We start from the raw sequence: 49,193 nt of genomic DNA, 5'->3' as shown, positions 1-49,193 counted from the left end.
GAAAGACAAGTTGAGTATTAAAAAGAGGCTATATAAAGCTGCGTTGGATACTCAATATCTCAGGAAACTATTGAAAATTTGATGCGGTTGCCCTGACAAAGTCTGTTAAGATAGAAAAATGTTGTATTATTTTTTTTCTGTTACTTAGAAACTTATGTATCTTTGCCGTGGATTTTTGCAGTAAAGAGATGAAAATTATCTGTGTAGGTCAGAATTACCAGTCACATAATAAAGAGATGAACAGGGCATTATCCAGTAGCGACGATGATCCTGTCCTTTTTATGAAGCCCGATACAGCTTTGCTCTCAGGAGATAAGAAGGATTTCTATATTCCCGATTTTTCATCTGACGTACATTACGAAGCCGAAGTTGTAGTGAAAATAAGTAAGATGGGGAAGAACATTGCTGAACGGTTCGCTTCCCGTTACTACGAAGAGCTAACCCTGGGTATAGACTTCACCGCGAGGGATATACAAGCCGGATTGAAACAGAAAGGGCTTCCGTGGGAGATAGCCAAGGCTTTTGACAATTCTGCGGCTGTCGGACAGTTTGTACCGAAAAGCAAATACGAGAAGCTTATTGATGATATTGATTTTCGGCTATTGATAGATGGTAAAGTGGTACAGGCCGCCAATACCTCGGAAATGATACATCCGGTAGATAAAATTATAGCGTATGCCAGCCGTTTCTTTACCCTGAAAACAGGCGATTTGATATTCACAGGCACTCCGGCAGGAGTGGGTAAAGTGCAGATCGGTAACCGTTTGATAGGCGAAGTGGAAGGAGAGAAATTGCTGGAAATAACAGTTTGTTGAATGCTGAAATGTTAAATTCCCGAAGGTAAACAATAATTTGTATCAAAAATTGTTATCTATATACATTAAGGATTAAGAGAATGCTAACAAACTATAATTAAACCTTAACAAATAAATTAATTACTTAAATAGTAGAATAAATGAAGAGTCTTTTAAAGAAAATCTTGTTTGTAAATATCTTTACATTGATTGCACTCGGTGCAAATGCACAAGATGACATGAATCCGATAACAACAGGTGTGCCGTCGCTAATTATAGCGCCCGACGCCCGTGGTGGTGGTATGGGAGATGCTGGTGTGGCTACAGCTCCCGATGTATATTCACAGCACTGGAATGCGGCTAAATATGCCTTCAATCCAAGTAAGGCAGGATTTGGATTATCATATACTCCATGGTTGAGAAAAATCATTAATGATGTAGCGCTTGTTTATGGTGTTGGTTACTATAAGCTTGGAAATGAAAACAATCAGGCTATAAGCGCGTCTATCCGCTACTTCTCTATTGGTGATGTAAATATTACTGACGGCTATGGAAACTTCCTGAACAGCGTTTCTCCTTACGAAATGGCTTTCGACGTAGCTTATTCCCGTAAGTTGAGCGAAACATTTTCGGGTGCGGTAACTGTTCGTTACATCCGTACAGACTATACGGGTGCCTCGGAAGGAACTTCGGCAGGTAATGCGTTTGCCGCAGATATTTCGGGTTATAACGAATCATATATCCGTACAGGTAGCTCTGAAAGTTTATTAAGCTTTGGTTTTAATATCTCTAATATAGGTACAAAAATATCTACCGATGGTGGCCCGCGTAACGACTTCTTACCTACAAACTTACGTTTAGGTGCGTCCATCATGTACCCTATGAATGACGTAAGTACATTGTCGTTCAGTGTAGACGTTAATAAATATCTGGTACCTACGCCCCCACTTCAAAAAGAAGATGAAACGAATGACGAATTCGAGAAGAGACTAAAAGACTACAGAGAGATAAATCCTATCTCCGGTATCTTTAAATCATTCGGTGATGCTCCCGGCGGATTCTCCGAAGAGTTGAAAGAAATCATGTGGTCGGTTGGTGCTGAATACGATTATAACGATAAATTCCGTGTACGCACAGGTTATTTCCACGAAAACAAGATGAAAGGTAACCGTCAGTATGTTACATTTGGCGCCGGATTCAAGATGAGCGCATTCCAGCTGGACGTAGCTTATCTGGTAGCTACAGCTCAACAGAATCCGTTAGACCAAACATTGCGTTTCTCCCTTGGATTCGATATTGACGCAATGAAAAACCTGTTTAAATAATATTTTAAGAAAAAGCTGTTTGATAGTATGAAGATACGGGTAGGTTTTGGCTATGATGTGCACCGCCTTGCCGACAACAGAGAGTTGTGGCTGGGAGGGGTCAAAATAGAACATAGTCAGGGACTATTGGGACATTCCGATGCCGATGTGCTTATACACGCGGTATGCGATGCTTTGCTCGGCGCGGCAAATTTACGGGATATAGGTTTTCACTTTCCGGATACGGCAGGCGAATATAAAGATATTGATAGCAAAATACTGCTGAAGAAGACGCTGGAAGTAATCACCGAGAAAGGGTATAAAATTGGTAATATAGATGCTACTATATGTGCCGAGCGTCCAAAGATTAACCCGCATATACCCGCGATGCAGAAAGTGATGGCAGAAATTTTACAGATTTCTGTTGACGATATATCAATTAAAGCGACAACCTCGGAAAAGATGGGTTTTGTTGGGCGTGAGGAAGGTTTTGCCTCTTATGCAGTCGCTTTAATTGAAAAGGAGTGATAATTAGACACAAAGAGAAATGAGTGTGAAACCCCTAATAGAGCTTACTGCCGATGGGTCTCACACTCTTTTCGTATCCGGAATGGACGAGCATTACCATTCGGTAAACGGTGCGATACAGGAGTCAACTCATGTTTTTATCAATGCAGGGATGCACTGCTGCAAGAAAGATAATATTGATATTCTGGAAATAGGCTTCGGCACCGGATTAAATGCCTTTTTGACCTTGCAGGAGATAAAGAGTACCCATAAATCAGTCCGCTACACAGGATTGGAACTTTATCCCTTGCCCATATCCATTATAGAGAAACTGAACTATGCGGACAGATATCCGGACGAGGATAAACAACTGTATAATAAACTGCATCAAGCCGAATGGGGCAAAGAAGTCCCGATATTACCGGATTTCACACTTACGAAGATAGAATGTAATCTTACCGGATTCGATTTAAGTTCTTTAGGCCATCCGGTAGACCTTATTTATTATGACGCGTTCGCGCCTGATAAACAGCCGGAAATGTGGTCGCAGAAGATTTTTGATTCCCTCTATAATATTACAAGCCAAGGTGGCATATTGGTAACTTATTGTGCAAAAGGCATTGTTCGCAGAATGATGCAACAATCAGGCTACAGGGTGGAGCGGCTGCCCGGCCCTCCCGGCAAAAGAGAAATGCTACGCGCTACAAAATAACTTCCTCTTTCTCATCTGATAAAAGATAACTATATTTGTGCCTGATTTTTAATTAAAATCTATAAGGTATAATGAAAATAGGCAATATAAATTTCTCCAAAAATCCGGTGTTTCTGGCACCAATGGAGGATGTTACAGATATGGGCTTCCGCCTGATGTGCAAACAGTTTGGCGCAGATATGGTATATACCGAATTTGTATCCAGCGATGCATTGATACGCCATGTGAACAAAACGCAGGCTAAACTGACAATCAGTGAAGAAGAGCGTCCTGTGGCCATCCAGATATACGGGCGCGAAGTAGAGGCGATGGTCGAAGCGGCTAAAATATGCGAAGAGGCCAATCCTGATATTCTTGATATTAATTTTGGATGCCCAGTAAAAAAGGTGGCGGGCAAAGGCGCCGGTTCGGGTATGATGCGGACGCCGGATCTGATGGTTGATATAACGGCGGCCGTTGTAAAGGCTGTGAATATTCCCGTGACGGTAAAGACCCGTCTGGGGTGGGACTGCGACTCTAAGATAATCGTTGAACTTGCAGAGCGGTTACAGGATGCTGGCATACAGGCATTGACGATTCACGGGCGCACACGTTCGCAAATGTATTCGGGCGAAGCCGACTGGACATTGATAGGGGAGGTTAAGAATAATCCACGCATGCATATTCCCATTATAGGTAATGGGGACCTTACTACACCTGAGGTATGTAAACAGCGATTTGAAGAAACAGGCGTAGACGCCGTAATGATAGGGCGGGGGAGTATCGGTAGCCCGTGGGTATTCGAAGAAGTAAAACACTTCCTGAATACCGGGGAGAAGTTGGCGAAAAAGGAGTTCAGATGGTATCTTGATGTACTGAAGGAGATGGTAAATAAGAATATCGCTCATTCGGGCGAACGGGGCGGTATCATCCATAGCCGCCGTCATCTGGCCGCAAGTTCTGTCTTTAAGGGACTGCCCGACTTTAAGAAAATAAGAGTAGCCATGTTGCGCACGGAATCCGTAGACGAGCTTTTCGGGATAATAGACAATATCCCCGATCAGTTTGGTATAAAGGATTGATAATATGAATAAAAGATTTGAATTTGACGCTGAAATAAAAAAGGTGCCTGATATAGATGGTGCATATCTGGAAATCCCTTTCGATGTAAAAATTGCATTTGGAAAAGGTAGAGTGCCTGTAAATGCAACTTTCGACGGAATACCTTATTCCGGTAGCATTGTAAAGATGGGAACTCCATGCCATATAATAGGAATACTGAAAAGCATTCGCAAGCAAATAGGGAAGCAGCCTGGAGATATTGTGCATGTAACTGTAGAAGAACGGTAAAACCAGGTTTCTGTTTATATTGACGCAAATTTGAAGGTATTGATTTTTCATGTGTTTGTCCCGTAACTCATTCCTTATTCCTCATCACGTATTACTTTTTTTAGTATTTTTGTATTTCTAAAAAATGACGTATTGTTATGGAACAAAAACTATCGATTTATAATACCCTGACACGGAAAAAAGAATTATTCGAACCGCTTCATGCGCCTCATGTGGGGATGTATGTTTGTGGTCCTACAGTATATGGAGACGGCCATTTGGGTCATGCCCGCCCCGCTATTACTTTCGACCTTTTGTTCAGGTATCTTACCCATATCGGCTACAAAGTACGCTATGTGCGCAATATTACGGATGTAGGGCATCTGGAAAATGATGCGGACGAGGGAGAAGATAAAATAGCGAAAAAAGCCCGCCTCGAACAACTTGAACCGATGGAGGTGGTGCAATATTATACAAACAGGTACCATAAGGCGATGGATGCGCTGAACGTATTGTCTCCGTCTATCGAGCCTCACGCATCGGGGCATATTATAGAACAAATAGAGGCGATTAAGGAAATTCTCAAAAGCGGATACGCTTATGAAAGTCAGGGTTCGGTATATTTCGATGTTGAAAAATATAATAAGGATTACGATTATGGTATCCTGTCGCATCGCAATATCGAAGAAATGCTGAATACTACACGCGATTTGGATGGTCAGGATGAAAAAAGAAATAAGGTGGACTTTGCCCTGTGGAAAAAAGCCGCTTCCGAACATATCATGCGTTGGCCTTCGCCGTGGAGTGACGGCTTTCCGGGCTGGCATATCGAATGTTCAACGATGAGTATCAGATATCTGGGTAAGGAATTTGATATACATGGTGGAGGCTTAGACCTGATGTTCCCGCATCACGAGTGTGAAATAGCGCAAAACACCGCTATGGAAAAACAGCGTGTGGTGCGTTACTGGATGCATAATAACATGATTACGGTAAACGGGCAGAAGATGGGTAAATCTCTCGGTAATTTCATTACCCTAGACGAGTTTTTTACAGGCTCGCACCCCATGCTGGTTCAGGCATATTCGCCTATGACGGTACGCTTTTTTATCCTGCAAGCTCACTATCGCAGTACGGTAGATTTTAGCAACGAAGCATTGCAGGCTGCCGAAAAAAGCCTTGAGCGTCTTTTCGATGCTTATGGGCGGATAGATAAGATACCGGCCTCAACGGTTTCGTCTGTAGATGTAAAGGGTATCCGTCAAAAATGTTATGACGCATTAAACGATGATTTGAATTCGGCTATAGTTATCGCCCATTTATGCGAAGCCGGTACAGCTATTAATTCGGCATGTGCAGGTAGCGTCACACTAGCACAGGAAGATATAGACGAACTGAAAGCTGTTTTCGATACATTCCTGTTCTCCATACTTGGTGTTCGCAACGATGCTACAAATGCAAATAATGGCAGTAACGAAGCCTTTGGTAAAGCGGTGGATTTATTGCTCGACATTCGCCAGAAGGCCAAAGAAAATAAAGATTGGGCTACATCCGACCAGATACGCAAAGAACTTTCTGATGCCGGATTTGAAATAAAGGACGGTAAAGATGGCGCAGAATGGAAACTCAAATAGATTGTGATTTATTCTTCTGTATAAAAAACCTGTAAATTTATCTATATATAAAGGGTTATTTTCAGGATAAGAAAAGTTACAATCAGGAATAACCTTAAAGTTGTCACTTTTGTCACTTTTTAGTTAAAATATTATGACTGCGAAAGAAATCGAAAAAGAACTGGAAACGTATTCTACACCTGAAAAGAAAGAGTTTCTCCCATATTTTTTCAAGACAGGTAAAGGAGAATACGGAGAGGGCGATAAATTTCTCGGGGTTGTTGTTCCCGATACCCGCAAAGTGGCAAAGGAGAATAAGGATATTTCTTTTGACGAGTTGGTAAAGCTTCTTGACAATAAATATCACGAGTGCCGCCTGTGCGCTTTATTGATATTGGTTGAAGCTTTCAAGAAAACAAGAAGTGAGGCCAAAAGAAAGAGTATAGTCGATTTTTACCTGTCGTATACGCACCGGATCAATAACTGGGACTTGGTAGACCTGAGCGCGAAAGATATAGTGGGCGAATATCTGGTGGATAAGGATAGAGGGATACTGTATGAACTTGCAGACAGCACTCTTTTATGGGATCAGCGCATTGCCGTTATTTCTACATTTGCATTCGTCAGGCGGAACGACCATAAAGATATTCTGGCATTATCGGAAAAACTATTACATCACAAACATGACCTGATACACAAGGCTATAGGCTGGATGCTCAGGGAAGTCGGTAAGCGGGACAAGAGTTTGCTCATTGATTTTCTCAACCGTCATCATAAAGAAATGCCTCGCACCATGCTGCGCTATTCTATCGAGAAATTAACACCTGAAGAGCAGGCATTTTACATGAAGAAAAAATGATAAACTATTATACGCATACACTGGCTAACGGGCTTCGTATTGTACATAAACCGATAGAAAGCAATGTCTCTTATTGTGGCTTTGTGGTCAATGCAGGTACGCGCGACGAGTTGCCGGGCGAATACGGAATGGCTCACTTTGTAGAGCACATGCTGTTTAAAGGTACCCGGAAGCGGCGTTCTTTTCATATCATAAACCGTATGGAGAATGTAGGCGGCGAACTTAACGCCTATACTAATAAAGAGGAGACAGTCGTATACTCTGTCTTTTTGGAACAACATTTCAGCCGTGCCATCGAACTGCTTGCCGATATTACCTTCCATTCTAATTTTCCACAGCAGGAGATTGACAAAGAAGTGGAGGTGATTATCGATGAAATACATTCTTATGAAGACAGTCCCTCTGAACTTATCTTTGACGAGTTTGAAAATTTAGTCTTCGATAAGTCCGGGATAGGGCATAATATATTAGGAGAGGAAGATTTCTTGGTAAAATTTAATACGCAGATGGCTCAATCGTTTGTGGATAAGTTTTACGTGCCGTCTAATGTTGTCTTTTTTTCGGTTGGTAATACTGCTTTCAAGAAGGTTGTGTATTACGCTGAAAAATACCTGTCGGGCCTTTCATCCTCAGTTTATCAGGCAGACAGGGTAAGCCCTGTGGATATACTACCCGTAAAAAAGACAAAAAATAGAGACACGTCACAGGCGCATGTTTTGTTGGGAGGCCGTTCATATTCTTTACACAACCGGGACAGAAGGGCACTGAACCTGCTGAACAATATACTAGGCGGACCGGGGATGAATAGCCGGCTAAATATCTCTCTGCGGGAAAAAAGGGGATACGTCTATAATGTGGATTCATCCGTAACGGCATATACCGATACGGGAGTGACCTCTGTTTACTTTGGGTGTGATAAGAAGAATGTGCAAAAGTGCATGGATTTGGTATATAAGGAGCTGGATAAAATAAAGAAGAATAAATTGACTGCCACGCAGTTGCATGCAGCTAAAAGGCAACTGATGGGACAAATTGGGGTTATGAGGGATAATCATGAGAATCTGGCTTTGTCTCTGGGAAAGAATTTTATGCATCATAACCATTTCAATACATTAGAAGAGACCTTTGAAAGAATAGATTCGATAACGGCAGAGCAGATATTGGCTGTAGCAAACGAAATTTTTGATGAAAAGAAGTTGTTTACTTTAATATATAATTAATTATTCTAACTTTGCAGTAACTATACTGACTTTATGAAAACATTTATAAAAATAATATTACTAATATCTTTGTTTGTTTATTGTGTCGGGATTAGCGCTCAATATAAGCCTAAGAAACGGTTTACCTCCGATATCTATGCCGGTGTCAATCTGGCGGAAATGGATATAGGCGGAAAAGGAAATAATACATACAAACAGGCTAAGGTGGGTCTTCATATTGGTTTTAATCTTAATTATAAGATTCTCTGGAATTTGCAAGTTCAAACTGGCTTTTTAGTTACCAAGAAAGGATTGAAAAGGCATGTTAATACCGTCACCAAAGACGAAAGCATTAATGAGAAAACTACCTATGACGAATGGAGTAATACAACGGGGAATTATATTCAAATACCTCTTAATCTGGGTTATGAGGTGTATTTTACCAAAACATTTGCTGTTAACATAAATGGAGGTTTTTATGCAGCCTATGGTTATAAGGGAAAAGGTACATTCAGCAGTATCTCTGTTAGAGAAGATGGATATGGAGCGCCTGTAGAAACTATTGTTCCCGAATATGAATATGATACCTATACACCTGATAGATGGAGGCGTTTCGATTATGGGCTGAATGGAAGTGTGGGACTGATATATGATATATATACCTTTAAGATAAATTACGAATACGGTCTGTATAATATCTCGCATAGTGATCCCGAGTTGAGAAACCGTAATTTCTCGGCATCGGTAGGTTTCAGGTTCTAATCTATTATTTCTCAAACTTTATACATTACATTGTTGTTTTATATGTGTCATTTTAAATAATTACAGCGATGGAAAACTTAATAAAAAAGCTTCAGGTTGAAGCCGGGCTCACCGAAGATCAGGCAATAAAAGCTGTCTCTATAGTCAAAGATTATATGGATAAAGAAGGGCTTGATATAGACTGGGATAAATTCTTTAAAGGCAAGTCGGAAGAGTTTCTCGATAAAGCGAAGGGTTTATTTGCCGATATCTCTAAAAACACACAAAGTTATACCGATAAGTTTGTAGATAAGGTAGATGAGCTTGCGGATAAAGCCCGTAAAAAAGCATCAGATTTTTTTAATGAAAAGTGATTTATAACTAGTTGAAAAAAATAATGAATATCTGTAGGTGTAAGGCGCTTGCAGATATTTTTATTGATACTCAAAGTAGGGGAAGCGTGGCAAAAAAGAATTTCTATGTAGTTTGGAATGGTGTTACACCGGGAGTTTATTCTTCGTGGGCAGAGTGTAAGGCGCAGGTAGAAGGATATGATGGTGCTATATATAAATCTTTTCCTACAAAGGAAACAGCTGAAAAGGCCTATAATGAAAGTCCCTGGTTGTATGTGGGAAAGAATGCCGAAAAGAAGAAGGCAATTTCGATAAATAGTATCCCCGAGATTATCAAAGACAGCCTTTCTGTAGATGCGGCATGTAGTGGCAATCCCGGATTGCTCGAATACAGAGGAGTATATGTGAAGAGCGGGGAAGAAGTATTCAAGCAAGGGCCATTTGAACGAGGAACTAATAACATAGGCGAGTTCCTTGCACTGGTACATGGCTTGGCGTTGCTGAAGCAAAAGGGATATTCCATACCCATTTACACCGATAGCGTTAATGCCATTAAGTGGGTTCGTGAAAAGAAATGTAAGACAAAGCTGGAGCGTGTTCCCGAAAATGAATCCCTCTTTTATATGATAGAGCGTGCCGAAAAATGGCTCAGGGAAAATACATATACTACCCAGATTATCAAATGGCAGACAGATAAATGGGGCGAGATTCCTGCTGATTTTGGCCGGAAATGAAGCGGGTTCTGTTTAGCTGATCCTATAGTTATAACTCTGTAAGGCGTCTATGGCTTTGTCAAAGTCCTCTATCTTTATCAGGATATAGTCGGTATTGAAGGTAGATATAGCAAATATGCTTATCTCATTATCCGCTAATATTTTAGATATCTTTGATAAGATCCCTACTAAGGAGAAATCGAGCAAACCTTCGAGCCGGAATGCTTTCCATCCCTTTTCGGATACGATACAATCTGCGGGTGTAGATGATTCTTCACATACAAGGGAAATTTCCTGATCAGTCTTGCTTACAAAGCAGAACTCATCGTCGAATTTTATATTATCAGCGCTACGAACCTTACAGACCGAAAATACTTTGTTTATAATTTTGAGTTCCATACCGATAGATTTAATGTTCCGATAGGCAATATACAAATATTCTCTTTAATATGAATACATGGATATATGATTTTTATATGTACCGAACATGTCTATGATTTTTTAAGTTAATATTTGTTTTTCTATAAGGAGTCTCTATAATTGTTAAATTGTAGCTTAGTATCTTTGTCGAATATTTTAAACAGACTCAAAATATGAATACAAAGAGGATTTACTCTGATTTTGCAGAACATCTTTTTATAATACTTGTTTAGAACAAAGGAATATCTTTTAATATAAATTAAAATAGTAAGAAATGGATTCACAGGAAATACAAGCTGAAGCTGGTACGATCACTAGAGCCATCGCTCTTTGGATGGAAGGTTTTCTCAAAGGGTTTGGGATTGCCGAACAATGGATAATATATACAAAACTAATTGTATTACTGGCTTTGGTCATAGTTATCGCATTTTGCATACAATTTCTATTAAAGAAGATTTTGTTATTTATTCTCCGTAGGGCTGCCAGTATTACCAAATTGTCATTTATTAATTATGCAATAGAGAACAAACTCCCTCATTATATCGCATTGATTGGCCCTTACTCTTTTGTACGAGGAACAATACCGGTTATATTCTACGATTTCCATTCGTTGATTTCTCCTATGCTTAAACTGACAGATATTTACGCAGTCTTTATGATTATCTGGCTTATCATGTCAGTCATCAGGTCGTTTGGTGGCGTTTTGCAAGAGAAACCGGCTTTTCATAACAAGCCAATGAAAAGCTATTTTCAGGTTATAAATATAATACTGTTCATCTTTGGCGCGGTAATTATATATTCCATCATTACAGGACAGTCGGCAACAGCTTTCTTTGCCGCTATGGGGGCTGCCTCAGCTATTCTTATGCTGTTATTTCAGGATTCGATCAAAGGCTTTGCAGGTAGTATTCAGGTAACAACCAATAATATGGTACAGATTGGAGATTGGATTACAATGAGCAAATATGGGGCAGATGGTAATGTAGAGGAAATTAACCTGACAACAGTAAAGATCCGTAATTTTGATAAGACGATAACGACTGTACCTACCTATGCTTTAATCTCTGATTCATTTCAGAACTGGCGTGGTATGCAAGACTCCGGTGGACGCCGATTTAAACGGGCTTTGAATATCAAGCATGATACGATACGTTTTCTGTCTGATGAAGAGTTGGAGAAGTATAAAGGCGTGGATGGGCTTAAAGAATATATACAGACCAAACAGAAAGAGTATGCCGAAATGGATCAGGGTTCAGATATTTCGATACCTCTGAATCAGCATCGTATAACGAACAGTGATTTATTTCTTCAGTATGGAGTTTATTATTTGAGAAACCATCCCCGGATAGATAAGGATAAGACATTATTGGTACGGCAGCTTGCACCTACAGCCCAAGGCTTGCCTATCGAACTATATACATTTACCAATACAACCGTATGGGCTGAGTATGAAGTTATCTTGTCCGAAATAGTGAATCACTTTATCGGTGTTGTCAAATATTTCGATCTGCAGATATACGAAGAATCTTCGGGAAGTGATATTTATGATGTGTATATAAAAGAAAATGTGAAATAAGAAACTGTTTAAATTTTAGAATGAGGGTGTGTCAAAAGCCTGTCATTCCGTGCCTGATACGAAATCCCCTAAAGATAGAGTTTTGATTATGAGTGGGATTGCGAGTCGGGACTGCAATGGCGATTACTCTTTTTTTGACTTTTCACACATTCTCATTTTCTATATATAGCAATTATTTTTTTATTGAACAAATGTTATAGCTTGCATAAAAAATGTTAAACAACATGTTTTTATCGAATACAATATGTACTTATTATAAGTGTACTTATTATATTTGCCAACAAATTTAAATAAAGATTGAATGGATGGAAATTGTAACAAATTTGAAAATCCCAATGATGATATAGGTTATCTTATTTGGAGGGTTTCTAAGTATTGGCAAAGAGGTAAACACAAATTACTTGGAGAGTTCGGGCTTACAGGTTCTCAACTCGAATTGCTGGGTGCTATATATCACATGTCGAAACAAAAGATGGAAGCAACACAGATAATATTATCACAAGAGACAGAAATAGACCCGATGACTACTTCTACTATATTAAGGAATCTTCAGAAGAAAGGGCTTATAAGCAGAAGGGAAAGTACAACGGACACCAGAGCGCGCATTGTAGAAGTGACAGATGCCGGCTCGGAGCTTTTCGAAAAAGCGATTATGAAAGTGAAAGAAGGACAAGATTTACTCTTTGAGAATGTAGACCGCAATGCACTGAAAATGCAGTTACAAATATTATTGCGGGAAATGGATAGATTAGGTAAAACAATAAATAATTAACATTAATTAGGTATGAATTTGAAACAGATTGTTTTTGGAGCAGTGGCTCTTATGGTTATAGCATCTTCTTGTGGAAAGAAGGGTGGGACTGACGCTCCGGTTGCACCGCAAGAATACCCTACTCAGGTATTGAGTGCACAAAATGTTCAGCTTGAAACAGTTTACCCTGTTACAGTAAAGGGACAAGATGATACGGAGATCAGGCCTCGTATCGATGGATTTATCGATGCCGTTTATGTAGACGAAGGTTCGGTAGTAAGAAAGGGGCAAACTTTATTTAAAGTGAACTCGCCTTCAGCAGAGCAGGCTTTGAGGACAGCAGAGGCGGCTGTAGAAAGTGCAAAAGCACAGGTGGCTACTGCAGAATTGAATGTGGCAAGATTCGAACCACTGGCAAGTCAGGGTATCGTTAGTGATGTTCAGTTGAAAACATATAAAAACGCGCAGTCTTCAGCCGAAGCATCTTTGGCACAGGCAAAGGCTCAATTGGCAAATGCGAGAGCTCAGATAGGATGGACTAATGTTTCGAGCCCGGTAGACGGAGTTGTGGGTTCTATCGCTTACCGTTTGGGTAGCTTGGTTAACAATGGAAATGTACTGACTACGGTATCCAGTTCTAAGAATGTATTCGCATATTTTTCTATTAACGAAAAAGAACTGATAAAATTGCTGGCTGATTTACCTGGGAAAAGTCAGGCCGAGAAAATCAATAACCTGCCCGAAGTAAGCCTGAGAATGGCTGATGGCAAAATATATGATGAAAAAGGAAAAATAAGGACCATTACCGGATTAGTGAATACTACCACCGGGACAGTAACTCTGAGAGCTGAATTCCCTAATGCTCACGGACTACTGAGAAGCGGTTTTAGCGGCAATATTATCATCCCTAATCATATTGATAATGCGATTGTCATACCTCAGAAAGCGACATTTACCCAACAGGATAAATATCTGATTTATAAGGTACAGGGCGATTCGGTAGTTTCTACACAGATTACTGTAGTTCCAACACCTGATGGGAAAAATTATGTTGTTACTGACGGATTATCTACTGGCGATCGTATAGTAAGCGATGGTATTGTGACATTATCGAACGGAAAGAAGATTGTTGCAAAATAAGAACAGGCAAAGAATTTGCTAACAAAGTTTGACATACATATAATATTGTATGCGGAATTCTTTTAGTCTCAGAATATATAACAAAAAGGATATAAAAATAAAAAATATAGATAACGATGTTAAAAACATTTATAGAAAGACCTGTATTATCAACCGTTATATCTATCATCATAGTGGTGTTGGGTATAATCGGGTTGTCAACATTACCGGTTGAACAATATCCCGATATTGCTCCTCCCACAGTACAGGTTCAGGCCACATATCCCGGTGCAAATGCGGATGTGGTAATGAACAGTGTTGTAATACCTATCGAAGAGCAGATAAACGGTGTTGAGGGGATGACATATATGACATCAGACGCCAGTAACGGACAGGCTACCACCAGGGTTTTCTTCAAACAGGGAGTCAATCCTGACATTGCAGCCGTAAACGTTCAGAATCTGGTTGCCCGTGCCAATCCGCTTCTCCCAAGTGAGGTTACCCAAACTGGTGTAATAGTACAAAAACAACAGAACAGTACCATATTAGGGTTTACCCTGACAACAGATAATCCCGATTATGATGGTATGTTTCTCCAGAACTATGCGAATATCAATATCCTGCCGCAGATAAAACGTGTATATGGTGTGGGTAGTGCAAACGTATATGGAGCGAAGGACTATTCGATGCGTATCTGGCTGAAACCGGATGTGATGGCTTCATATAAGATTTCTCCACAAGAAATTATGGGAGCATTGCAAGATCAGAATATTGAAGCTGCTCCCGGACAATTGGGAGAAAGCAGCGATCAGTCGTTCCAATATACGATGAAATTTACCGGAAAACTGAAATCTGCCGAAGAATTTGGAAATATAATTATCCGTTCTCAGAACGACCAGATCTTGAGAGTAAAAGATGTAGCAGATGTTGAATTAGGCGCTTTATACTATTCGGTAGTTTCACAGACCAATAAGAAAGATGCGGTATTCGTTGCCATCAGTCAGACTGCAGGATCGAATGCGCAGGAAGTTATTTCCAATGTAAAAGGCGTGCTTGACGAAGCTGAGAAAAATTTCCCTAGTGGTGTAGGTATCAACTATTTGATGGACTCCAGCGAATTCCTGGATGCATCTATCGAAAAGGTAATCCATACACTCATAGAAGCGTTTATACTGGTGTTTATCGTTGTGTTTGTATTCTTACAGGATATAAGGTCTACCATCATTCCGGCTATTGCAGTTCCGGTGGCAATTATAGGTACATTCTTCTTCTTGCAGGTATTTGGGTTCTCTATCAACTTATTAACGTTATTTGCCCTCGTACTGGCCATTGGTATTGTGGTCGACGATGCCATAGTCGTCGTCGAGGCCGTCCATGCGCAGCTCGATGCCGGAGAGAAGGATCCTAAGGCTGCGACAATGACGGCGATGAAAGAAATTGCTCCTGCTATCGTTTCCATTACGTTGGTAATGTCGGCGGTATTTATTCCGGTCAGCTTTATCGGAGGTACTTCGGGTATATTCTTTAAGCAGTTCGGTCTGACTCTGGCTATTTCGATCCTGATCTCTGCCGTCAATGCGTTGACGCTTAGTCCGGCTTTATGTGCCTTGTTCCTGAAAGCTCATGACGAAGAGCATAAGAAGAAAAACTTTATGCAACGTTTCTACTATTATTTCAATATGACTTTCAACAGCGCGACTCAGAAATATAAGAAGAGTTTGCAATTCCTCGGAAAGAGAGGACATCGCTGGATTACAGTTGCAATAATTTTGGTAGCTTCAGTTGTTTTGTTTGGACTGATGAAATTCCTTCCTACAGGATTTGTACCTCAGGAAGACTCGGGTGGTGTAATGGGATTTGTCACATTGCCTCCGGGATCGTCACTGGAAAGATCAGACTCGATAGTACAACAGGTAGTTGGTATGGCTCAGGAGATTGACGGTGTACAGGCTGTAACTAATATTACAGGGGTAAACTTTATGGCAGGTATGGGTAGTTCGTATGGTACCATGATTGTAAAGATGGAACCTTGGAACAAGCGTAAACTGTCTACCAATGAAGTTTCGGCAATCCTTAAGGAGAAAACATCTTCTATCAATAACGCTACATTCTTCTTTATGGCTACACCTACACTGCAAGGTTTCGGTTTGGGTGCCGGTGTTGAAATGCAGCTACAAGACAGGATGGGTGGCGATATTCATGAGTTCTATGATATTACTACAAATTTTGTAAACAAAATGCAGGAACGGGATGAGGTTATGATGGCTATGACCAACTTTAACCCGAACTTCCCTCAAAAACTGATCGAAGCCGATGTACCTAAGATTAAAGCGGCGGGGCTGACCCTTAGCCAGGTGATGACATCTTTGCAGGCGTATGTTGGTAGTTCGTATATCTCTACATTCAACCTTTATGGTAAGCAGTTCCGTGTGATGGTGCAGGCTGCTCCTGAATACAGGACTAAGCTTGAAGACCTGAGCGGGCTGTTCGTTCAGACAGGCTCAGGGGATATGTCGCCTATAACAGAGTTTATCCGTATATCGGATGTGACTGCTCCTCCTACATTGTCGCGTTTCAATATGTATTCGTCTATGGACGTTACCATAATCCCTAACATGCTGAAAGGGTACAGTACAGGGGATGTACTGAAAATAGTAGAAGAAATGTCTCAGGATAAGTCTATCTTCCCTGACAACTATACCTATGAATACTCAGGTATGACCCGTGAGGAAGCAGGTAGCGGAAGCCAGACAATCCTGATATTCGGTATATGTTTGATATTCGTTTACTTATTGCTTTGTGCCTTGTACGAAAGTTATATTATCCCGCTTGCAGTATTGTTCTCATTACCGGTGGGTCTTGCAGGGGTATTTATCTTCCTGATGATATTCGGGGTATCGCAAGGTATTGTAAACAATATCTATGTACAGATATCGATGATCATGTTGATCGGGTTGTTGGCTAAGAATGCCATTCTGATTGTGGAGTATGCATTGCAACGCCGTCAGCAGGGTATGAGTATCGTTGAGGCTGCTGTAAATGGTGCTGTTGCCCGTCTTCGTCCGATTCTGATGACATCGTTCGCTTTCATCGCCGGGCTGTTGCCACTGATGTTTGCCTCAGGAGCAGGTGCTATCGGTAACAGGTCAATCGGTATCAGTGCCGTAGGTGGTATGTTTATTGGTACTATGATTGGGGTTTTGGTTATTCCTTCACTCTATATCATATTCCAGTCCCTACAGGATAAGATTAGTAAATCGGGAATGATCAACTCAAATGATGAGTTTATTAATAAAAAATAATGACTATGATTAGAAAATATATGAAAGGTGTGGTTCTATTGGGGGTAATACTCTCAATGGGATTCACCTCCTGCGGGGTGACAAGCAACTACAAAGCTCCTGAAATAGACTCTCAAGATTTGTTTAGAGGAGAAATCCCGACAGATACAACCACAATAGCAAATATCCCGTGGAGGGAGTATTTTACAGATCCGGCTCTCCAGGCCCTGATTGATGAAGGTTTGGCCAACAACTTCGACATGAGGATTGCAATAACCCGTATTCAGCAGGCAGAAGCAGGATTAGTGATGGCTAAATCGGCATATTTCCCTACTATTGCTTTAGGTGGAATAGTAAATCACACACAAGTAAGCGAAAAAAATGGGAAAGAAAGGGTACTTGGATACAAAGGTTCAACGAACTACAGTCTGGGCATTGCCGTTACATGGGAAGCCGACCTGTGGGGAAAGTTGAGCAGCAAATCGAGGGCGCAATATGCAAACCTGATAAGTACACATGCATATCGCAACCTGATACAAACATCACTGGTATCGAATATAGCCACAACTTATTATTCTCTGCTGGCACTGGATGAGCAGCTAAAGATAACGCTGGAAACGATAGAATTGCTGAAAGAGAGTACAAATACAATGGATGCCATGATGACGGCCGGTTTGCTGAACCGTGCCGGGGTAAAACAGAGCGAAGCATTGCTGTACAGCACACAGGTAAGTGTTCCGGCTCTTGAAAGCCAGATCAGGCAACTGGAAAATTCACTTTCGGTACTTGTAGGGCGCAAACCGGGCTCGATATACAGAACAAACCTCATCGACCAGTCAGTTCCAAATCATCTGGAATTTGGGGTTCCGGCACAGATGCTGGCTAAACGCCCGGATGTGATACAAGCAGAAATGGGATTCAGGTATGCATTTGAAATGAGAAATGCAGCCCAAAGATCGTTGTATCCTTCTATAACGTTGAGCTCAGGACAAATTGGATATAGTTCCAACACGTTGTCACAATTCTTTCAACCGACAAATATACTAGCTAATCTGGTTGGCGGGCTTACCCAGCCCATCTTTGCCGGAAACCAGCTAAAAGGACAGTATAAGGTTGCCAAGGCTCAACAGGAAGAAGCGTTGCTTACTTTCGAACAGACTGTACTGAAAGCCAGTCAGGAGGTATCGGACATTATGTACACTTATGAGTCTTCACTTCGTAAGAACGAAAACCGGTCGAAGCAGGTGGATGCATTGAAAACGGCTGTGGACGATACGAAGAAATTATTGAGTGCCGGAGAGGCCAACTATACAGAAGTACTGAATTCGGAACAGAATCTGTTACAAGCACAACTTGGGCAGGTAAATGATAAGCTCGAACAGCTGCAGGCAACTGTAAATCTTTACAGAGCTCTTGGTGGCGGTATTGAGTAAAACAATCTGATTACATACTAGTGAATAGGGATAGTCCGCGATGGATTATCCCTGTTTTTTTATCATCCCCTGTATTCTGGGATATCAGACAATTGTATAAAATAAAGAGCCATCGGATTAATTTCCGATGGCTCTTTATATAGTCATATTATAAAGTGTGTATATCTTACTTCACTTCTTCGAAATCAACATCAGTTACATCATTGTCTCCGCCATTAGGCTGTCCTCCGGCGTTTCCTCCGGCTTGTTGGTTCGGATCAGACTGTTGCTGATTGTATATATTCTGGCTCAGGTCTTGCATAAGCTTTGTCAACTCTTCCATTGCAGCGTCTACAGCAGGAATATCCTGTGCTTTATGAGCATCTCTCAGCTTGCTCAAAACACCTTCGATAGATGCTTTTTGCTCAGCAGGAATCTTGTCGCCAAGGTCTTTCAACTGATTTTCTGTTTGGAAAATAACCGAGTCTGCCTGGTTCAATTTATCAATCTTTTCTTTTTCCTTTTTGTCAGCTTCAGCATTGGCGGCAGCTTCGTCTTTCATCCGTTGGATTTCTGCATCGCTTAGTCCCGAAGAAGCTTCTATGCGGATTGATTGTTCTTTTCCTGTTTTCTTATCTTTGGCAGCAACACTCAGGATACCATTGGCATCTATATCGAATGTAACTTCAATTTGAGGTTCGCCACGGCGTGCAGGTAATATACCATCCAGGTTGAATACGCCGATTTGCTTATTGTCTCTTGCCATTGGGCGTTCTCCCTGCAATACTACTATTTGCACAGATGGCTGGTTGTCTGCCGCTGTAGAGAATGTCTCACTCTTTTTGGTAGGGATAGTTGTGTTAGACTCTATCAGTTTAGTCATTACACCACCCATTGTTTCTATACCGAGTGAAAGCGGAGTTACGTCAAGCAACAATACATCTTTTACTTCTCCTGTAAGTACTGCACCTTGTATAGCGGCACCTACTGCAACTACTTCGTCAGGATTTACACCTTTCGATGGCGTTTTACCGAAGAATTTTTCAACTTCAGCCTGCACAGCAGGTATACGAGTCGATCCACCCACCAGGATAACCTCATCTATATCAGAAGCAGAGTAACCCGCATCGCTTAACGACTGACGACATGGCTCGATACATTTGCGAATCAAAGAATCTGCTAATTGCTCGAATTTAGCACGCGTCAATGTTTTAACCAAGTGTTTTGGAATACCGTTAACCGGCATAATATATGGCAGGTTGATTTCGGTAGAAGTTGTACTGGAAAGTTCAATTTTTGCCTTCTCTGCAGCTTCTTTCAAGCGTTGAAGAGCCATTGGGTCTTTGCGAAGGTCAAGACCTTCGTCTTTCATAAATTCTTCAGCCAGCCAGTCGATAATAACCTGGTCGAAATCGTCACCACCAAGGTGGGTATCTCCGTTTGTTGATTTTACTTCAAATACACCGTCTCCCAGTTCGAGGATAGAAATATCGAATGTACCACCACCAAGGTCGAATACAGCGATTTTCATATCTTTATGGGCCTTATCCAGACCATAAGCAAGGGCGGCGGCAGTAGGCTCGTTCACAATACGTTGAACCTTAAGACCTGCAATTTCTCCGGCTTCCTTTGTAGCCTGACGTTGAGAGTCGCTAAAGTAAGCAGGTACAGTGATAACGGCATCTGTCACTTCCTGTCCGAGGTAGTCTTCAGCGGTTTTCTTCATTTTTTGAAGCACCATAGCTGATATTTCCTGAGGTGTATACAGGCGTCCGTCAATGTCTACACGTGGCGTATTGTTATCTCCTTTCACTACTTTGTATGGGATACGGTTAACCTCGGTTTGTACCTGATCCCATGTTTCTCCCATAAATCTCTTGATAGAATATATTGTTTTCTCCGGATTTGTAATAGCCTGACGCTTTGCAGGGTCACCAACTTTACGCTCATTTCCTTCAATAAATGCTACAATAGATGGAGTTGTTCTTTTTCCTTCATTGTTAGCGATAACGATTGGCTCGTTACCTTCCAGCACGGCAACACAAGAGTTTGTGGTACCTAAGTCAATTCCTATAATTTTTCCCATTTTTAATTTATATTTATTTATTATTGTTTTTGATTTATAAATTTTCCCGTTTTTCAACGACAATATCTATTCATCAAAAGCTATGCCAAAATGAAAAATAAAATATAGAAATGACAGGTTCTGACGATTTGTCAGGATTTGAATATCTTTAAATTTGCTTGTATAAGAGCTTTTTTAATTTATAATTCTGGGATGGGTGAAATTCCAGAATAATGCGAATCAAGGGTTAAAAAGCACAGTAACTTATTGTCCCGAAGGGACTAAAGGTGGATAACCACGGGTAAAACCCGTGGCAGGAACTGACTGAAGAATATGTCTCCGTAGGAGGCAAATAGCAAAAACAAATGCTATTCGCCTCCTACGGAGACGGCCACTCCCTATCCGATTTTTCCACGGGTTTTACCCGTAGTTATCCATATTAGCCCACTTCGTGGACTTAGAAACCTGACTGCAAAACAGAAGATTGATTTATAATAGTATACTGCAACCCTAGGCAACCCTTGATTCGCATGAATTATAAATTAAAAATATCAGAGTGTATTTATTATTTCACGCTGTTCCTTAATAAACTGGATTCTTTGCATTTCACCACTCTCTGATATCAGATATGAAATCCTCTTCAGAGACAGTATTCTTTCCTTTATTTTCTGCAGTGTTTTTTTATCGAGGGCTACTGCATAATTAGGGGCGAATGCGCCAATCATACTGATGTGCATACGCTCTGTGTCCAGATAAGAGTAAGAGGTGTCTGAGTTTAGGTTCGCTATGTAAATCTGAATTTTGTTTCCATTTTCAAACTTACCTGATATTGCGATGGTTTCTATGAATGTTAATAAAGAAGATAAATCTTCTTTTAATTTTTGTATATTCTCTTTATCTATTAAATGTATTTTACTAAAATACTTGATCTCCTTTACTATATAATAAAAGATAGTACTATCCCATATATAACAGGTGTTTTTAATATCCATAGTCGCATTCACTATTTCTTTGCTTACTTTAGATAACTCATCCGGATACTCTAATTCGTCGAAAGTCATCATTGTGTTGGATCCCTGATTCAGGTAGAGCCATCTGAAAGAACTGTATTTGGCCAGCATATAATACATATTCGACGGGAACATCGGAAATATATTAGATGCAAATACCTGATCCGAATATGATTCTGCCGCAGCATATTTCAGCGTGTTCAGATATTCGTAGAACATGTAGTAATCTTTTTCCCTAAGGTTGTAATACCGTTGGGTTTTCAGTTCAAAAACGGAATTCTCGGCAAGGTTTGTCTCTATAAGGGTATCGATGGATATATTGTATTTCTTCACTAAAATAGCGGCCTCGTACATCGATAGAGGTACCTCTCCCCGTAGCCTGCGGTAAGTTGCCTCTTTGCCGATAAGTAAGGTATCCATAAGCACATGTGCCATACTGGTGCCTTTGGGTAATTTTATGCTAATAGCCTCTAGTAGAGCTTTGTTGATCGTATTGGCATCCATATATGCGAGGTGTTCTGATGAAAGATTTGGTTTCCTGTAACTAACAAAATTACTTTATTTATTTATTATAATGTCATTCTTTTTGAATTATTTTAGCTGTATGGATAACTTGCAATTGTATTGAACTTTTTGTAGATTTGAACCTATTTATAAGAGCCTGTTTAAATTTTATAGCAAATCTTTTTTATAACTATTTTTATATGGATTTTATCATTTTTACTAGTAAGTCTAGCGGGCTAAACCAAGAGTAAAAAGGGAATTGAAAATCGGCAGAGCCAAATAGACGCTAAAAAGAGCATAAAAAAGTTGCTAAGAATGAATTACAAGAGCCTATAATAAAAATTTTCGCTAAAATTTAAACAGGCTCTAACTACACATTTGATAAATGAAAAAGATTAATATTACCTTAATTTGTACTATCGTAGGAATAATGATTTCTACGACTATACTTGCACAAAAGACTTTGCGTTATTCATCCATAGTGCAAACAGAGACAGAAGATGGTCGTACTAAATATTTTGACGCGAATAACGAAAAGCCTCTCAATGGAGAGTATAAAGTAGAAGGTTCGGGGATTTACAGAGATGCCTATTATACAGCTAAATATAAAAAGGGATTTATAACCGGCTTACTTACAGACTATGACAAGCGGGGACGTAAACAAGCCGAACGGTCTTATGTAGACGGTTGCTTAACTCTAAGAAAAGAGTTTGACTATGACGGCAAAGTTAGCCGGATCATACATTTTAAAAATAATATGCCGGATGGTACCGACACCGAGTATTTTGCAGATGGTACCGTCTCGCGTGAAACCCATTATAAACAAGGGCGCCAGGACGGAACCGAAATAAAATATGATTTTACGACACGTAAATTGAGTTATAGTAAAAATTATGTAGATGGGTTGCTTGATGGTAACCAGATGGAATCCCGTTGGAGCGATAAGTACGAAAATTATATAATTGAGTCTGTTTACGATATGGGGAAAGTCGTTTCCCTGAAAGAAACGTATGATAACGGAACACTAAAGAAGATTCGGGAAATAAAGCCTGATGGCTCATATATCGAAAAATCCTATCTGAGGGACAGCAGTCCGGAATCTACTTTTTCTTATAATAGCGAAGGACAGTCGGAGGGCGTACAGACTTATTATTTTCCTGATGGTAAGGTTAAAATAGCCTCTCCATACCGTAACGGACAAAAAGATGGAACACGTAAAGAATTTTACGAAAATGGGCAGTTAAAAACCGAAGAAAGTTATTCTAACGGGGATAAACAAGGTGCATGGAACGAGTACTACCCGAATGGACAAAAGAAAACAGAATGGCTTTGCGACAGGAACAGGTATAATGGGCCATATAAGATATATTATGAAGATGGAAAAGTTCAGGAAGAGGGAGAAACAAAATATGAGCAATATGTATATCGTAAAATATATTATAAAAACGGGCAATTGAAATCCCATATAGTGCATGATTCAGCAAGAGGGCTGGTAGAAATCGAGAGTTATGACCAGGATGGGAAACAACTGTGACCGGGTGTTCTCTCTTTGAATAATATGGAAGAAATACTTTTTCTTTAAGCTGAGCATTATTATATACTTTAGGCTAATAATTTTATTATAAATATGAGTCAACCATTAGCAGAACGGTTGCGTCCGCGTAATCTCGATGAATATATAGGACAGAAGCATCTGGTAGGGGAGGGCGCTATCCTCCGGAAGATGATAGAGTCGGGCAGGGTGCCCTCTTTCTTGTTGTGGGGGCCTCCCGGAGTAGGGAAAACTACGTTAGCCCAAATTATCGCCAATACACTGGATACACCGTTCTATACTCTGAGTGCGATAAACTCAGGGGTGAAGGATGTACGTGAGGTTATCGACCAGGCTAAGAAGACCCAGTTCTTCAATACCAAAAGCCCGATCCTGTTTATAGACGAAATTCATCGTTTTTCCAAATCGCAACAGGACTCGTTACTGGGAGCGGTCGAAACCGGTGTGATTACATTAATCGGGGCTACTACCGAAAATCCATCGTTTGAGGTTATACGCCCGTTGTTGTCACGATGTCAGGTATATGTATTACAATCCCTCAGTAAGAGTGATTTGGAGGAATTGGCGAACAGGGCTATTACGCAGGATGTCATCCTCAAAGAAATGGACATTGAACTCAAAGAAACGGGCGCGTTGATGCGTTTCTCAGGAGGGGATGCCCGTAAGCTGCTGAATATACTCGATTTAGTTATCTCTTCCGAAACCGGAGGAAAGATTATAATAACCGATAAACTTGTAACAGAACGCTTGCAGGAAAATCCGGCGGCTTATGATAAAGGAGGCGAAATGCATTATGACATTATTTCAGCCTTTATCAAATCTATCCGTGGGAGTGATCCCGATGCCGCCATCTACTGGCTGGCACGTATGGTTGCGGGAGGGGAAGACCCTAAATTTATAGCCCGCCGATTGGTCATTTTAGCAGCAGAGGATATCGGTCTGGCAAACCCTAACGCGTTATTGCTGGCTAACGCCTGCTTTGATACCTTGCAGAAGATCGGTTGGCCCGAGGGGCGTATTGTCCTTGCGGAGGCGACAATATATCTGGCTACTTCGCCAAAGAGTAATTCCGCATATATGTCAATTGATGAGGCTATTGCACTGGTCAACGATACCGGGAATTTACCTGTGCCCCTGCATTTGCGTAATGCTCCAACCAAACTGATGAAAGAGCTGGACTATGGCAAGGATTATAAATATGCCCATAGTTTCGAAAATAATTTTGTACAGCAGGATTATGTTCCGAAAGAAATAAAAGGAAGGCAGTTTTGGAAGCCGCAACAAAATGCGTCGGAAAATAAAATAGTGGAATGGATGAAGAAGTTGTGGAAAGACAGGTATTGACAGTTAACAGTTAACAGTCAACAGTTAAGCAATTAACAGTTAACAGTAAGTAGTCGACAGTCAACAATATATACAAATCCATTTCCAATTTATAATTTATATATGAAAGAGAATCCCCGCAAGCTGTTGAGCCAGAGGCATCCCGTACTCTATTTTGTCGCTGTATGGGCAAGGCGGATGGGTAGGTATTATAACTGGTATTTTGACGGCAGGAAGTATAGCCGGTCGAAGGATAATAATTTGTTGCCATACCGGATAAAAAAACACCAGTCGGTATTGCTGAAAAAGCTTGGGGAGAGCGATATGCAGTTGCAGGTAAATAAGGTAACCAACCTTCGTCTTGCGATCCGGAATATTAATAATGTAATAATCAGGCCGGGCGAAACATTCTCCTTTTGCAAACTGGTAGGGCTTCCCACTAAACGGAAAGGGTACCTTGAGGGCATGGAGCTATCTTTCGGAAAAGCAAAACCCGGTATTGGTGGGGGATTGTGCCAGATTTCGAACCTTATACACTGGTTGGTAATGCATAGCCCGCTAACCGTTACCGAACGTTATCACCATTCATTTGACCCGTTTCCGGACGATGGGAGAGTGCTGCCTTTTGGTAGCGGGGCAACGGTATTTTATAATTACAGGGATTATCAGTTTACAAATAATACACCATACACTTTCCAGATAAACCTGTGGTTGACAGACAAATGTCTGGAAGGCGAGTTGCGCATCAGCGAAGAACTGGATTTCGCCTATCACGTTTTTGAGAAAGAGCATCAGTTTCTGAAAATCAGAGACAAATTCTACCGGAAAAATGAAATATGGCGCAATAAGATTCTTAAATTTGAGGGAGGTAAGGTAATTGACACGGAATTAATAACCAAAAATTTTGCCCGGGTTACCTATACGCCGGAGAGCTATGTTGTAGTAGAAGAAAATATTTGAACAATGAATATGCCTAAAATATTATTATCTTTCATTCTGTATTTTGCCTGTATATCAGCTTTTTCGCAGGTGTACCACACTCAGCCAAAATCGGATGAAATATATACAATACAGGTAAACCGTAATAATGATTGGAACCGGAATGCAGTAATCAGCCTGAATAGCAGCGATTATATACATATCGGTTTCGACCGTATTTCGGAAGAGAATTCTTTTAACCGGCTGCGTTACCGTATAATTCATTGCGATGCTTTTTGGAAGCGGAGTACAGGGATATCCGAAATTGATTACCTGAATGGATTCAATGATAATCCGCTCAATGATTACAACCCTTCGTTGAATACGACAGTGGAGTATGTACATTATTCATTGGATATACCGAATAATGATGTAAGCCTGAAGTTGTCAGGGAATTATGTTGTCGAAGTATATGAGGATAGTTTTCCTGATGATGTGTTACTGACGGCTTGTTTCTCAGTTGTTGACACACAGGTCAGTATAGCCCCTGCTGTTACTTCAAACACCGACATCGATACGAACCGTGCGCATCAGCAACTTTCATTTTCTATATTACACCAGAATCTGACCATCCGCGACCCGTTTACCGAATTGAAAGTATTTGCATGGCAAAATAACCGTCTGGATTCGGAACGGCGGCAATTAAAGCCTACCTATGTAAACAATGGGAAACTGATCTATGAGCATAACCGTAGCTTGATATTTGAAGCAGGGAATGAGTATCGCCGTTTCGAAACGATCAGTTACCGGTATAACGGTTTAAATGTAGAACATATAGAATACAACCGCCCTACCTATACAATGTATATAGTGCCGGATAACATAAGGGCGGAAAGAACTTATAGCTACGATCAGGATCAGAACGGACGCTTCTATATAAGGAGTAACGATACGAATGACAGTGAGATAGAGTCGGACTACTTTAATACTGTATTTTCCATACCGGTGGAAAGACAGTTACGGGAAGATATTTTTATCAACGGGGATTTTACCTATAATAATTTTACCGATAAATACAGGATGATATATGATGAAGAGAACGGACAGTATTATTTGTCATTGCTGTTGAAGCAAGGCTTATATAACTATCAGTATCTTACCAAATCGGGTAGTAATTATTCTACGGCAAGGATAGAAGGGAACTATTTTGAGGCGGAAAACGAATATCAGATATTTGTGTATTATCGTCCTACCGGGCAACGGTACGATGGGCTGATAGGGGTGCAGAATATACACTCGCGTAGCAAGTAATGGGATAAGAGTTCTCTGCGTAAGTACTTAAATTGTTTGAACTATCCTTATACCGTTTATGATAACTGCTTCCCAAAACAATTTGAGACTTCAAGGCTATCTTTGTTTTGAGAAATTGTCTGAAATGTATGGTGCATTGCCCGTGGACACAACGATATATGAAAAAAGAATTATAAGTAGAAACAACATGAATAAAAAAGAAGTAATTTTCGTACTCTTAAATGAGTTTGCCGACTGGGAAGGAGCTTATATCTCCACCTGCTTGAATATCGGAGTAAAGCCCGGAGGCCCAATCAAATACACAGTGAAAACCATGTCTGTAACAAAAGACCCTATCCTGTCGATAGGTGGCTTCAAAGTTTTACCCGATTACGACTTGAACGATATGCCAACAGACTATGCCGGACTGGTATTGATTGGCGGTATGCATTGGTTTTCCTCTGAAGCAGCGCAAATTGTTCCGCTTGTAGAGAAAGCTGTTGAAGAGAACAAGTTAGTTGCCGGAATATGCAATGCTTCGGTATTTCTCGGAGCATGTGGTATTCTCAATAACGTGAAGCATACAAGCAACGGACTGGACTATCTGAAACAGTATGCCGGAGAAAAATACACGGGCGATGCCAACTATATCAACGAACAAGCTGTCAGAGACGGGAACATTGTTACTGCCCCCGGAACGGCGCCATTGGAGTTTTGCCGTGAAATATTGTATGTATTAGATGCAGATGCACCTGAAATTATAGAAGAGAGCTATCAGTTCTATAAAAATGGTTTTTTACCGAAATAACATGTATGTATAAAGAATATCCACCCGACCTACGCTTACAGCATTTGATAGAAACCTATTGGGTTGCCGATGGAATGATTGAGAATGCAGTTACACAGCGGATTCTGCCGGATGGTTGTGTGGATATTATCTTTGATTTCGGAAGTCACTCTGTACAAACCGGATTGCCCAAACTTGTTGGAACAATGACCTCTTTATTGGAAATCTCCTATCAGCCGGGGCGGGTGCAAATGATGGGAATCCGCTTTGCTCCGGCAGGAATCACCGCATTCACCCGTATGCCCGTCTCCATGATTACCAACCAAAACATAGAACTTCCGCTCAGCGAAACGCTGTTTGATAACAGTTTCTATGAGCGATTGCCCGACATGGAGTGTATGCAAGAACGTATCAGGTATATCAACACCTACTTCCTAGCACGTATGCACAAGTTATACCTGCCCGACAGGCAAATCAGGCATGCTGTTTCTCTTATTCAAAGCAATAACGGGCATTTATCTGTCAGCAAAATAGCTGGTGAGGTCTGCTTGTCGGAACGGCAATTCGAGCGTAAATTCAAAACAACCATCGGCATATCTCCCAAAGCATTCAGTAATATCATGCGCTTCCGGTCTGTCCGCAGGTATATGGCAAGCCATTCGGACGAAAGCATGTACGAAATAGCCATTGCTTGCGGATATCACGATCATTCACACATGAATAAGGAGTTTCAGCGACTGGGAAGTTTCTCTCCGTCGGAACATACAGTGTAGAATGTCGGTTTTTTACACGAAACACATCAAACAGAATTGTATTTTTGTACTTAAAAAGATGAAAGCAATGGAATATCAAACTCTATCTCCCAATATTGGTGTAAAAAGCGTTGATGAAACAGTACAGTTCTATACCCAGACATTAGGCTTCAAGCTGATTATGAGTGTCCCCGCTCCAACCGGAGGCTTGCAATGGGCAATGGTTGCGAATGGCGGAGCAACATTTATGTTTCAGGAAATGGGTAACCTATCCGAAGAATATCCGCAATTAGCCGGTCGTCCGAAATTGGGCGCTATGACCTTTTATGTGAAGATGAAAGATATGCAAACGCTATACGAGAAACTTCAGGGAACGGAGCATATCGCCAAAGAAATGCATAAAACATTCTATGGAGCCGACGAATTTGCCATCTTCGATAACAACGGACATATCCTGACAATAACAGAAGATGCGGTAGAGCCTACCGCAATTAAGAACTATGATAACTACTTCCTGCCAGCTAACAATTATCAGGAAAGCGTACACTTTTATTCTGAAGTATTGGGATTGGAAAAGAAATTCGAGTTTGCCGAACAGGGCATGATAGCCTTCAAGGTCGGCAATGAAGAGCCGGCAATCATCCTGAAAGATAAAACCAAGATGCCGGACACGATACCTGCCATTTGGATAGAGGTTGAAGACACCAAAGCGGTTTACGAAAAGATGAAAGCCAAAGGTATTGTCTTTTTATCCGAACCGTTTAAGATACGGACAGGTTGGGCGGTAGAATTAAACGACCCTTCGGGTAACAGATTAGGATTTACAGACTATAAAAGAGATTGATAAATAACTAACAAGAGTACAATATGAAATTCAGTAACGTAAGACTATTAGTAAAAGACTATCGGAAATGTTTCGATTTTTACACTGAGCAGCTTGGTTTGGAGGCAGCGTGGGATGTTGAAGACTGTTATGCCAGTTTCAAAGTAGCCGACGGAATAGAAGGGCTTGCCATATTCACGTCCGACCTGATGGCTCCCGCTGTTGGTAATGCTGACAAAACGCAACCCACAGGTTATCGCGAAAAGTCGATGATATCCTTTGAGGTAGACAATGTAGACGAAAGCTATCAAGCGTTTTTAGCAAAAGGGATTAAATTCATTAATGAACCAATGGATATGCCCGGCTGGGGAATGCGTGTTGTGCACCTATACGACCCGGAAGAGAACCTGATAGAATTGTTTACTCCATTAAAACAACCGGAACAATGAAAAATCTTACAGAAACAATTGAACAAATGATTCGCAAACAGAACGTTAGCTTTATAAGTTCTATTGATGAGAATGGTTATCCAAACACAAAGGCGATGCTGGCACCTGTTAAGCAGGAAGGTATCCAGACATTCTATTGGCACACCAATAGTCTGTCGGTAAGAATCAAGCAATACCGAAACAATCCGAAAGCCTGTATTTACTTTTACGACAAAGACTCTTTCGAGGGTGTGATGCTGAAAGGAACAATGGAGGTTGTTGATGATTTGGATGAGAAAAAGAATATCTGGAAAGACGATTTTTCTATCTATTACAAAGGCGGAGTGGATGGCGGAGATTTTATACTATTAAGATTTACTGCCGAATCTGGCCGCTATTACAGCAACTTCAATTCAGTAAGTTTTGTGGTAGGTAAAGAAGATGGTACGAATGACCCAATCTGTCAAAGTTGTGGTATGAACATGAGGACAGCAGAAGAGTTCGGCACGAATGTCGATGGGACTTCCAATCAGGAGTATTGCCACTATTGTTACCAGAACGGCGCATTTACCCGCAACGTAACAATGGAGGAGATGCTGGAAACCAATCTGCAATACCTCGATCACTGGAACAAAGAAACAGGAAACAACTTTACTCCGGATGAGGCACGTCCTATTCTCCGGGAATTTCTGTCAACGCTTAAACGTTGGAAGAAGGATTAAAAATGAAAGTTTCAAAACCCATACTGTTTATCCTGTCGGGATTGCCTGCTTCGGGAAAATCAAGTCTGGCAAAACTTATCGCCAAGGAGTACAATGCTGCCTATCTGAGAATCGACACCATAGAACAAGCATTGCGAGACTTATGCAACTACAATGTACAAAGCGAAGGATACCGTTTGGCTTACCGCATAGCAAGCAACAATCTGGAGTTGGGGCATAATGTGGTTGCCGACTCATGCAATCCGATAGATATTACGCGCAGAGAATGGGAAGAAGTAGCAACACAAAGCAATAGCCGATACATTAATATCGAAGTAATCTGTTCGGATAAGGAAGAACATAAAAGACGAGTTGAAAATCGGCGCACCGAGGTGGAAGGCTTAAAACTCCCTACATGGAATGAAATACTGAATAGGGAGTATCATGCATGGGAAACAGGTCGAATTATGATTGATACGGCAGGTAAATCGACAGAAGAAAGCTTCTATGAATTGAAAGAAGAAGTTGGGGGTGTCCGATAAACTGTGTCAGCGATTTTTAGAAGCGTGACGACCTGAAGTGAGATTTTAGCCTGACGTAGGCAAAGCCTATACCGAGCGAAGGAGGATACTATTTATACATGTAATATATTTTTTGTCATGTACTACGCTCCTTTAGTTCTTTGATATACTAATTTTCCGAAAGGATAAGAACGGGTGCAAAAATAAAACCCTGCAAATAAGATATTCACAGGGTTTCGTTTATAGAATCCGTACTTATTTTAAATAGAAAGAACTTTAAGTGTTTCTACCAAATCCGGTTGGATTGGTTTGTTCTTTTTGATTGCTTTTGAGAACGGTACATAAACAATTATATCATTCTGAATACCAATCATAACATTACGCTGTCCATCCAGTAAAGCATCAATAGCCGCGGCGCCCATCCGGCTGGCAAGAATACGGTCGTTGGCTGTAGGAGATCCTCCACGTTGCACATGTCCCAGTATGGTTACACGTACATCGTACTGAGGGTATTCTGTCTTTACACGTTCGGCCATAGCCATGGCTCCACCTGTAATATCCCCTTCGGTAACAAGCACAAGGCTACTGTTCTTACTCTTGCGGAACCCGTTTGATATAAGGTCAGCCAACTGGTCTTGTTGTATCGACATTTCGGGAATAATGGCAGCCTCCGCTCCCGAAGCAATTGCTCCGTTCAGGGCAAGAATTCCGCATTCACGACCCATAACTTCGATGAAGAACAGGCGTTCGTGCGAACTGGCGGTGTCGCGTATCTTATCCACGGCTTGCATGATAGTGTTCAGCGCGGTATCGTAACCAATAGTTAAGTCTGTCCCTTGCAGGTCGTTATCTATTGTGCCGGGAAGTCCGACAATGGGAAGATTAAATTCCTGAGCAAATATACGCGCTCCTGTAAGCGAACCGTCTCCACCAATAACTACCAATGCGTCAATACCTTCTCTTTGAAGGGCTTCGTAAGCTATCTGGCGGCCTTCCGGTGTCTGGAACTCTTTACAACGGGCTGTCTTTAATATTGTACCGCCTTGTTGTATAATATTACTCACACTATTGGTCTTAAAGGGCTCGATTTCGTCAAATATCAACCCTCTGTAACCACGCATGATACCTTTGACTTCCAATCCATTATAGATAGCAGCACGGGTTACCGCACGAATAGCGGCATTCATTCCGGGAGCATCACCTCCTGAAGTCAGGATACCAATACACTTAATTTTAGCCATAATGTTACTTATATTTATTCTTAGAGTCTGTTTAAATTTTATAGCAAATCTTTTTTATAGCAATTTTTAGATGGATTTTATCATTTTTGCCAGCAGAACCAACGGTCAGCGGAGCTAATTAGCGGGCTAAACCAAGAGTGAAAAGGGTAAAATACGGTAAAAAGAGCATAAAAAAATTGCTAAGAACTATTGACCAGAACCTGTAATAAAAATTTTCGCTAAAATTTAAAACAGGCTCTTATATTTCCTTATTTCGAAATCAAGTGCAAAAGTAAGAATAAATTCAGTGATTTAGTTAAATTAGCAGGTCAATTTGGTTAAATTAACACCGATCTTATTTCTTCTATCTTGGCCTCCACCTCTTCCATCTGCCATTTTGGTGTAGATGTGGCTCCGCAAATGCCAATTGACGCTGACTGGCTTACAACGTTGGGGTCAATGTCCGACGGTGTTGTGATAAAGTAGGAATTAGGATTGTATTTTTTGCATTCGGCAAACAGCACTTTCCCATTCGAACTTTTTTCGCCAGCTACAAAGAATATGATGTCGTTTTTGAGGGCAAATTCCTTGATGTTCGGTATACGGTTCGATACCTGACGGCAGATTGTATCGAAATACTCAAATTTGGCCTCCCCGGTCATGCGGCTTTGTATGATGTCTATTATCTCCTGAAAGCCATCAAGAGGTTTTGTTGTCTGCGAAAACAGGCAGATATTCTTAGAGAAATCAAGTTTTTCCAAGTCCTCTTTCTTTTCTATTACGATGGCGCTGGAGTCTGTCTGTCCAAGCAAACCGTTTACCTCAGCGTGTCCATTCTTGCCATAGATGACGATTTGGGTATTGTTACCCTTCTCATTGTCATACTTGTCGTGAATCTTCTTTTGAAGGCGTAGTACAACAGGGCATGACGCGTCTATGATTTCGATATTGTTCTCTTTCGCTATCTGGTAAGTTGATGGTGGTTCGCCATGAGCTCTTAGCAAGACTCTGGCATTTTTTAGCTCGCCGAATTCTTCGTGATTGATTGTTTTCAATCCGAGTTTCTCTAATCTCTCTACTTCAAGGTTGTTGTGTACGATATCCCCCAGGCAGTATAATACTCCTCCCTTCGATAGTTCTTCTTCTGCTTTCTTTATGGCGTTGACCACACCAAAGCAAAAACCTGACTTAGCATCTATTTCAATATTACTCATTTAATTTGTAGTTATTTGTTTGAACTTCTGTAGCAACCATTGCATCTGTTCGTCAATGGTCATATATGAATTATCCAGAAGAATAGCATCATCCGCTTTTACCAAAGGGCTTTCTGCACGCGTCTGATCTAAATGATCTCTGGTTTTTAAATTTTCAAGTACTTCTTCAAATGTCGTTTTCGTATCGCCTTTCGAACGCAGTTCGTCAAAACGCCTCCGGGCTCTGATTTCCGGTTCTGCCGTTACAAAGACCTTCATTTCGGCATTCGGGAAAACGACAGTTCCTATATCCCTGCCATCCATTACGATGCCTTTAGCATCTCCCATCTTCTGCTGAAGCGCGACCATCGCATGACGGACGAAAGGTATAGCGCTTACGATGCTTACTTTTGACGAAACTTCCATACTCCGTATTTTAGACTCTACGTTTTGTCCGTTCAGGTATGTTTCAGGCGTTCCCGTATCTTTATTCAACTGAAATTCTACCTTGATGTTATCTATTTCGTTATGCAATTTATTGTCATCCAGCTTTTCTCCGTCAAACAGCCGGTTTTCGATGCAATATAATGTTACTGCCCTGTACATGGCGCCACTATCTATATAGATATACCCGATTTCTTTTGCCAGGCTTTTGGCCATAGTACTCTTCCCGTTGGAAGAAAAACCATCAATAGCGATAACGATTTTTTTCATACTTATTCCTATTAAAACATTCAATCAATGTAAATGTTTATGTATTGGTTTATAAATTTCATTAATAAAGATGGGGCAAAGGTAATTCTTATTTTTTATTCCATATATCTTCCCTGGTATCTATAACGAATAAGTTGTTAACAAAAAGCTCTTGTATTATAAAAATAATGTGTATTTTTGCTACCTGAAACATTTTTATTGGTAAATGATAAATCGCGTTCTTATTCGTATCAGGGTTGTACAGATATTGTTTTCCTGTAGTCATAACGAATCTACAGATTTAAGGAAAGCAGAAAATGAATTGATGCTTAGTTTGCAGAAATCATACGATTTGTATTTCTATTTATTATCGTTGATGGTAGAGTTGACAAATACTTATGCCCAAAAAGTAGATGTTCGGAAGTCTAAGTTATTACCTACTAAAGAAGATATAAGTCCGAATACTAAGTTGTTGGATAATAAGTTTATCATTCAGCTAAAGCAGAATTCCGAATTTGTAAAATATTTGCAAGACAGGCCTTTTTCTTGGTCAGAGCATGAAGCGTTTATACGCAGCCTATTGGACAATATACTGAATTCGGATGTGTATAAAGAGTATATCGAAAACCAGTCTCAGCAATATGACGATGACCGCGAATTCTGGCGTAAAGTTTTCAAACAAATCATTTGCACCGACGAAGATCTGTATTCTATCCTCGAAGATGAATGCCTTTACTGGAACGACGATATAGAAATAATCGAATCCTTCGTTCTGAAGACGATTAAACGTTTCGATGAAAGCAAGGGCGATAGACAGGAGTTGTTACCTATGTTTAAGGATGAAACCGATAAGGAATTTGCCGTAAAATTACTGAGGGAATCCTTATTGAACAGTAAAGAATATAAGGAACTGATAGATAAATACACAAAAAACTGGGAGTCGGAGCGTATAGCCCTTATGGATATGGTTATCATGCAGATCGCTATAGCCGAAATAATGGAATTTCCATCAATCCCTATTAACGTTACGCTGAATGAGTATATCGATATAGCCAAATCCTACAGTACGGCAAAGAGCGCGTCATTTATAAATGGCATACTTGATGCTATAGTAAAGGAGTTGAAGGAAGAAAAGAAGATAATTAAGAAATAATAATATTTATCGTATTTTCTCATAAAGCCATTTCAAAATATTCACTTATATTTGCAGAATATAGGATGCGTCCCGGCAACTTCAAGCAAGCTTGACAGCGCTTGGAGTTCACTATATTTGTAAAACATTTTCCGAAAGGAGTTAAATCAGAATAATATAAATCAAATATTAAGGAACAATTATGACATTATTAAATGTATTATTACAGGCTGCTGACGGCGGAGCTGCTCCCGCAGGAGGTCTGTTAGGTGGAAGTACCGGTATGATTGTTATGATGGTATTGCTTTTTGCCATTATGTACTTTTTTATGATCAGGCCTCAACAAAAGAAACAAAAAGCTTTGCAGGAAGCCCGTAATGCTATCAAGGTAGGCGACAAAGTAGTTACAGCCGGCGGTATCCACGGTAAAGTTAAAGAGGTAGGCGAAACATACTTCGTTGTAGAAATAGCAAATGAAGTGAGAATTAAAATTGAAAAATCCTCTGTATTTGTTTCTGCCGAAGATACTCAAAAACAATAAAGATTGACTATTACGGAACATTTTAATCGCGTATAGCTTATGAGCGATACTGACGATAATGAAATACTAGCACAAAAGGTCAGGACTTTTTTCAAAACAATTCCGTGGAAAAAGATTCTGACCTTTATGTTTTTTGTGTTGTTATCTTGTATATTCTGGATGATGCAGGTGTATCGGCAGAAATATGAGGGTACGCTCGCTATACCCGTAAAGTATGTGAATGTACCCGATAGCATCGTCTTCGAAAATGAGCTGCCCGATGTAGTATATGCCCGTATTAAGGATGACGGGGCAACATTGTTCCGGTATTACCTTACTAAACGCAACGACTCGCTGGCAGTCGATGTCAGGGATATAATAAAGACATCGCAGGAAAAAATAATCCAGGGGCGCAACTTTGAACAACTCATCAGGTCTAAACTATTTGTTACCTCCGAGTTGATTAGCTATTCACCGACACGTATGTCATACACGTATGCATTGCTCCGCAGTAAGAAGTTATCCGTAATATACAATGGCAAGGTAAACCTGGAGGCCGGATATATGCTTGACGGAGATTTGACAACCGTACCGGATTCGGTTATGGTGTACGGCAGCCGTGCCGCTTTAGGTACCCTATTCTATGCATATACGGTTCCCGATACATTGGAACATGTAAAGTCCAAGAAGAGTATCAAGGTAAAGATGAACCCTATTCCGGGTGTAAAATACGTACCGGATGAGGTAGAACTGAATGTGCCGGTAGATGAATTTACATTGAAAAAGGTTGAGGTGCCTATCGAATGTATAAACCTGCCTAACAATCTGGATATAAAATTCTTCCCCTCATCGGTTACCATTCCTTTCTACGTAGGCTTAAAGCGGTTTGATAATATAACCAGCGATAATTTCAGGATTACGGTCGATTATAATGATATAAAGGATTTAAATGACTTGAACGACATGTCTATCCCTGTGCGTATAACGGAAAGCCCTGACTATATCCGTACACAGATACCTGTTCCTGCCGAGGTGGAATTTGTATTGGAACAACGATAAGTTTACTTTATACAGAAAATGATAAAACTAGGCATAACAGGTGGTATAGGTAGCGGTAAATCAACCGTTTCGGAGATATTCTCCCTTTGTGGCGTACCTGTATATATCGCCGATATAGAGAGTAAGAGGCTGGTTGCTACATCTCCCATAATCAGGGAGAAGCTGATCCAGCTCTTTGGCGATGAGTTGTATGATGGTAATGTATTAAACAAAGCATTGCTTGCATCCCATATATTTAATGATAAGGAAAAGCTGGAGACCGTAAACGCGATCATCCATCCCGAAGTAGGAAAGGATTTTAACCGTTGGCTTCAGAGACATTCGCTGTGCAAGATTGTTGCACATGAGGCTGCCATCCTTTTCGAATCGGGTTTTGATAAAATGATGGATAAAGTAGTAATGGTATATACTCCTCTGGAAGTCAGGATTCAGCGAACGATGTTGCGCGACAACCTTCCCCGTGAAAAGGTAGTGGAGCGTATCCAAAATCAGATGCCGGATGAAGAAAAGCTAAAACTTTCGGACTTTGTAATTGTTAATGATAATACAAAATCATTAATAGAACAGGTAACGACCGTTTTGGAACAACTCGATAATTAGCAATAAAGGATGCAAATAGAAGAATCATATCAGAAAATATTCGCGGAGAACAGGAAATGGGTAGAAAACAAGAATAAGGAAAATCCGGATTTCTTTGCTCATCTTGCCAAAGAGCAGAATCCTGATTATTTATATATAGGCTGCTCAGACAGCCGTGTGCATGCCAATGAAATAATGGGGCTACAACCCGGAGAGGTATTCGTCCACCGGAATATAGCCAATATGGTGGTAAATAATGACCTGAATGTATTGTCTGTTATTAACTATGCCGTCGAACACCTCAATGTAAAATATATCATAATCTGCGGACATTATAATTGTGGAGGGATAAAGGCCGCTATGCAACCCAAGGATTTAGGAATACTGAACCCCTGGCTGCGGAATATCCGCGATGTATATCGCCTGCATGAGAAAGAACTGGATGCTATTCCCGATGTAGTGGACCGTTACAACCGCTTGGTAGAGATAAATGTGTATGAACAATGCCTGAATGTCATAAAAACGGCGGAAGTTCAAAAGTCATATCTGGAATCGGGCTATCCGCGTGTGGCCGGCTGGGTATATGATTTGAATGACGGAACTTTAATCGACTTAAAGATTGACTTCAGGAAAGAACTGAACCGTATCCGTAAGATATATGACCTTACAAAAGGAGAATAATAAATTCAAATTCCATAATAAATAAAGCAAATAGATGAAATATATATTAACGGTATTGTGTCTTACCTTATCCGGCTTTATATTTTTACAGGGATGTAAGCCGTCCAAGGCCAATGATACAAGGACGCTTGCAGTTACGATAGAGCCTCAGAAATATTTTTTGGAAACGATCACAGGCAACCATTTTGATGTGACGTGTATCGTTTCATCGGGGATGAATCCCGAAAGCGCTGATTTTAGCCCTTCTCAATTGATGAACCTGGATAAGAGCGTTGCTTATTTCAAGATCGGATATTTAGGAATAGAAAATTCCCTGGTTAACAAAGTAGCCAAAACAAATCCCGAACTGAAAATTATAGAGTGTTCCGAAGGCATAGAACTTATTGGCGGCGTATGTACCCATACTCATGACGGGGATGATGACCATGCTCATCATAACGGGCATGCCGGAGGAGATCCTCATACATGGAGCTCGGTCGCATCCACTAAGGTAATCGTAGAGAACATGTATAAAGGGCTTCTGGAAATAGACAAGGCTAATGAGGCGGATTATACAATCAATTACAATAAACTCATCGGCGAGATCGACACCACGGATAGTATCATTAGATCGTATCTGGAAAAAGCGCCGAGTAAGGCTTTTATAATCTACCATCCGGCTCTCAGCTATTTTGCTAAAGAGTATGGACTGACTCAGTATTCGATAGAGAATGACGGTAAGAACCCTTCTCCGGCACAACTGAAAGAACTGATTGATAAAGCTAAAGCTGAGGGTGTTAAGACCGTCTTTATCCAACAGGAATTTGATACCAAAAATGCGGAAACCGTTGCCGAAGCTATTGGCGGAACGATTGTGCCTATCAATCTGCTTTCCTACAACTGGAGTGATGAAATGATTAAAATAGCAAAGGCTCTCGCACAGGAAAACGAATGAGTAAGATTCTCGAAATAAAAGATCTGTCGGTAGGGTATGAAGATAATCCGTACGTTCTTAAAAATGTCAGTCTGGATGTTTTTAAGAATGATTTTTTGGGTATTATAGGCCCGAATGGGGGAGGGAAGACCACGCTGTTGAAAACCATACTGGGACTGGTTAAACCTGTTTCGGGAGATATATCTTTTTTCGGGAACGGAGTAAAGGCTGACAAGATAAATATCGGTTACCTGCCGCAAATCAATCAGATTGATAAGAAATTTCCTATATCTGTCTTCGATGTTATTCTGTCCGGACTGACAATCAAGAAGAACAGTATTTTCTCGCCTTATACTAAAGAACAAAAGGAACAGGTGAATATAATCGCCCGTCAGATGGGATTAGATAAGCTGGTAGACCGTCCTATAGGAGCATTGTCAGGCGGGCAGCTGCAACGTACGTTACTGGGTAGGGCTATCATAGATGAACCCGATTTATTGGTGCTGGACGAGCCCAACTCTTATGTCGACAAACGTTTCGAAAGTAATTTCTATAAGCTGCTCGAAGAAATAAATAAGAGTACAGCCATCATACTGGTGTCTCACGATGTAGGTACAGTAATATCGCTTGTAAAGAATATCGCCTGCGTGAATGAAGGCTTACATTATCATTCGGGAACGAATATCTCTACCGATTGGCTCGAAAAATCATATAACTCCTGCCCTATAGAGATTGTCGGACATGGAGATTTTCCGCATCGTGTACTAGAGAAGCACGAAGGTTGCGATTGCTGCAAGGAGGATTAGCTTTTACTTCTTACTTCTTACCTCTATTATTTGATTATAAACAGTTTCTAAGAGTTTTTTTTAACAATTAGCCGGTATTGTATAGCCCGTTGTCGCCTTCAGAAAGAAGTAACAGGGAATTATTAATAACCAAATGAAATTTATTTTGTATTTTTGACAGACTTTTTTGAATAAGAGTCTGTTTAAATTTTATAGCAAATCTTTTTTATAGCTATTTTTAAATGGATTTTCTCATTTTTGCCAGCAGGTTTAGCGGGCTAAACCAAAAGCAAAAAGGGAATTGAAAATCGGCGGAGCCAAAAAGACGCTAAAAAGAGCATAAAAAAATTGCTAAGAACTATTGACCAGAACCTGTAATAAAAATTTTCGCTAAAATTTAAACAGGCTCTAAATAATAACATTAATATATGAATATCTCGTACAACTGGTTAAAAGAATATCTCGATTTCGATTTATCGCCACAGGAAACTGCTGACGCACTGACATCTCTGGGCCTGGAAACAGGCGGAGTAGAAGAAGTGGAAACAATAAAAGGCGGACTGGAAGGACTTGTTATAGGAGAAGTGCTTACCTGTACTGACCATCCGGACTCCGACCATCTGCATATTACAACTGTAAATGTAGGACAGGGCGAACCCCTGCAAATAGTATGCGGGGCTCCGAATGTTGCCGCAGGACAAAAAGTTGTAGTTGCTCTGGTAGGAACAAAATTATATTCGGGAGAAGAATCCTTTACGATAAAAAGATCCAAGATCAGAGGTACGGAATCTTTCGGTATGATTTGCGCCGAAGATGAAATCGGAATAGGCACAAGCCATGCGGGAATCATTGTTTTACCTGCTGAGGCTAAGGTGGGTACTCCGGCTAAAGAGTATTACAATATAAAAAGCGAATATATACTCGAGGTAGATATCACCCCAAACCGCATAGACGGAGCTTCACACTTCGGGGTAGCCCGTGATCTGGCTGCTTATCTCAAGCAAAATAAGCTGAAAGGGGTACTAAAGAAACCTTCGGTAGATAAATTTAAAATAGATGAACCGGACGGCGGCACACCTGTAAGGGTGGAAAATACAGAGGCCTGCCCACGCTATTCGGGTATAACTATAAAAGGCGTAAAAGTAACCGAAAGCCCCGACTGGCTGAAAAACAGGCTTACATCCGTTGGCTTACGGCCTATAAACAATGTGGTGGATGTGACCAACTATGTATTGCAAGAGCTGGGACAACCACTTCATGCTTTCGATGTGGCTCATATTTCGGGAGGCGAAGTAATCGTAAAAACATTACCTGAGGGAACCAAATTTGTAACACTCGATGAAGTAGAACGCACCCTTAGCGAGCGGGATCTGATGATCTGTAACGATAAGGAAGGTATGTGTATCGGAGGTGTATTTGGAGGTCTTAATTCCGGTGTTACCGAAAGTACAACCGATGTATTCCTCGAAAGCGCATATTTTAATCCTACATGGATACGTAAATCGGCACGCCGTCATGGATTAAATACCGATGCGTCGTTCCACTTCGAACGTGGCTGCGACCCTAACGATACCATCTATGTAATGAAACGCGCAGCCCTGCTTATACAGGAAGTAGCCGGAGGTAAGCTTACCGGACCGATACAGGATGTTTACCCCAATCCGATCAGCAAACCGGTAGTAGAACTGTCTTGTGACAAGGTAAACTCGCTGATAGGCAAAGGTATAGAAAAAGAAACCGTTAAATCCATCCTGGACAGTCTGGAGATAACAATAGACAAAGAGACTGAGGATACTCTCACCATTTCCATCCCTACATACAGGGTAGATGTATTGCGCGATGTGGATGTTATAGAAGATATACTGCGTGTATACGGATACAACAATATTGAGATAGGAGACAGTCTGAAATCGAACCTTTCGTATGAAACACCGACAGACAAAAGCTATGACCTGCAAAACCTTATATCGGAACAACTGACAGGGGGCGGCTTTAAAGAGATAATGAATAACTCACAGACAAAGGAATCCTATTATATAACTTCCGAGTTATTCCCTATTTCAAGCAGTGTACGTATAATCAATCCGTTGAGCACCGACCTGAGCCTTATGCGCCAGACGCTTATATATGGCGGACTGGAGAGCATAGCCTATAACCGTAATCATCAGAACCCTGATATTAAGTTCTATGAGTTCGGCAACTGTTACTTCTATGATGCTTCTAAAAAGGTAGAAGGCGAGAATCTGAGAGAATATACAGAAGAATTCCACCTCGGACTTTGGCTTAGTGGCAATAATATCAGCAACAGCTGGGCTGCTACTGATGAAAAAACGTCTGTATATCAGCTAAAAGCTTATGTGGAAAATATACTAAGCCGTCTGGGCATTCCTGCAAGCAGATACGATTATGTACAGACATCCAATGAGATGTTTAGCGCCGCGCTCGACATACAGGCTAAGGGAAAAGGTAAATCGCTGGGTACGCTGGGTATTGTAAGTAAAAAGCTGCTGAAAGTACAGGATATTAATGCTGAAGTATTCTACGCGGAACTCAACTGGGATACCCTGATGAAGGAAATAAGAAAACACAGTATCACTTATACTGATATTTCTAAATTCCCTGCCGTCAAACGCGATCTTGCCCTGCTGCTGGATAAGAATATACTGTTCGACCAGATAGAGAAAATAGCGTATAAAGCCGAGCGGAAGCTTTTAAAGAATGTATCATTGTTTGATGTATATGAAGGGAAGAACCTGCCGGAAGGAAAGAAATCTTATGCGGTTAACTTTATACTACAGGATGACGAAAAGACCCTGAATGACAAGCAAATTGACGCTATCATGCAAAAGATACAGAGATCAATGGAAAGTGAACTGGGGGCACAATTGCGGTAGCAGCCCCTCCCATCCTCCCCTTGGGGAGAAGCCTTAGCCCCTCCTTTGGAGGGGTTGGGGAGGCTTCTTTTTGATTGTTAATCTTAATTATCTGTTTCTTTATACCATTTGTTCAGTTGTCCGTTTACAAAAACGAAGAACCAATGGTTTTTATATTTATCCACATACTCCAGCGTTTGGTCTCCATTGCTTTTTTGGTCTACAACCGAATATTTTTCTCCCATCAACGAAACGATCTCACGTTGAGTCATACCCAGCTCTACTTGTTTCAACTGTGTATTGTAAACCGGACCACAAGCAGCAAGAGTAACTGCGATAAACAAAGCAAAAAATAACTTCTTCATAATATAATAGTTTTTATTAAGGTCTCAGACCTATTATTGTTTTTGTATTTGTAAGTAGAGAACAAGGTCAGCCCATATCTCCGAATGCGTCATTAATTGAAAATCGGCGAAGCCCAATTCTATTTATTACTTATTTATTAGATAAACGCTTAACAAATCCAATTGGTTCGCAACTAGTAGGAAACAAAAGTACCTAAAAATATTTATTGTTTTAAAAATAAAAACGGATATGCTATGATAGAGTATAAAAATTGGAGAATGTTCACATATCATAATCCATCGTTGCTTTTTTATTTTTTTAATTAGAGTTTATATTCAATAAAAGAGTAAGATGCATATTTTTAGGAGTTTTAGTTGCCACGACTTTCAAGTCTTGGATAATAATACAGATAGAAAACGACTTTAGTCAAAACATTTTGGCTAAAGCCATTATCTGATTAGACTATTATCCTCCAGCTAAAGCAGGAGGCAATTAAATCACAGAGAATAAACCATATATAATCTTATTGAATATAAACTCTATTATCTATTTAGAATAAATCATTCCGTCAGGAATGATTCGCTCGGTAGAAAAGAGAATTGTCTACAAGAGGACGCATTCCGATAGGAATGCAACCAGTTTCCGTATCTTATTTTCTACCAAGCAATAATGTATAACGATATTCAGTACACTGTTTTGTTTCTGCAATTATCATCTGAAAATATTGCTTTAATTTTTACAGACTACTTTAAGTGATATCAAAGGACTAGAATTCTATTTCGAACTTGGTCCAGCCATCGTTCGAGTTTAGGTCAAACTTGCAGTGATGGTTTATCAGTACTTCACGGACAAACATTAGCCCAATCCCCTGTCCTGTGGGTTTAGTAGTGAAGAATGGCGTAAATAATTTCTGTTTCACTTCTTCGGGTATGACAGGGCCATTGTTTTCTATGGTGACGGAAAGAGGACTGGATGTTGTTGTAATATTTATACTCCCATCCGAATTGATTGCCTCATACGCGTTTTTGACAATGTTGACGAGGACCTGCTCAAATTGTATGCTGTCAATATGGACGATATCCTTACCTGTTGTCAGGTTCAAATTCAGATTTATATTCCGGCGTTGGCATTCTATCCGGGTCAATGATTCTACAGAGCGTGCCAATTCATTAATGCTGACGCCTGATAGCGAAGGCTCAGGTATCTTTACCACTTCCGCGAAGTTGCTGATAAAATGCCCCAGATGCTTGCACCTGTCGAAGGAAGCATCCACTGCGGGAAGAACGTCTATCAGTTCATTCTTTTCGTTTTGCCGTAATATATCAGATATAACATTGAGGGTGGAACTCACGGCTCCTACCGAATTGTTTACCTCATGCGCCATCATACGGATAATATTTTCGTATGATTTCTTTTCTATTTTCAATAACTCATGCGTTAGTTCTTCAATCAGGATAAAGGGATGCGCGAAGCCCCTGTCTATGAACGATGAACGTATGCAACGAAACATTGTTATACCCGAGCTGCGGATAACAACATCATCATCTTTACCCAGCCTGCCTAACTGTTCGCCTATATTTATACCCGATTCTCCTAACCTTTTTCCTTTGACATCATCTATACTCTTAATATTAAGCAGCCGCAGGCATGATGGGTTTATCTCGGTTATCTTATCATCAAAGTCGAGTATTATTACACCTTGGGGAGAGGCTTGTATCAATAAATCGAGAAAATGATTTTTCTCCCTTACCTGAAGACGTTCATCTTTCAACTGATCCATCATCCTGTTGAAGATTTCGATTAGCTTATTAGCCTCGCTATTGGCTATGGGGCGAAGGCGGGTAGAGAAGTCCTGCTCTTTAAGCAGCTCCATTCCGTCCGAAATAATCTGGTATGGCTTAATAAGCCTGTAGTATAATAGTATGAAGAAAATAATAGCGATAATGCTGATTCCTTCGATGAGCAGGAACTTGTACATGTCCGACCTGAAGAACATCAGCCCTATAAATACTAAAGAGCCAAATACTATGATGGCTAATATCCAAAATAAAATTTTCGACTTCATGCCTGTCAATCGTAAGTATTCATCCCATATTTCTCAAGCCTTCTGTAAAGCGCCTGCCTGCTTACACCGAGGGCAGTAGCTACTTTCGACAGGTTACCTCCATATAATTCCATAGCTTTTACAATCATGTTCTTCTCCAGTTCATCGAGCGGATAGATAGAATCCGGAAGACTGGCAAACGTATTGGGAATTTCAATATATTGGTCTTTAAAATCACTGTCGGTAATCAGGTGCTTACCCGAAACGAGAATAACCCTGTCTACCAGATTCTTTAGTTCCCTGATATTACCAGGATAAGGTAATTTCTTCAGAAAATCGATAGCTTCGGATGTAAATTCAATCTTATCCAAACCATTGATTTCAACTTGTTTTTTAGCAAAATAATTAGCCAGCAGAGGAATATCGTCTATTCTTTCACGTAGGGCAGGCACACGAATGGTTATCAGGTTGATACGATAGAATAAATCTTCGCGGAATGTACCCTTTGAGACCATATCCGCCAGATTCCGGTTAGTAGCGCTGATGACGCGTATATCGACCTGCTTCTGTTTACTATCCCCCAGAGATTCGAATGTTTTATCCTGTAAGACCCTTAATAACTTTACCTGGCAGGCGGCGTCCAGTTCCCCTATTTCGTCAAGAAAGATACTCCCTTTATTTGCCAGTTCGAACCGTCCAACCCTATCGTAATGCGCATCTGTAAATGCTCCTTTCTTATGCCCGAACATTTCGCTTTCGAACAGGGACTGAGATATTCCCCCCAGATTAACCTTTACAAAAGGCGCTTTCTTGCGGTTGCTGTTTTCGTGTATGGCTTCGGCGATCAGTTCTTTACCTGTACCGCTTTCGCCGGTAATAAGTATAGACGCGTTTGTTTTGGCTACACGCGAAATTGTGTTGAAAACATTTTGTAGCAGGGGGGATTTCCCTATAATTTTATCGTAGTGGAAAGTATCCCCATTATTTCGTGCAATACTGTTCTCTACGCTATCTTTCTCGCTTCCGTCTCTTAATTCTATGGCAGTCTGAATCGTACTCAATAGAGACATATTGTTCCAGGGCTTGGTCACAAAGTCGAAAGCTCCTGCCTGAATACCCCTTACAGCAAGGTTGATAGAGCCCCAGGCTGTGATGAGGATAACAGGCACACCGGGGCAATATATCTTTACCTGCCGTAGTAAGGTTAGGCCTTCTTCTCCGCTTGTACCTTTGGTATAATTCATATCCATAAGGATAAGGTCGGGTGGGGTAGACTTTACGAAATCAATGGCTTCTTGGGGCGTTGACACACTGGCGGTATCATATCCGGCTCTTTTCAGTACGAGAGTAAGAGATGAACGTATGGCAGCATCGTCGTCGCAAATAAGTATCATGAATCTTTATTTTTAATGAATAAAAGTAATAAATTGAATCTATACAATTTCAAAAAGCCTGCATATTTGATTATCGTTAACAAAGATTTCTTTGATTTTTAGTTAGAGCCTGTTTAAATTTTAGCGTCTTTTCCCCTTTTTACTCTTGGTTTAGCCCGCTAATTAGCTCCGCTGACCGTTGGTTCTACTAGCAAAAATGATAAAATCCATCTAAAAACAGCTATAAAAAAGATTTGCTATAAAATTTAAACAGACTCTTAATCATGTGGATTAGTACTCCAATTATATATTGGATTCTTATTGACTTCGTTTCGTTCCGCCTTTATGTTCTTTAATTTATTATGCTGCGCGCAATCACAGATTGCTTGCCTTACTTTTGGCCGAAGTTCCCAAAGTAAGCAAAAAAGCATTGCGCCCCGCTCCGCTGTACGACCCACCATCGGTTTGGCGGCTGACGCCTGATAAGCAGGGTCTATCGTCTGCCTTGACATTGCGTTGCGACTCCAGAACGAAGAGGAGTCTATAATAGTCCAACGATTATACATAAACATAGTTCCAGCTACGGAATCACATTAATCAACCATATTATCATAATTGACTGAAATTTCTTTATTGTCAATAAAATCGTAAAGCGTAAGGCTCCGTATCTGGTAGTAATAAGACCATAGCAGGTACATTTGTTCGATATAGTTGCGTCTGGCTTCGTCCTTTGATGTCTGCGAATCGTTCAGGTTCAGTACGTCTATTTTGCCCAGCACAAAAGCCTCGATAGAGGTATTGTATCTCTGTTGGGCTATAATATCGGTTTCTTTTGCCAGTTCCAGTTGTTTCGACTGGCTGTTGAAATTTTGTACCCGCAGATATACATTCTGATTGAAGTCTATTTGCTCTTTCTCTATCTTTGAATTTTCCACATCGCGGTTTGCTTCGGCTATTTTCACTTTTCCTTTCCCTTTTCCCCAGTCCAGTATCGGCATCTTTATCCCTACATTTACCACCTGATTGTTTCTCCAATGATTACTGTTGAAAGCCTGAGCAAATGTATCTTCCTGTCCCGACATGCCAAACGAAACGAATAGCTTTGCATTCCACCGGTCGGCTTTCGCCTGGCTTACATCACGTGATGCTTCCAGCATCCTCTTTTGTACGTTTTGGGTAAACGGATTGTTTGCCCTTGCCAGGCTAACAACTTGAGGATATGACAGAAACGGCGTTTTGTTCAACATGCCTTCGGGTATAACGGGCTTTATAACAACATCTTCGCCATACCCGAGAAAAGAGCGTAACTGGAACATCCTCGAATTCAGTGAGGCCTGTGCATCCGTGAGGTATGATTCTGCCTTTAACAGCGAGACCCGTAGTTGCAGGAGGTCGTTCTCTGATATTTGTCCGATTTTTCGCCGTGCTTCGGCTATCGTATAAAGTTTTTCCGTATTCTTTAAGTTTTGTTGGGCTATCTCCATATTTATTTGTCCTAACAGTAAGTTGAAATAGTACTGGATAGCTGTATTCGACACATCTTCCATGTTAGCGACTAATTGTTGCTTCGCCGCCTGATATTTCACAGGTTCTATTTTTTGCAGCCATTTCACACGGTTGAAGCCGAATATCGGTTGTTCCAGTGTTATAGATGCTGGTATTCCCATATATCTGGTAGAACCGTTGTCTCCATATTGCTGCAAGCGTTGGAAGCTGCTTTCGAGCGAGACTGTAGCTCCTGTCAGGGGAATATTCTGGGTAACGGATATTCCGGCGTCTATAGTGCTGTAATCGTTGCTTACGAATGTATATGTTCCATCCGAATTCTGAAAAGCATTGTACGACTTGGAATAATAGGGTAGGGTAGTGTTCAGTGTGACCTCCGGCAACAATTCCGCCTTGTATGTCTTATATTCCCAATAACTCGATTTGTATTGGTTGCGTGCTACAACGGCGTCTACCGATAATGAAACACCACGTTGAATGGCATCGGTAAGGCTTACTACTATAGTATCCTGGGCATGTAGTGTGCCGGATAGAAAGAGGAATAATGCTATAATGGAATATATCTTGTTCATACCTTGAGAATTATAATGGTGTTACTTTTTTACTCAATTTGCCTCTTGATTACTGTTTGCATAAACTGTTTATAGTCATGTATTTATATAGATATTTATAAAAAGGTGACAAACTAAACAAATGTGACAGCTTTTTTATTGTTTTTTATCTGTCACCTTTTTTTATCACGTTTAACTTGATTACTGGAAACGTTCTTTAATTTTCTATCTGCGCGCAATCACAGATTGCTTACCTTACTTTTGGCCAAAGCTCCAAAAGTAAGCAAAAAAGCATTGCGCCCCGCTTCGCCGTACGACCCACCATCGGTTTGCCGGCTGAATGAAGTGATGAAAGATTCATCATTCTACAGATTGGGAAATCTTGCTTAA

The 49,193-nt window shown here is 40.6% G+C and carries 47 protein-coding genes; 37 read left to right on the top strand and 10 right to left on the bottom strand.

Annotation, left to right across the window (positions count from 1 at the left end):
• The first annotated feature begins 188 nt into the window (after positions 1 to 188).
• The 12 genes from D0T84_RS08565 to D0T84_RS08510 all read left to right on the top strand — a co-directional run bounded on the left by D0T84_RS08565 (position 189) and on the right by D0T84_RS08510 (position 10,124).
• Positions 189 to 815: a fumarylacetoacetate hydrolase family protein gene (locus tag D0T84_RS08565; protein WP_163307465.1), complete on the top strand. Its 627-nt coding sequence runs from the start codon at positions 189 to 191 to the stop codon at positions 813 to 815.
• Positions 816 to 955: 140 nt separating this feature from the next.
• Positions 956 to 2,119 (top strand): type IX secretion system outer membrane channel protein PorV, encoded by a 1,164-nt coding sequence (gene porV, locus D0T84_RS08560; protein WP_163307464.1) that lies wholly within the window; start codon positions 956 to 958, stop codon positions 2,117 to 2,119.
• 27 nt (positions 2,120 to 2,146) lie between these two features.
• Complete coding sequence (gene ispF, locus D0T84_RS08555; protein ID WP_163307463.1) at positions 2,147 to 2,626, top strand: 2-C-methyl-D-erythritol 2,4-cyclodiphosphate synthase; 480 nt, start codon at positions 2,147 to 2,149, stop codon at positions 2,624 to 2,626.
• Between the two features lie 19 nt (positions 2,627 to 2,645).
• Positions 2,646 to 3,317 carry a tRNA (5-methylaminomethyl-2-thiouridine)(34)-methyltransferase MnmD gene (mnmD, locus tag D0T84_RS08550; RefSeq protein WP_163307462.1) on the top strand — a complete coding sequence of 224 codons (672 nt, stop codon included), beginning with the start codon at positions 2,646 to 2,648 and terminating at the stop codon, positions 3,315 to 3,317.
• Between the two features lie 71 nt (positions 3,318 to 3,388).
• Positions 3,389 to 4,378 (top strand): tRNA dihydrouridine synthase DusB, encoded by a 990-nt coding sequence (gene dusB / locus D0T84_RS08545; RefSeq protein WP_163307461.1) that lies wholly within the window; start codon positions 3,389 to 3,391, stop codon positions 4,376 to 4,378.
• Positions 4,379 to 4,382: 4 nt separating this feature from the next.
• Complete coding sequence (locus D0T84_RS08540; RefSeq protein ID WP_163307460.1) at positions 4,383 to 4,646, top strand: DUF1905 domain-containing protein; 264 nt, start codon at positions 4,383 to 4,385, stop codon at positions 4,644 to 4,646.
• 137 nt (positions 4,647 to 4,783) lie between these two features.
• Positions 4,784 to 6,259, top strand: coding sequence for a cysteine--tRNA ligase (gene cysS, locus D0T84_RS08535; protein WP_163307459.1), 1,476 nt, complete (start codon positions 4,784 to 4,786; stop codon positions 6,257 to 6,259).
• 133 nt (positions 6,260 to 6,392) lie between these two features.
• Positions 6,393 to 7,097 carry a DNA alkylation repair protein gene (locus D0T84_RS08530; RefSeq protein ID WP_163307458.1) on the top strand — a complete coding sequence of 235 codons (705 nt, stop codon included), beginning with the start codon at positions 6,393 to 6,395 and terminating at the stop codon, positions 7,095 to 7,097.
• A complete protein-coding gene (locus D0T84_RS08525; protein ID WP_163307457.1) occupies positions 7,094 to 8,317 on the top strand; it encodes a pitrilysin family protein in 1,224 nt (407 codons plus the stop codon). Before D0T84_RS08530 ends, D0T84_RS08525 begins: the two co-directional genes overlap by 4 nt.
• Positions 8,318 to 8,350: 33 nt before the next feature.
• Entirely contained in the window at positions 8,351 to 9,058 is a 708-nt protein-coding gene (locus D0T84_RS08520; RefSeq protein WP_163307456.1) for an outer membrane beta-barrel protein, read from the top strand.
• A 68-nt stretch (positions 9,059 to 9,126) separates the two neighbouring features.
• Positions 9,127 to 9,411, top strand: coding sequence for a hypothetical protein (locus D0T84_RS08515; protein ID WP_163307420.1), 285 nt, complete (start codon positions 9,127 to 9,129; stop codon positions 9,409 to 9,411).
• An 86-nt stretch (positions 9,412 to 9,497) separates the two neighbouring features.
• Positions 9,498 to 10,124, top strand: a complete 627-nt coding sequence (locus tag D0T84_RS08510) for a ribonuclease H family protein (protein ID WP_163307469.1) — start codon at positions 9,498 to 9,500, stop codon at positions 10,122 to 10,124.
• Positions 10,125 to 10,136: 12 nt separating this feature from the next.
• Here D0T84_RS08510 and D0T84_RS08505 read toward each other — a convergent pair whose 3' ends face one another.
• Complete coding sequence (locus D0T84_RS08505) at positions 10,137 to 10,502, bottom strand: ACT domain-containing protein (RefSeq protein ID WP_163307455.1); 366 nt, start codon at positions 10,500 to 10,502, stop codon at positions 10,137 to 10,139.
• A 295-nt stretch (positions 10,503 to 10,797) separates the two neighbouring features.
• On the opposite strand from D0T84_RS08505, the gene D0T84_RS08500 reads away from it, so the two are divergent.
• The 5 genes from D0T84_RS08500 (at position 10,798) to D0T84_RS08480 (ending at position 18,683) form a co-directional block, all read left to right on the top strand.
• Positions 10,798 to 12,099, top strand: coding sequence for a mechanosensitive ion channel family protein (locus tag D0T84_RS08500; RefSeq protein WP_163307454.1), 1,302 nt, complete (start codon positions 10,798 to 10,800; stop codon positions 12,097 to 12,099).
• A gap of 301 nt (positions 12,100 to 12,400) precedes the next feature.
• Positions 12,401 to 12,871: a MarR family winged helix-turn-helix transcriptional regulator gene (locus tag D0T84_RS08495; protein ID WP_163307453.1), complete on the top strand. Its 471-nt coding sequence runs from the start codon at positions 12,401 to 12,403 to the stop codon at positions 12,869 to 12,871.
• 12 nt (positions 12,872 to 12,883) lie between these two features.
• Positions 12,884 to 13,990: an efflux RND transporter periplasmic adaptor subunit gene (locus D0T84_RS08490; protein WP_163307452.1), complete on the top strand. Its 1,107-nt coding sequence runs from the start codon at positions 12,884 to 12,886 to the stop codon at positions 13,988 to 13,990.
• Positions 13,991 to 14,106: 116 nt separating this feature from the next.
• The gene (locus D0T84_RS08485) at positions 14,107 to 17,271 is read left to right on the top strand and encodes an efflux RND transporter permease subunit (RefSeq protein ID WP_163307451.1); all 3,165 of its coding nucleotides are present in this window, start codon (positions 14,107 to 14,109) and stop codon (positions 17,269 to 17,271) included.
• 5 nt (positions 17,272 to 17,276) lie between these two features.
• Positions 17,277 to 18,683: an efflux transporter outer membrane subunit gene (locus D0T84_RS08480; protein WP_163307450.1), complete on the top strand. Its 1,407-nt coding sequence runs from the start codon at positions 17,277 to 17,279 to the stop codon at positions 18,681 to 18,683.
• A gap of 166 nt (positions 18,684 to 18,849) precedes the next feature.
• Here the strand turns inward: D0T84_RS08480 and dnaK are convergent, their stop codons facing one another.
• Both dnaK and D0T84_RS08470 read right to left on the bottom strand, forming a co-directional pair.
• Positions 18,850 to 20,748: a molecular chaperone DnaK gene (gene dnaK, locus D0T84_RS08475; protein ID WP_163307449.1), complete on the bottom strand. Its 1,899-nt coding sequence runs from the start codon at positions 20,746 to 20,748 to the stop codon at positions 18,850 to 18,852.
• 530 nt (positions 20,749 to 21,278) lie between these two features.
• Positions 21,279 to 22,241 (bottom strand): hypothetical protein, encoded by a 963-nt coding sequence (locus tag D0T84_RS08470; protein ID WP_163307448.1) that lies wholly within the window; start codon positions 22,239 to 22,241, stop codon positions 21,279 to 21,281.
• Between the two features lie 385 nt (positions 22,242 to 22,626).
• Between D0T84_RS08470 and D0T84_RS08465 the strand changes: the two genes are divergently transcribed.
• From D0T84_RS08465 to D0T84_RS08415, 10 genes are all read left to right on the top strand, one after another.
• On the top strand, positions 22,627 to 23,775 hold the full coding sequence (locus D0T84_RS08465) for a toxin-antitoxin system YwqK family antitoxin (RefSeq protein WP_163307447.1): 1,149 nt from the start codon (positions 22,627 to 22,629) through the stop codon (positions 23,773 to 23,775).
• A 93-nt stretch (positions 23,776 to 23,868) separates the two neighbouring features.
• Entirely contained in the window at positions 23,869 to 25,137 is a 1,269-nt protein-coding gene (locus D0T84_RS08460) for a replication-associated recombination protein A (protein ID WP_163307446.1), read from the top strand.
• 102 nt (positions 25,138 to 25,239) lie between these two features.
• Entirely contained in the window at positions 25,240 to 26,076 is an 837-nt protein-coding gene (locus tag D0T84_RS08455; RefSeq protein ID WP_185155716.1) for a VanW family protein, read from the top strand.
• A 3-nt stretch (positions 26,077 to 26,079) separates the two neighbouring features.
• A complete protein-coding gene (locus tag D0T84_RS08450; RefSeq protein WP_163307445.1) occupies positions 26,080 to 27,345 on the top strand; it encodes a DUF5103 domain-containing protein in 1,266 nt (421 codons plus the stop codon).
• A 187-nt stretch (positions 27,346 to 27,532) separates the two neighbouring features.
• Positions 27,533 to 28,132 carry a type 1 glutamine amidotransferase family protein gene (locus D0T84_RS08445; RefSeq protein ID WP_163307444.1) on the top strand — a complete coding sequence of 200 codons (600 nt, stop codon included), beginning with the start codon at positions 27,533 to 27,535 and terminating at the stop codon, positions 28,130 to 28,132.
• Positions 28,133 to 28,137: 5 nt separating this feature from the next.
• Entirely contained in the window at positions 28,138 to 28,884 is a 747-nt protein-coding gene (locus D0T84_RS08440; protein WP_163307443.1) for a helix-turn-helix domain-containing protein, read from the top strand.
• Between the two features lie 67 nt (positions 28,885 to 28,951).
• A complete protein-coding gene (locus D0T84_RS22890) occupies positions 28,952 to 29,707 on the top strand; it encodes a VOC family protein (RefSeq protein WP_255495270.1) in 756 nt (251 codons plus the stop codon).
• A 23-nt stretch (positions 29,708 to 29,730) separates the two neighbouring features.
• A complete protein-coding gene (locus tag D0T84_RS08430; protein WP_163307442.1) occupies positions 29,731 to 30,135 on the top strand; it encodes a VOC family protein in 405 nt (134 codons plus the stop codon).
• The gene (locus tag D0T84_RS23265; protein ID WP_370525474.1) at positions 30,132 to 30,836 is read left to right on the top strand and encodes a zinc ribbon domain-containing protein; all 705 of its coding nucleotides are present in this window, start codon (positions 30,132 to 30,134) and stop codon (positions 30,834 to 30,836) included. Before D0T84_RS08430 ends, D0T84_RS23265 begins: the two co-directional genes overlap by 4 nt.
• Before the next feature lie 2 nt (positions 30,837 to 30,838).
• Positions 30,839 to 31,357, top strand: coding sequence for an AAA family ATPase (locus D0T84_RS08415; protein WP_163307441.1), 519 nt, complete (start codon positions 30,839 to 30,841; stop codon positions 31,355 to 31,357).
• Between the two features lie 239 nt (positions 31,358 to 31,596).
• Here D0T84_RS08415 and pfkA read toward each other — a convergent pair whose 3' ends face one another.
• The 3 genes from pfkA to cmk form a co-directional block, all read right to left on the bottom strand.
• Complete coding sequence (pfkA, locus tag D0T84_RS08410; protein ID WP_163307440.1) at positions 31,597 to 32,577, bottom strand: 6-phosphofructokinase; 981 nt, start codon at positions 32,575 to 32,577, stop codon at positions 31,597 to 31,599.
• A 317-nt stretch (positions 32,578 to 32,894) separates the two neighbouring features.
• Entirely contained in the window at positions 32,895 to 33,770 is an 876-nt protein-coding gene (locus D0T84_RS08405; protein ID WP_163307439.1) for a 4-hydroxy-3-methylbut-2-enyl diphosphate reductase, read from the bottom strand.
• A complete protein-coding gene (gene cmk / locus D0T84_RS08400) occupies positions 33,771 to 34,463 on the bottom strand; it encodes a (d)CMP kinase (protein ID WP_163307438.1) in 693 nt (230 codons plus the stop codon).
• Between the two features lie 205 nt (positions 34,464 to 34,668).
• On the opposite strand from cmk, the gene nusB reads away from it, so the two are divergent.
• The 8 genes from nusB (at position 34,669) to pheT (ending at position 43,005) form a co-directional block, all read left to right on the top strand.
• The gene (gene nusB, locus D0T84_RS08395; protein ID WP_163307437.1) at positions 34,669 to 35,595 is read left to right on the top strand and encodes a transcription antitermination factor NusB; all 927 of its coding nucleotides are present in this window, start codon (positions 34,669 to 34,671) and stop codon (positions 35,593 to 35,595) included.
• Between the two features lie 181 nt (positions 35,596 to 35,776).
• Positions 35,777 to 36,115: a preprotein translocase subunit YajC gene (gene yajC / locus D0T84_RS08390; protein WP_163307436.1), complete on the top strand. Its 339-nt coding sequence runs from the start codon at positions 35,777 to 35,779 to the stop codon at positions 36,113 to 36,115.
• A 39-nt stretch (positions 36,116 to 36,154) separates the two neighbouring features.
• Entirely contained in the window at positions 36,155 to 37,153 is a 999-nt protein-coding gene (locus D0T84_RS08385; RefSeq protein ID WP_163307435.1) for a YbbR-like domain-containing protein, read from the top strand.
• 18 nt (positions 37,154 to 37,171) lie between these two features.
• A complete protein-coding gene (coaE, locus tag D0T84_RS08380) occupies positions 37,172 to 37,753 on the top strand; it encodes a dephospho-CoA kinase (protein WP_163307434.1) in 582 nt (193 codons plus the stop codon).
• A 9-nt stretch (positions 37,754 to 37,762) separates the two neighbouring features.
• On the top strand, positions 37,763 to 38,413 hold the full coding sequence (locus D0T84_RS08375; protein WP_163307433.1) for a carbonic anhydrase: 651 nt from the start codon (positions 37,763 to 37,765) through the stop codon (positions 38,411 to 38,413).
• Positions 38,414 to 38,447: 34 nt separating this feature from the next.
• Positions 38,448 to 39,347 carry a metal ABC transporter solute-binding protein, Zn/Mn family gene (locus D0T84_RS08370; RefSeq protein ID WP_163307432.1) on the top strand — a complete coding sequence of 300 codons (900 nt, stop codon included), beginning with the start codon at positions 38,448 to 38,450 and terminating at the stop codon, positions 39,345 to 39,347.
• Complete coding sequence (locus D0T84_RS08365; protein WP_163307431.1) at positions 39,344 to 40,132, top strand: metal ABC transporter ATP-binding protein; 789 nt, start codon at positions 39,344 to 39,346, stop codon at positions 40,130 to 40,132. The genes D0T84_RS08370 and D0T84_RS08365 overlap by 4 nt, the downstream gene beginning before the upstream one ends.
• 407 nt (positions 40,133 to 40,539) lie before the next feature.
• On the top strand, positions 40,540 to 43,005 hold the full coding sequence (pheT, locus tag D0T84_RS08360; protein ID WP_163307430.1) for a phenylalanine--tRNA ligase subunit beta: 2,466 nt from the start codon (positions 40,540 to 40,542) through the stop codon (positions 43,003 to 43,005).
• 83 nt (positions 43,006 to 43,088) lie between these two features.
• On the opposite strand, the gene D0T84_RS08355 is transcribed toward pheT, so the two are convergent.
• The 3 genes from D0T84_RS08355 to D0T84_RS08345 all read right to left on the bottom strand — a co-directional run bounded on the left by D0T84_RS08355 (position 43,089) and on the right by D0T84_RS08345 (position 46,767).
• A complete protein-coding gene (locus D0T84_RS08355) occupies positions 43,089 to 43,349 on the bottom strand; it encodes a hypothetical protein (protein WP_163307429.1) in 261 nt (86 codons plus the stop codon).
• A 746-nt stretch (positions 43,350 to 44,095) separates the two neighbouring features.
• Complete coding sequence (locus tag D0T84_RS08350; protein WP_163307428.1) at positions 44,096 to 45,394, bottom strand: PAS domain-containing sensor histidine kinase; 1,299 nt, start codon at positions 45,392 to 45,394, stop codon at positions 44,096 to 44,098.
• Between the two features lie 5 nt (positions 45,395 to 45,399).
• Entirely contained in the window at positions 45,400 to 46,767 is a 1,368-nt protein-coding gene (locus tag D0T84_RS08345) for a sigma-54 dependent transcriptional regulator (RefSeq protein WP_163307427.1), read from the bottom strand.
• A gap of 376 nt (positions 46,768 to 47,143) precedes the next feature.
• Here D0T84_RS08345 and D0T84_RS08340 point away from each other — a divergent pair, with 376 nt between their 5' ends.
• Complete coding sequence (locus D0T84_RS08340; protein ID WP_163307426.1) at positions 47,144 to 47,293, top strand: hypothetical protein; 150 nt, start codon at positions 47,144 to 47,146, stop codon at positions 47,291 to 47,293.
• A gap of 46 nt (positions 47,294 to 47,339) precedes the next feature.
• Here the strand turns inward: D0T84_RS08340 and D0T84_RS08335 are convergent, their stop codons facing one another.
• A complete protein-coding gene (locus D0T84_RS08335) occupies positions 47,340 to 48,824 on the bottom strand; it encodes a TolC family protein (protein ID WP_163307425.1) in 1,485 nt (494 codons plus the stop codon).
• A 240-nt stretch (positions 48,825 to 49,064) separates the two neighbouring features.
• On the opposite strand from D0T84_RS08335, the gene D0T84_RS22885 reads away from it, so the two are divergent.
• The gene (locus tag D0T84_RS22885) at positions 49,065 to 49,193 is read left to right on the top strand and encodes a hypothetical protein (RefSeq protein ID WP_255495214.1); all 129 of its coding nucleotides are present in this window, start codon (positions 49,065 to 49,067) and stop codon (positions 49,191 to 49,193) included.

The organism is Dysgonomonas sp. 521 (assembly GCF_010501055.1).
Lineage (GTDB): Bacteria > Bacteroidota > Bacteroidia > Bacteroidales > Dysgonomonadaceae > Dysgonomonas.
Note: the sequence above shows the minus strand (reverse complement) of the source record. Positions and strands in the feature narration are given on the sequence as shown.

Coding starts and splice junctions, on each gene's coding strand:
- D0T84_RS08565 (WP_163307465.1), top strand. CDS start 189: ATGAAAATTATCTGTGTAGGTCAGAATTACCAGTCACATAATAAAGAG.
- porV (WP_163307464.1), top strand. CDS start 956: ATGAAGAGTCTTTTAAAGAAAATCTTGTTTGTAAATATCTTTACATTG.
- ispF (WP_163307463.1), top strand. CDS start 2,147: ATGAAGATACGGGTAGGTTTTGGCTATGATGTGCACCGCCTTGCCGAC.
- mnmD (WP_163307462.1), top strand. CDS start 2,646: ATGAGTGTGAAACCCCTAATAGAGCTTACTGCCGATGGGTCTCACACT.
- dusB (WP_163307461.1), top strand. CDS start 3,389: ATGAAAATAGGCAATATAAATTTCTCCAAAAATCCGGTGTTTCTGGCA.
- D0T84_RS08540 (WP_163307460.1), top strand. CDS start 4,383: ATGAATAAAAGATTTGAATTTGACGCTGAAATAAAAAAGGTGCCTGAT.
- cysS (WP_163307459.1), top strand. CDS start 4,784: ATGGAACAAAAACTATCGATTTATAATACCCTGACACGGAAAAAAGAA.
- D0T84_RS08530 (WP_163307458.1), top strand. CDS start 6,393: ATGACTGCGAAAGAAATCGAAAAAGAACTGGAAACGTATTCTACACCT.
- D0T84_RS08525 (WP_163307457.1), top strand. CDS start 7,094: ATGATAAACTATTATACGCATACACTGGCTAACGGGCTTCGTATTGTA.
- D0T84_RS08520 (WP_163307456.1), top strand. CDS start 8,351: ATGAAAACATTTATAAAAATAATATTACTAATATCTTTGTTTGTTTAT.
- D0T84_RS08515 (WP_163307420.1), top strand. CDS start 9,127: ATGGAAAACTTAATAAAAAAGCTTCAGGTTGAAGCCGGGCTCACCGAA.
- D0T84_RS08505 (WP_163307455.1), bottom strand. CDS start 10,502: ATGGAACTCAAAATTATAAACAAAGTATTTTCGGTCTGTAAGGTTCGT.
- D0T84_RS08500 (WP_163307454.1), top strand. CDS start 10,798: ATGGATTCACAGGAAATACAAGCTGAAGCTGGTACGATCACTAGAGCC.
- D0T84_RS08495 (WP_163307453.1), top strand. CDS start 12,401: ATGGATGGAAATTGTAACAAATTTGAAAATCCCAATGATGATATAGGT.
- D0T84_RS08490 (WP_163307452.1), top strand. CDS start 12,884: ATGAATTTGAAACAGATTGTTTTTGGAGCAGTGGCTCTTATGGTTATA.
- D0T84_RS08485 (WP_163307451.1), top strand. CDS start 14,107: ATGTTAAAAACATTTATAGAAAGACCTGTATTATCAACCGTTATATCT.
- D0T84_RS08480 (WP_163307450.1), top strand. CDS start 17,277: ATGATTAGAAAATATATGAAAGGTGTGGTTCTATTGGGGGTAATACTC.
- dnaK (WP_163307449.1), bottom strand. CDS start 20,748: ATGGGAAAAATTATAGGAATTGACTTAGGTACCACAAACTCTTGTGTT.
- D0T84_RS08470 (WP_163307448.1), bottom strand. CDS start 22,241: ATGGATGCCAATACGATCAACAAAGCTCTACTAGAGGCTATTAGCATA.
- D0T84_RS08465 (WP_163307447.1), top strand. CDS start 22,627: ATGAAAAAGATTAATATTACCTTAATTTGTACTATCGTAGGAATAATG.
- D0T84_RS08460 (WP_163307446.1), top strand. CDS start 23,869: ATGAGTCAACCATTAGCAGAACGGTTGCGTCCGCGTAATCTCGATGAA.
- D0T84_RS08455 (WP_185155716.1), top strand. CDS start 25,240: ATGAAAGAGAATCCCCGCAAGCTGTTGAGCCAGAGGCATCCCGTACTC.
- D0T84_RS08450 (WP_163307445.1), top strand. CDS start 26,080: ATGAATATGCCTAAAATATTATTATCTTTCATTCTGTATTTTGCCTGT.
- D0T84_RS08445 (WP_163307444.1), top strand. CDS start 27,533: ATGAATAAAAAAGAAGTAATTTTCGTACTCTTAAATGAGTTTGCCGAC.
- D0T84_RS08440 (WP_163307443.1), top strand. CDS start 28,138: ATGTATAAAGAATATCCACCCGACCTACGCTTACAGCATTTGATAGAA.
- D0T84_RS22890 (WP_255495270.1), top strand. CDS start 28,952: ATGGAATATCAAACTCTATCTCCCAATATTGGTGTAAAAAGCGTTGAT.
- D0T84_RS08430 (WP_163307442.1), top strand. CDS start 29,731: ATGAAATTCAGTAACGTAAGACTATTAGTAAAAGACTATCGGAAATGT.
- D0T84_RS23265 (WP_370525474.1), top strand. CDS start 30,132: ATGAAAAATCTTACAGAAACAATTGAACAAATGATTCGCAAACAGAAC.
- D0T84_RS08415 (WP_163307441.1), top strand. CDS start 30,839: ATGAAAGTTTCAAAACCCATACTGTTTATCCTGTCGGGATTGCCTGCT.
- pfkA (WP_163307440.1), bottom strand. CDS start 32,577: ATGGCTAAAATTAAGTGTATTGGTATCCTGACTTCAGGAGGTGATGCT.
- D0T84_RS08405 (WP_163307439.1), bottom strand. CDS start 33,770: ATGAGTAATATTGAAATAGATGCTAAGTCAGGTTTTTGCTTTGGTGTG.
- cmk (WP_163307438.1), bottom strand. CDS start 34,463: ATGAAAAAAATCGTTATCGCTATTGATGGTTTTTCTTCCAACGGGAAG.
- nusB (WP_163307437.1), top strand. CDS start 34,669: ATGATAAATCGCGTTCTTATTCGTATCAGGGTTGTACAGATATTGTTT.
- yajC (WP_163307436.1), top strand. CDS start 35,777: ATGACATTATTAAATGTATTATTACAGGCTGCTGACGGCGGAGCTGCT.
- D0T84_RS08385 (WP_163307435.1), top strand. CDS start 36,155: ATGAGCGATACTGACGATAATGAAATACTAGCACAAAAGGTCAGGACT.
- coaE (WP_163307434.1), top strand. CDS start 37,172: ATGATAAAACTAGGCATAACAGGTGGTATAGGTAGCGGTAAATCAACC.
- D0T84_RS08375 (WP_163307433.1), top strand. CDS start 37,763: ATGCAAATAGAAGAATCATATCAGAAAATATTCGCGGAGAACAGGAAA.
- D0T84_RS08370 (WP_163307432.1), top strand. CDS start 38,448: ATGAAATATATATTAACGGTATTGTGTCTTACCTTATCCGGCTTTATA.
- D0T84_RS08365 (WP_163307431.1), top strand. CDS start 39,344: ATGAGTAAGATTCTCGAAATAAAAGATCTGTCGGTAGGGTATGAAGAT.
- pheT (WP_163307430.1), top strand. CDS start 40,540: ATGAATATCTCGTACAACTGGTTAAAAGAATATCTCGATTTCGATTTA.
- D0T84_RS08355 (WP_163307429.1), bottom strand. CDS start 43,349: ATGAAGAAGTTATTTTTTGCTTTGTTTATCGCAGTTACTCTTGCTGCT.
- D0T84_RS08350 (WP_163307428.1), bottom strand. CDS start 45,394: ATGAAGTCGAAAATTTTATTTTGGATATTAGCCATCATAGTATTTGGC.
- D0T84_RS08345 (WP_163307427.1), bottom strand. CDS start 46,767: ATGATACTTATTTGCGACGACGATGCTGCCATACGTTCATCTCTTACT.
- D0T84_RS08335 (WP_163307425.1), bottom strand. CDS start 48,824: ATGAACAAGATATATTCCATTATAGCATTATTCCTCTTTCTATCCGGC.